This is a genomic window from Paenibacillus sp. 01L418 (assembly GCF_056400045.1).
The window spans coordinates 1-50,608 of the sequence record NZ_JBFTSN010000013.1 but is presented as its reverse complement, the minus strand read 5'-3'; the positions used below and the strand labels follow the sequence as shown (position 1 = coordinate 50,608).

Genomic DNA, 50,608 nt, shown 5'->3' with positions numbered 1-50,608 from the left:
ATTTGAGCTGTATTCACCATAATAGCGGAACCTATGTCCGTTAGAGCTGAGCGCGTAAGCTTAACCTGCCAAACTTTGTCTAATCTCGTCAACCTAACGACCCCAACGACCCCAACGACCCCAACGACCCCAACGACCCCAACGACCCCATCAACCCTAAGACCCCCCCAGAACCCCCACCTAAAACTAATATTGATTTCGAGCTGGAAACGCTCCTATTAACCTTTATTGCGAAAGCGTTCCTCATAGAGGAATTGACGGACATCAGATCCGTTATTTGCTTGRAATCCCCTATTTTTAAGGAKCTAACGGACATACAGTCTCTTATTTGGYYTYAAAAGCCRTGWTTAYGCTTCMATYKMCATAAATAACGTATCTGATGTCCGTTAGAATTSWATTTGAGCTGTATTCACCATAATAGCGGAACCTATGTCCGTTAGTGCTGCGAGAGGGCTTAACCAGTCTAACCCCAAGCCCCCAAGCCCTCAAGCCCTCAAGCCCTCAAGCCCTCAAGCCCTCAAGCCCCCAAGCCCCCCCCACCTACAAAATGTCGATGCTGAGCTCGATACGCTCTAGTCACTCATCATTCGATGAGTTAGGTGGCATATTACTGAAAAAACTCCCGTCAATTCGAGTACATCCTCTCCTTAGAGTAGATGTTGTCGAAAAAGCGGGAGTTTTTTTAAATTAACCGATATGAAGTCTGTCACAAATGAGATAAGTAGAAGCTATTCTTGTTAGTTTTTCTATGAGGTGGCTGCTTACTTTTAGTGCTTCATTGTGTGTAAATGCTCTCACATCTGAATGGGACTTCTTCCGTAAAAGTAACTCAAATGCTAAGTAGAAGTGCTAATGTTGACTATGAGTACGTTAGTTGCCGCCTGGTATGAACTTTTTCAACCAAGTTCCAAAGCTGGATGGATTGCGAGTTTGAATCAGCACGACACCTTCACCGCGGAAGCGGCATACGAGACCTTCGCCGCTCGTAATGCTGGATAACCAGCCTTTAGACGCTTTTTCTATCGTATAGTTCATATAACCCGGCCAAGCAACTAAATGACCGTTATCGATGATGACTTCTTCGCCATGGCTCAAGTTTAGRGCATGGATCGCGCCATATGAGGAGAGAAACACCGTGCCTCGGCCGCTGATTTCTACAATAAAGAAACCTTCGCCCGATAAGAGCCCCTTGCCTAGGTTTTGCATTTTTGTATTGACCTCTATGCCGCTGGTGCCAGCTAAGAAACCATCCTTTTGCACATAAAGCTTATAGGAGCCGTCGAGTTCAATCGCTTCAATATCACCGAGAGAAGGAGGGGCAAGGTGGACTTCACCTTGACCCCGATTTGCTGTCATCTCTTGGAAAAAGAACGTCTCTCCGCTTAACATTCTTCCGAGTCCGCGCATAAACCCGCCGTCTGTTGTCCCTTTAAGATCGATGGTAGGGGACATGGACACCATTGCACCCATTTCGGCTTTTACGCTCTCACCCGGATTGAGCTTCACCTTCAGCATGGCAAAGGCGCCTTTATAAAAAATATCATAGTTCATGTATTAACCTCCTCAAAGGTTTACCTAAGCAATATCTACTTCGCATCCATCGCATCAAGCTCGCGATGTAAAACTACGCTTCGTCTCCATCGCACTAAGCTCGCAATGTAAAACGAAGCCTCTTAAATTCCATTTAGTCAAGCGGAGGCTGTGTCACACCTTCGCGCTCTGCTTGTCTGCGATGAGCCATCCGACTTGCTGCAGATGCAGCGATAGCCCCAACGATATCGTCCAAAAATGTATGGATTTCTCCATCGGTTTTGTCGTTCAGCTTGACCAAAATGCCTGGCTTCAGCTTATCGACATATCCGAAATTCGTAAACCCGATGCTTCCATACACATTGACAATGGACAATGCCAAAATTTCATCGCATCCATAAAGACTCTCGTCATGCTTGATCATATCCTGCAGCGGAGCCATAAGCTTGCCTTCCTCAGCGAGGATATCAAGCTGGATGCCGGTCAAAACGGCATTTTGCACCTCGCGCTTCGATAGGACGGCATCAATATGGACGATACAATCCTCAGGCGTTAAGCCAGGGAAATAGACTTTTTGCAAAAAATGCACGAGCTCGGCGATAGCCAGCTTTGTTACTCCGCGTTTGAGGAGCCATTCGTCTGTAGCCTCAGCCACTTTGCGGCTGTTGAGGCTATAAGTTTCGGGATTGGACATGTTTTTGTTCCCCCTTAGGATTTTATGGACAAAACTGGTCTAAAAAAGGGAAGGGCTCGTATACATAGTACTACAAATAAGGAGTTGTACAAAGCCGCTAGGCAAAACTTGATTAGGGAGGAAAGGTCAATATGATTCAAAAAAGATGGATTAGGGGTGCTGTACTTTCGGGGGTTCTCGTGCTGCCCATTCTTACTTCGGGTTGTGGTCTGTTTTCCAAGCAGACAAGCCAATCAATCGATCCGCCGCAGATTGAGGTTAAGGAGGGAGTAGAAGGTGCAGAAACTGGACAGGCAATCGGAGTTGGTGAAGAAGCGCAAATGACGGTATACCTTGAAGATCGTAACGGTTATTTGGCTCCAATCTCACTTCAGACCTCACTCGGAGCGAATGAGCAAGCCGCACAAAAAGCGCTGGAAATGATGGTCGAGAATGGGGCGTACGCAAACCAGCTGCCTGAGGATTTCCGCGCAGTTATCCCGCAAGGCACTCAAATTAAATCGTATAAATACGATAAAGAGCAAAAGCTTGCTAAAGTAGAATTTTCTGAGCCGTTCAGTGACTACAATCCACAGGACGAACGTACCATTGTTGAAGCGATCACATGGACTCTGACAGCTATGCCGGGGATTGAAGGAGTAGAAATTTGGTATGAAGGCGCTAAGCTGCCAGAAATGCCACAAGACGGCTTCCCGCTTGACAATACGCTGACACGTTCAGTGGGCATTAATATCGAAGCAGCAGACGGTGTGAACTATGCGCAATCAACGCCTGTAACGCTGTACTTCTCCGCTCAAACGTTAAACGATGAACAATATTATGTGCCAGTTACAAGACTAGTCGCTCGCTCGGAGACTCCGACGAAAGCAGCGCTGGAACAGCTCATTTCGGGTCCGCTTAACAAAAAAGAGTTGACCAGTGTAATCCTTCCGGATGTACAAGTGAAGGATGTTGTACAGGAAGGTGATGTTGTCACTGTAGATTTGCAGGATGAAGCGTATCAGCAAGGTCAGAAGCTTCCGTCCGAAATGCTTCAGGCGCTCGTTCTTTCTATCACTGAAAATACGAAAGCAGCAACGGTTCAAATTAAAGTAAATGGAGAATCTAATTTTACCGACGAAGCGAATAACTCCTATAGCGAGCCTGTAGGCAGACCGCATCACGTCAATGCTATTAAGTCATAAGAGATAACACCGTAATGTACAAAGAGGCCGATCAAAAGTGAACGCTTTTGAAAAGCCTCTTTTGTGCATTTATTAGCATGTATTCGGTCTGAACGGTTTATTTTAAACAGAAGCAAGCATGCAAAAAACTTCCACCAAACAACTAAACTTGTACATTCATGATCGCTTCACTTTTCTTTTTCACGGGCAGCGGATGCAATTCACAGGTTACTTTGTTAAAATAGGAAAGATTGCAGGATGGGATACTTTTGTTTTCTAATCGAAAAACGCTAGCACTCAGGAGGAAATTAGAATGAGAAACGATGGTCGGCAACCGAACCAGCTTCGGCCGGTAACCATAACGACAGGTGTCAATAAATACGCAGAAGGATCGGTTCTCATCGAGGTTGGAGAGACGAAGGTCATTTGTACAGCGAGCGTGGAGGATAGAGTACCTCCATTTATGAAAGGGCAAGGCAAAGGCTGGATTACAGCTGAATATGCAATGCTGCCTCGCGCAACACATACACGCAATATTCGTGAAGCGGCTAAGGGGAAGCTGACAGGTCGGACGATGGAAATTCAGCGCCTCATTGGTCGTGCTTTGCGTTCGGTCATTGATTTACAAGCACTAGGTGAGCGGACTATTACGCTTGATTGCGATGTCATTCAAGCCGATGGCGGTACTCGTACGACATCGATTACGGGTGCGTTTATCGCGCTTTCCATTGCAATTAACAAAATTTCCGAGAAGGTTCAATTTGCAAAATATCCGATTACAGATTTTTTGGCGTCGGTAAGTGTAGGCGTCATCCAAGAGAGAGCGCTGCTTGATCTGAACTACGAGGAAGATTCCAAAGCTAAGGTTGATATGAACGTTGTTATGACGGGCAGCGGCAAGTTTGTTGAGGTGCAAGGAACTGGCGAGGAAGCACCATTTTCGCGCGATGAGCTTAACCAATTGCTGCAACTTGGAGAAGAGGGTATTCACGAGTTGATCAGCAAGCAAAAGGATGTTCTCGGTCCTTTGGCGGCGCGAATCGGAGGTTAACATTCTGATGAAACATTCCATATTAAATCATGCTGTTATTGTTGTAGCTACAAAAAATGCAGGTAAAGTGAAGGAATTTGCGCATGCGCTTCAGAAGCTTGATAAATCGGTAGAAAGCTTGCTGGATTATCCGCAAATTCCAGATATCGTGGAAGATGGCGATACGTTTGCCGCCAATGCTCGCATCAAAGCTAAGACGACGGGAGACATTCTTGGCGTTCCTGTGCTGGCTGATGATTCAGGCTTGCGCGTTGCAGCGCTGAATGGCGATCCAGGTGTCTATTCCGCTCGTTATGCAGGTGAGAATGCGACTGACGGTGAAAACAATGCCAAGCTCATTCAGGAGCTTCATCAACTAGCTGATCATGCAGAACGAGAAGAATTGCAAGACGGGTCCAAAATACTGAGCAAAGCGCAGTTCGTATGCGCGTTAGCGCTGTATGATCCTGCGACCGGTTTGTTTCTGGAATCGGAGGGAACAGTGGATGGCGTCATCACGGATAATCCTCACGGCAATGGAGGCTTCGGTTATGATCCGCTGTTTTGGCTTCCTAGCTTGAATCGCGGGATGGCCGAGTTGTCTAAGGAAGAGAAGCAGCAGATCAGCCATCGCGGTGATGCATTAAGAAAGCTCCTTCCGTTGCTTAAGCAAGCATAATAAGTGAAAAAGCAACCCTATCCAAGAGCAGCTGAATGCAGCGGCTTTTAGCGGATGGGGTTGCTTTTTTTTGTGATGAGAACAAARACATTGTCCTTGTCAGCTTATGATATGACGACTTTATATTCCTTCAGCCATAAATTCACCTGATATAAATAAGCGAATAGCTGCGGACCGGACATCAATTGACCAAACCAAGGGGTATTCGAGCTTGCGGATTCCGACTCGGTTAGCGCTCTAACCTTTTCTACATTAATTAATGGAAGGAGCGGAGAGCTGGAATCGTTCAGTACATCTAATAAAAGTCCTTTGACTGCGGCCAAATAGTTCGGATTATGCGTTTTAGGGTAGGGGCTTTTTTTACGAGTCAATACGTCTTCAGGCAATACACCGCGCAGCGCCTTGCGCAATATTCCTTTTTCGCGATCGCCGGATGTTTTGATCTCCCATGGGATATTCCAAACATATTCAACTAACCGATGATCACAGAAAGGGACACGAACCTCAAGGCCTGCTGCCATGCTCATTCGATCCTTGCGGTCTAGAAGCGTTGGCATGAAGCGGGTAATGTTCAAATACGACATTTGACGCATCTTCCGCAGCTGCTCAGATTCGCCATCTAGATGAGGAACCTCTGCTATCGCTTGGGAATAACGATCCCCAATGTAGTCAAGCGGTTTAATCCAAGCGGCAACGTCAGGTGCGAGCAGATCAGCGCGCATAACTGAAGCAAGCGACCAAGGGAAGGTATTGGCATTTAAAGCCTCTTCGCGATGAAACCAAGGATAGCCGCCAAAAATTTCATCGGCAGCTTCGCCTGATATTGCTACGGTTGCATCTTTTTTTATTTCATGGCAAAAGAGCAGCAACGAAGCATCAACATCGGCCATGCCCGGAAGATCGCGAGCAAAGGTGGCTGCTTTTAATGCGCCAACCAAATCAGGTGTATCAAACTGTATAGGATGATGAATTGTGCCCAGATGCGTCGTCATTCTCTCGATCCATGGCGCATCACTATTAGGCTGGAAGGCATGTGCCTTAAAATGTTTATCGTTGTCCGCATAATCAACAGAATACGTGTGGACATTCCCTTGCCCGTTCTCATTGTAATAATTGACAGCGAGTGTAGTTAGCGCACTGGAATCAAGGCCGCCAGACAGCAGGGTACATACAGGAACGTCCGAAACGAGCTGCCGCTCAACGGTATCTTTTAGCAGCGCTCCTACTTGTTCAGCTGTTTCTTCTATATTTTGCCCATGGGGGCTGCTCTCAAGCTGCCAGTACGTAATCGTCTTCACGCCCGCGTGATTGACGGTCATACACTTGCCAGGTCTAAGCTCATTGATTTGCTTATATACACCATGGCCTGGAGTGCGTGCTGGTCCTAAAATAAAAATCTCAGCAAGCCCTTCCGCTCCAACCTCCGGCTTCACGGCAGGGTGTGCCAATATACATTTTTGTTCGGAGCCAAAAATAAACAAACCGTCCTGTGTGCTATAGAACAGCGGTTTGACGCCAAGCCGATCACGCGCTAGAAATAGTTCTTGCTCTAATACGTTCCATATGGCAAAAGCAAATATTCCATTAAAACGCTCTACGCATGACTTGCCCCATTCCATAAAAGCGACCAGCAGCACTTCTGTATCGCAATTTGTCGTAAAGATTCTGCCCCTGCTTTCAAGCTCCTTGCGAAGTTCTGGTGCATTGTACAATTCCCCGTTATAGACAACGACATATTTGTCGTCGCCGGTATGGCGAATCATTGGCTGTGCCCCGTTCTCCGGATCAATGACGGATAAACGTCGATGGCCTAAAGCGCAATGAGCTGATATCCACGTACCGGAAGCGTCGGGACCGCGCGGTGCAAGGGTGTCTGTCATCTTCTCTAAGCTTTCACTTTGCTTAGTCAGATCACGGTTCCAGTCGATCCAGCCGGTAATTCCACACATTGATCTCATTCCTCTCTTTTGCTGGTCTCAAAGTAGCGATAATATCAGTTATATGCAGAATAAGGGATAAAATGTCTGTCCGACGGGGGATGCTAGAAGTGGCTGTGAAAAGTAATAAACGCAGGAAGGAGTGTGCGATTGATGGCAGAGCAAGAAGCAGGCAGTGAAGAACGCAAGCATTATTTCGTTTCTGTTCAGGCGGGACAAATATTAGAGGATCCACAGGCAGCTGCGTATGAGCTTGAGATTATAATGAACGAAAATGAGCATACGAAGCTTAGAGAGCTGTTTGATGAGCTGTCCAGCATGGATGAAGCGGAGATGTTTCATTTCTCGCACAGTCCGTTTGGCTCAGCAAGCGACGGCGAAATCAATGCTGGCTACGATCAGTTGATTGAGCGTATTTACAGGCAATTGTATGAGTTTGGAACGGACACGACGAAGCAGCATATCGAATCCATGCAGTTTTTTTAATAAGCAGATAAGCAAGCATAAACAGGGTGTTGCAGAAGCTGAATAGCAGCGGCAACATCCTGTTTTTTTATAAAACAATAAATAAATATAAGATGATTGATACTATAAAAATGAATATGAGTGTTTTTTCCAAATTATATCGCTGCTTTTACGTAATCATTTCTATTATATTGCTGCAAAAAATGATATACTTCTACAAAAAATAGTGGAGGGTTTTCGTTTTGCAAAAGTTAGTTTTTTTTGTCGGAGTAGCGGGGACGGGCAAAACAACGGTAGCTAGAAAGTTGTCTGCTCGCATTCCAGCTGCTTTTCTTGACCGGGATACGATAGGCGGTCGTTTTGTTGAGGCTATATTGGAGTTAAACGGCCTGGATAAAAGAGATCGGGATTCTGATTATTACAAAAAGCATTTGCGTGATTTGGAATATGATACGGCGAAGGACGTATGTATCGAAAATTTGGCTGCTGGTCAAAACGTATTTATGATTTCACCTTTTACGGCAGAACTGAAAAACAAACAGTGGATCGAAGAGGTTGTTGAAGCAGCAGGCCTCACGATGAGCGAGGTAGTCGTTAAAGTGGTTGTTGTCACGCTGCTGGATATGGAGCTGCAAAAAAATCGGATCATTGGGCGTCAAACAGAGCGCGATCAGTGGAAACTGGACAACTGGGGCGACTTTGAGAAGCGGATTGAATTTGTTCCGCAAATCAACTGGGATATTCCTAACTCCTCCATCCTCGTGTTTGATAATAGCGGAGAGCTAACGGAAGAGAAGGCCGAGCAATTATTCCAATTTGTTAATGAACAGCAGGCAACATTATCCGTTTAATATAATTAGAAAAGGCGGCTTCATTTAGGAAATTGCCCTATGAAGCCGCCTTTTTATTTGTGATTTTGGGATTAAACGGTTTTCAAAAATGATTTCAATTGCTGGATAAAGGCTTGTGCCGCAGCTTTAGGCTCACGTGCTTTATGTGTAATAATGCCATGCGTCAATAGGAGCTCTTGGTTCAAGGGCAATGACAGCAGCGTACCTGCGGCTACCTCATTAGCTACATTTGATTCTGGTACGAATGAGATACCCATTCCGCAAGCAACCGTCTGCTTAATGAGCTCAACACTGGAGAAAGACAAATGATCGGCAAGCTCAACATCGACTTCTCTCAGCATATCGCGTCCATAAGTGTGGTAGATACACTGATCCCCGAAGCTAATGAAGGCGTTGTCGTGCAACGCTTGCCATCCAAGCTGCGCGAAGCGCTCTTCCAGCGCAGGAGCACAGATCAGCAAGAGCTTCTCTTCTATTAAAGGTGCAAATAGAAGGTCGTCACGTTCCGGAGGCTTGGGGACAATGCCAAGGTCAGCGCGATGATTTAAGACTTGTGCGGTAATATCATGCTGCAGACCAGGCGTTAAATGCAGCTTGATCTTGGTATATTGCTGGAGAAAGCCGGTTAAAAAAAGCGGCAGATGAGAGATGGCAAACGACTCTAGAGCTCCAATTCGAACGATACCAGACGGCATGCCAGACTCCGAGAACGCATCCTGAAGCGAATGTCCAAGCTGGATAAATTGATACGCATAGGGAGCTAGCAGCAAGCCTGCTTCTGTTGGCTCTACACCGCGCGGCAAACGGTGAAATAGCATTTTGCCGCTTGCTGTTTCCAAATGTCGAATATGTGAGGTTACCGTCGATTGAACGTAACCGAGACGATCAGCGGCACCGCTGAAGCTTTTCTCCTCCAGCACAGCAGTAAATGTAACAAAAAAACGTCCTTCCCAAGACTCCAGCATGTTATCTCCCCTTAGGTATCGGAATTTGAAATGGGTTCCATTGTAAATATTCAATTCTCGAATGATTCCTCTTATGATAGCATGATGTCATAATAAGAGAAACGGGGAATGAAAAATGCTGAGAAATAAAAATTGGAAGCCGCTGGCGGCAGCGGTTGTTGGCACCGTTGTTATCGCATTGCTGCTGACCATGGGCGATTTAATGTCGATTACGCTGATGATGGCTCCGTTTGGGGCCAGCTGTGTTATCGTATTTGTTTTGCCAGATAGTCCGCTTGCCAAAGCCAGAAATGTTGTTGGAGGCCATTTGATCAGCACTGGAGCTGGTCTTGTGATGCTGCATCTCTTCGGTGATTCAACATGGATCATTGCACTATCTGTTGGATTGTCCATCCTTCTGATGCAGCTTACAAGAACCGTTCATCCACCCGCAGGTGCTGATCCGCTTGTTGTCATGCTAAGCCATGCCGGGTGGTCCTATCTGTTTACTCCGGTCCTATTCGGAGCGGTGCTGATCGCGCTTGCCGCTTATGGTTATAGGAAATTATTGGCGACCAAGTTAGCAGCTTTGAAGTCATAGAAATAAAAAAAGGGCTGATCCAGTTGGTAAATACCGGAATCAGCCTCTTTTAAATAGATCAATATATAATAAAAAAACCACCTGAGTAGGCGGCGTTAATGGATATTAATATGGCGTCCCGGAAGAGATTCGAACTCCCGACCGACGCCTTAGAAGGGCGTTGCTCTATCCAGCTGAGCTACCGGGACACAAGAAATAATATAGCACACATCATTAAAATATTGCAAGCACTTTTTTGAATTTATATTCTTTTTATTATAAAATAAGATTTATGAGTTGTCGGAATACTACATTTGTTTTTTCTTTTGATTGTACATGGTATAATCGTACGCAAGATTGTCCGAATGAACAAAAGGCACGACCATAAGGCGGTGTTATCATTACAACTCCCAATGACACACAAGGCGACAACAAGGATAACGTTTACTTGTTCCCTAGCATGCTGGACCATTATCAGGTACAGTTAACCCGTATGCTGGAAGCGGAACAATACGGGGAGGCCAAGGAGTTGCTGCGCTTTTTGCTGCAATGCCAGGGCGAGGATGCTCGCCATTATGAAGAGTGGGACAGCTTACTTACGTGGCTTGACATGGCTTTTCCTGGAGAAGGAAATGATGGAGAAGATTCGGGATTCCTATCGGCCAAGCGAGAGAAGGAAGAGGACGAGGCGACTATGCGCGAGCAGCTACTTAATCCTCCTGATCAAGATGAAGCTTATGTGAACCAAGTGCTCTACATCATGCAAAATCATCCGATGATCGATCAGCAAATTCTTGCTCTTGAACGTGCTGCTTATATTCAGACTCCAGAAGTGGATGATTCCATTAAAAATTGGCTGGTAACCCAGCAGGTTCACCCTGTCGTTCAGTTTAAGGCACTGCAATGCTTGCGCAAGCGGGGTGCTGCCGGTTTACTGACACTGGAGAGACTTGGTGAAACCGTAGAGCTTGATTTGGAAGCGACGCCTCTTTCTATGGATGAATTCCCTTCGCCAATTATTAGGATATTGGAGCGGACAGAGCAGGTTGCCGAGGTCGATGATCCCACATTGCCGCATTTTGCTAGAGAGCTTTGGAAGGAAAGTTTACAGTTTTTGTATGGTACGGCTGCTTATCATTGGATGTTGAGAGAAGACGAGGATACAGTCGATTATTTTGCAGCTGCGCTGCATTTGACGCTGCTTCTTACCGTTTACGGCTCGGCAAACGATGACGATATTCGTGATACATACGGCATTACCGAAGGTTTAAGGTTCCGTTATGAGCAAGCATGCAAGGCGCTTAGACAGGTTGCCGTTTTGCAGCAATCGGGAGAAGATGAGCCAGAGTCTTGATAATCTGGGCTAGCTTGTTTATAATAGAATGGTTTATGAAACGTGATAACTACTGATGCATGAGCATTTTCGGAGGGGAAGGCATAAAATGAAAGCAACTTGGGAAAAAATAGACAAGAACATCGTGTCGATCGACGTGGAGGTAGGGGCGGAGAAAGTCACTGTTGCTCTTGATCAAGCATTTAAGAAAGTCGTTCAAAAAGTAAACGTACCTGGATTCCGTAAAGGTAAAGTGCCTCGCGGCATGTTCGAATCCCGTTTCGGTATTGAGAGCCTGTACCAGGATGCAATTGACATTCTGTTGCCAGATGCTTATTCCGATGCGATCAAAGAAACTAATCTTGAGCCGGTTGACCGTCCTGAGATTGAAGTTGAGCAATTCGCAAAAGGCGAAACATTCAAATTCAAAGCAAAAGTTATCGTTAAGCCAGAAGTTACACTTGGCGAATACAAAGGCTTGGAAGTTGAATCCGTTGTTTCTGAAGTTACAGAAGAGGAAATCGCAGCTGAACTTGAGCGTTTGCAACAGCGTCATGCTGAGCTTACTGTTGTTGAAGAAGGCGCAGCGGCTAACGGCGACATCACAGTTATCGATTTCGACGGTTATGTAGACGGCGAAGCGTTTGAAGGCGGAGCAAGCGAGCGTTATTCACTAGAGCTTGGTTCGAATTCCTTTATTCCAGGTTTCGAAGAGCAAGTGGTTGGCATGCAAATCGGAGATTTCAAGGACATTGAAGTTAATTTCCCTGAGAGCTACCATGCAGAGCACCTCGCAGGCAAACCAGCTGTGTTCAAAGTGAAGCTTCACGAAATCAAACGCAAAAGCTTGCCAACGCTAGACGATGAGTTTGCAAAAGACGTAAGCGAGTTCGATACGCTTGAAGAGTACAAGCAGGATCTCGTTAGCAAACTTAAAGAGCGCAAAGATCAAGAAGGCGAACAAGCTCGCGAAACAGCAGTTGTTGACAAAGCTACGGCAGCAGCAGATGTTGAAATTCCAGAGCCAATGATCGTGACTGAAACGGATTACATGATCAAAGATTTCGAAAACCGTCTTAAAATGCAAGGCATGAACATGGACCTATACTTCCAATTCTCCGGTCAAAACGAATCTGTTCTTCGCGATCAAATGCGCGCAGATGCTGAGAAACGCGTTCGCAACAACCTTGTGCTTGATGCAATTGCTAAAGCAGAAAACATCGTTGCAAACGACGAAGATTTGAACGAAGAGCTTGAGAAGCTGTCCAAATCATACAACCGTCCTTCTGCTGAGCTTCGCGACATTTTTGAGAAAAACGGAAATCTTAGCAACTTGCAGGAAGATATTGCACTTCGCAAAACAATTAAGTTCTTGCTTGAAAACAGCAAAGCTGTTTAATAGCCACATACGAATAATTGAATAAATGCTTCACTCAGGATAAGGCACGTCGTTGATACGTGCCTTATTTTGACCCTACATATGGAAATGTGCTTGTTTTGGAGGCTAAACTCCGTACATATCGAACGGCCGGCGTCGTATAATGTATTAGTGGAAAAATGACATGAATACGATGACGTGTTACAATAAGTAAGTAACCAAAGTCATAAACGAAAAGAGGTTGGTCGCATGAATCTAGTACCGATCGTAGTCGAACAAACGAATCGCGGGGAACGTTCTTACGATATTTACTCCCGTTTGCTGAAGGACCGTATCATTTTCCTTGGGAGCGCAATCGATGATGATGTTGCAAACTCCATCATTGCACAGCTGCTGTTTCTGGCGGCCGACGACCCAGAGAAAGACATTCATCTATACATTAACTCTCCCGGCGGCTCCGTGACTGCGGGAATGGGTATTTTTGATACGATGCAATATATTAAGCCTGAGGTGTCCACGATTTGTATGGGCATGGCAGCAAGCATGGGTTCGCTGCTTCTTACAGCGGGAGCGAAGGGCAAGCGTTTTGCGCTTCCTAACGCTGAGGTTATGATCCATCAACCACTTGGCGGCGTACGCGGTCAAGCATCTGATATCAAAATCCATGCTGATTGGATTTTGAAAACGAAACAAAAGCTAAACCAAATTTACGTAGACCGCACCGGACAGCCTTATGAAAAAATCGACCGAGATACCGACCGTGACAACTTCATGAGCGCGGAAGAGGCTCTTGCCTACGGTTTGATTGACAAGGTGATTACTGCACCGGTATCGACGATTTAATCGAAGGGGTGATTACATGTTTAAATTCAACGACGAAAAAGGCCAGTTGAAATGTTCTTTCTGCGGCAAATCGCAGGATCAAGTACGTAAATTGGTTGCCGGTCCTGGCGTCTATATATGCGATGAGTGCATTGAGCTTTGTACCGAAATTGTTGAGGAAGAACTCGGCAATGAGGAAGAGCTTGATCTTAAGGATATTCCGAAACCGAAAGATATCCGGGCTATTCTGGATTCTTATGTCATCGGTCAAGAGTTTGCGAAAAAATCGTTGTCTGTAGCGGTTTATAACCATTACAAACGGATTAATTCCGGAAGCAAAATCGAAGACGTAGAATTGCAAAAGAGTAACATTTTGCTGCTAGGTCCTACGGGCTCAGGTAAAACGCTGCTAGCTCAAACGATGGCTAAAATTTTGAATGTTCCATTTGCAATTGCAGATGCAACTTCGCTAACAGAAGCAGGTTATGTGGGCGAAGACGTTGAGAACATTTTGCTTAAGCTCATTCAAGCTGCAGATTATGATGTGGAAAAAGCGGAACGCGGCATTATTTATATCGATGAGATCGATAAAGTAGCTCGCAAATCGGAAAACCCATCCATTACGCGCGATGTTTCTGGTGAAGGTGTTCAGCAAGCATTGCTCAAAATATTGGAAGGTACAGTTGCATCCGTTCCTCCGCAAGGTGGGCGCAAGCATCCGCATCAAGAATTCATTCAAATCGATACAACGAATATTTTGTTCATTTGCGGCGGCGCATTCGATGGCCTCGAATCATTGATCAAACGTCGTATCGGTAAGAAAGTTATCGGCTTTAGCTCTACAGGCGAATTGCAGAAGGATCTTAAAGCTGGTGAATACCTCACGATGGTATTGCCAGAGGATCTGCTCAAATTCGGTTTGATTCCGGAGTTTGTAGGCCGTCTGCCTATCATTTCAACGCTTGAGCCGCTTGATGAGCCTGCACTCGTTCGGATTTTATCCGAGCCGAAGAACGCGCTTGTGAAGCAATATCAGAAGCTGCTTGAAATGGACAATGTGAAGCTTGATTTCGAACCGGCTGCACTTGATGCTATTGCGAAAGAGGCAATTAAGCGCAACACCGGAGCTCGTGGCTTGCGTGCGATTATTGAAAGCATTATGCTGGAAGTTATGTACGAGGTACCATCACGCGATGATCTAAGTACATGCCTAATCACTGAGCAAACCGTTCAAGAAAAAATCATGCCTGAGCTTACCGCTAAGAAAAGCAAGAAGAAAGAAGAGAGTGCGTAAGCCAGCACTCCAATATAAGAAGCTATAAGTCTAGGCTTATAACTTAACTTATATATGACCGCGAAACGAGCTGTTTCCGCTACATTGTAATGGAATGGGAGCAGCCGTTTACGCTTGACTACCGTCATTGTTTCCACCCAGCCGCGCGGTTTCTAAAACCGCCAGTCAAAGGGTGGACTTTGCCGTTCATGGGAGAGATAAGCTTATGTACTTACGTCAAGATACGGTACCGGTTAAAGTCGGCAATCTAACGATTGGCGGCAGTAACGAAGTGATTATTCAAAGTATGTGTACGACGAAGACTGCTGATGTCGAAGCTACTGTTGCGGAAATACTAGGACTTGAAGAAGCTGGCTGCCAGCTTGTCCGGGTTACTGTCAACAACAAGGAAGCGGCGGAAGCGATTAAGGAAATCAAGAAACGCATTCATATTCCGCTAGTTGCGGATATTCATTTTGATTATCGCTTGGCACTGCTAGCTATCGAGAACGGCATCGACAAAGTGCGGATTAATCCGGGCAACATCGGTCGCCGCGAACGCATCGAAGCGGTTGTTAAGGCTTGTAAGGAAAAAGGCATCCCGATCCGGATTGGCGTCAACGCTGGTTCATTAGAAAACCATTTGCTAGAAAAGTACGGTTACCCGACGCCGGAAGCAATGGTAGAGAGCGCGTTGTTCCATATYGGTATTTTGGAGGAGCTCGATTTCCACGATATTATCGTATCTCTTAAAGCATCGGATGTTCCAATGGCCATTGCTGCTTACTCGATGGCGGCAAAAGTCATTAAGTATCCGCTCCACCTAGGCATTACAGAAGCTGGAACGCTGCACACAGGCACGATTAAGAGCTCCGCTGGTATTGGTGCTTTGCTCGCGCTTGGCATTGGCAACACGCTGCGTATCAGCCTTAGCGCTGACACGGTAGAGGAAGTCAAGGTTGCTCGTGAGCTTCTTAAAACCTTTGGTCTAATTACAAATGCTGCAACACTCGTTTCCTGCCCTACTTGCGGTCGTCTAGATATCGATCTGTTTTCGATTGCAAATGAGGTAGAAGATTATATTTCAAAAATTAAAGTGCCAATCAAGGTTTCTGTGCTTGGTTGTGCGGTCAATGGTCCAGGCGAGGCTCGTGAAGCGGATATCGGTATCGCTGGCGCTAGAGGCGAGGGCATGCTTTTCCGTTATGGGGAGCTCATTCGCAAGGTGCCAGAAGCTGAATTGCTGTCTGAGCTAAAGAAGGAAATTGACGAAATCGTACGCGTTTTTGAAGCGACGGGCGAAATACCTGGCCGCAAGCATCATACACCTGCATAATCATTTATGAAAAGGTTTATTTACGTCATTTGCAGACGTGAGTAAGCCTTTTTTTTGTTGATAAAAAGGAGGGAAGTTTTGTTTAACGCTTCCTATGATGAATGTGATGTTAGGCTTATATTGTACTTTATACTTTTCGTGATAATAGGATATTCCTCTAAGTGACGAGCTTCGCTAAAGTAATTTCCCCTTTCCCAACCCGAGGTTTCGAAATAAAGAGAATTGCTTGTGAAAAATAACAGCATTAACGGTTATTACCACATCGTAGAGGCAATACTATTTTATACGCATGTTTATTAAGGTTAGCTATGTACATTGAAATCAACGAAGCAGGTCTAAGTTCTTCTCTTAAGCCTTCTTGTAGTTGCATGATTAGCTAGAAAGGTATGAAAATGAAGCAAGATAATTAATTATTATTTCCATTTAAGGATTATATTCCTGCGGAAATGATCGTCACTATTCAAATGGCTACAGCCGTTTACGCTTGAAATATTAGAATGAAAATAGCTGATCATTTTCATAAGAATCTTATATTTCTACGCGAAACGAGCCTACACTATTTCATCGGCTACAGCCGTTTACGCTTGAAATATAAGGATGAAAATAGATGATTATTTTCATAAGAATCTTATATTTCTACGTGAAACGAAGTTTACACTATTTCATCGGCTACAGCCGTTTACGCTTGAAATATAAGAATGAAAATAGATGATTATTTTCATAAAAAGCTTATATTTCTACGCGAAACGAGCCTACACTATTTAGACGGTTTCAGCCGTTTACGCTTGAAAGGAGCGGATTACTAATGAGTTTAAGTGTTGTATTAATGTTGATTCAAGTGTTTTTTGCAGTTGTTATCGGCTTGTATTTCTGGAATTTGCTGCGCAATCAGAAGACGAACCGCTCGGCCGTTGATCGTGAGTCTCGCAAGGAGATGGACAAGCTCAGAAAGCTTAGGAGTGTATCGCTTACGAAGCCCTTATCGGAGAAGACAAGGCCGCAAGCGATGCAGGACATTGTTGGCCAACGTGACGGTCTGCGTGCCTTAAAGGCGGCGCTGTGCAGCGCAAACCCTCAGCATGTTATCATTTATGGCCCTCCAGGTGTTGGGAAGACCGCTGCGGCGCGTGTCGTGCTGGAGGAAGCCAAAAAAAATCCATCCTCGCCGTTTTTGCCTGAAGCGAAATTTACAGAGATCGATGCGACAACCGCTAGGTTTGATGAGCGCGGAATAGCTGATCCGCTAATCGGCTCGGTTCATGATCCTATTTATCAAGGTGCAGGTGCGATGGGTGTAGCAGGTATTCCTCAACCTAAGCCAGGCGCTGTGACGAAGGCGCATGGCGGGATCTTGTTTATTGACGAAATAGGTGAATTGCATCCGATTCAAATGAATAAATTGTTAAAGGTACTGGAAGATCGTAAAGTGTTTCTGGAGAGCGCGTATTATAATTCGGAGGATTCGAATATACCAGTGTATATTCATGATATCTTCCAAAACGGCCTGCCTGCTGATTTCCGTCTAGTCGGTGCAACAACACKGTCGCCGCAGGAAATTCCGCCAGCTATCCGTTCGCGCTGCATGGAGGTGTTTTTTCGTCCGCTGCTTGCTGAGGAGATTGGCTTAGTAGCAGAAAACGCAGTGAAAAAAATTGGCTTTGCTCCTTGTCCTGAAGCGATCGATGTCGTCAAGCGATATGCGACGAACGGACGCGAAGCGGTTAACGTCATTCAGCTAGCTGCGGGTGTAGCTCTATCCGAAAAAAGGGACAGCATCGCTGCGGGCGATATTGAATGGGTTGTAAACAGCAGTCAAATTCCACCGCGTCCAGATCGCAAGGTGCCGGATGCACCGCAAATCGGTTTCGTAAATGGCCTTGCTGTATATGGTCCAAATATGGGCACGCTGCTCGAAATCGAAGTAAGCGCAATTCCTGCTGCTTCTGGCAAAGGTCTGTTTACAATAACAGGCGTTGTAGACGAAGAGGAGCTTGGCGGAGGATCGCGGACGCTTAGAAGAAAAAGTATGGCAAAGGGCTCAGTCGAAAACGTAATTACAGTTTTGAGACGTATCGGGCTTAATCCGCAGGATTTTGACTTGCATATCAACTTCCCTGGCGGTACGCCAATTGATGGCCCTTCTGCCGGTATTGCGATGGCAACAGCTATTACATCAGCAATAAAAGGCATTCCAATTGACAATAAAYTGGCCATGACAGGTGAAGTTGGCATACATGGAAACGTAAAACCAGTTGGCGGCGTATTAGCTAAAGTTGAGGCAGCTTTCCAAGCTGGTGCGAAAACAGTCATTATTCCGAGGGAGAACTGGCAAGCGATTTTTGCAGACTTGGAAGGTCTTAAGGTCATTCCTGTCGAAAAGGTGGAAGAAGTGTTCAAGTTTGTGTTTCCAGATACTGAAGTGTCCCCTGTGCGGGTCGAAGCTCCGCTTGGAACCGATCTTTTTATCGCTTCAGCCGTTCCGTATTTGCAGGCTGATTCCGTAGAATGATAAACTAGGGTAGACGTTAACAATTGGAGGTGCTGGTGTGGGACCTAGTAAATCGAAAGGTCGTCGGCTGCCCTTGCTTCCGCTTAGAGGGCTACTCGTTTATCCCAGCATGGTGCTCCACCTTGATGTGGGTAGGGACAAATCGGTTCGAGCGTTAGAACGCTCGATGGTCGAAGATCATATGATATTGCTTTGTTCACAGTCTGAAGTGAACATTGAGGAGCCGACTGAGGAAGATATATATAAAGTTGGCACCATAGCAAAAGTAAGGCAAATGCTGAAGCTGCCTAACGGCACGATCCGTGTGCTGGTGGAAGGCGTATCGCGTGCTGAGATTTTGGACTATTTGCCGAACGACGAGTTTTATGAAGTATCTGTAAAAGAATTGCCGGAGCAGGAGACGGATGATCCTGAAGTCGATGCGCTTATGCGCTCGGTCTTGAACCAATTCGAGCATTATATTTCATTATCGAAGAAGGTTACGCCTGAAACCTATGCGGCGGTTTCCGACATTGATGATCCGGGCCGCCTTGCGGATGTCATTACGAGCCATCTTTCGCTGAAAATCAAGGATAAGCAGGATATTCTTGAAACCGTAGATGTCGGAGCTCGACTAGAGAAGCTGCTCGACATCTTGAACAACGAGCGCGAAGTGCTGGAGCTTGAGCGCAAAATAAACCAACGCGTCAAGAAACAGATGGAAAAGACGCAAAAGGAATATTATTTGCGCGAGCAAATGAAGGCGATCCAGAAGGAGCTCGGAGAGAAGGAAGGCCGTGCTGGCGAGGTCGAGGAGCTGCGTGCGCAGCTGGCCGAGGCAGGCGTGCCTGATCTCGTGAAAGAGAAGATCGAGAAGGAAATTGATCGACTCGAGAAAATGCCGTCCACCTCTGCAGAAGGCGGCGTCATTCGCAATTATATCGATTGGCTGCTTTCTTTGCCTTGGAGCAAGACGACCGAAGATGATTTAAGCTTGAGCAAAGCAGAAGCGATTCTTAATGATGACCATTATGGTCTAGAAAAGCCGAAAGAGCGGGTGCTTGAATATTTGGCGGTTCAGAAGCTAGTCAAGCAGCTAAAGGGTCCAATCCTTTGCTTGGTAGGCCCGCCGGGTGTTGGTAAAACTTCGCTTGCCCGTTCGATTGCCAAATCTCTTGGTCGTAAGTTTGTGCGTATCTCGCTTGGCGGGGTGCGAGACGAAGCAGAGATCCGCGGTCACAGGCGGACTTATGTAGGCGCTATGCCAGGAAGAATTATTCAAGGCATGAAGACGGCAGGTTCTTCAAATCCTGTATTTTTGCTGGATGAGATTGACAAAATGGCGATGGATTTCCGTGGAGATCCAGCTTCAGCGCTTCTAGAAGTGCTCGATCCAGAACAAAACAACACGTTCAGCGATCATTATGTAGAAGTGCCATTTGATCTATCTAATGTGATGTTCGTAACGACCGCGAATGCGATGCACAATATTCCTCGTCCGCTGCTTGATCGGATGGAGGTCTTGTATATTCCAGGATATACGGAGCTTGAGAAGCTGCAAATCGGTAATCGTTATCTATTGCCGAAGCAGAAAAAGGAACATGGCTTGACCGAGGAACAGCTCATTGTCTCGGAAGAGGTATTGCTCCAGCTGATTAGGGAATATACGAGGGAATCCGGCGTTCGAAATTTAGAGCAGCAAATTGCAGCAGTGTGCCGTAAGGCAGCGAAACGATTTGTTGCAAATGAGCAAACGGAATCCTCCGAGCCATTTGAAGTTACGAGTGAGGAGCTCAAGGAATTGCTGGGCCCTTCGAAGTTCCGTTATGGCCTAGCTGAGAGCGAGAATCAGATCGGAGCGGTGACTGGTCTTGCGTGGACTGAGGTAGGTGGAGATACGCTTGTCATTGAAGTCACAGTAATGYCGGGTAGCGGAAAACTAACGTTAACTGGTAAACTAGGTGATGTCATGAAGGAATCTGCTCAAGCGGCATTCAGTTACACTCGCTCGAAAGCGCTTGAGCTGGGCATTGACCCAAGCTTTCATGAGAAAAATGATATTCATATTCATATTCCAGAGGGTGCGATTCCAAAGGATGGTCCATCAGCAGGCATTACGATTGCAACAGCGCTTATCTCCGCGCTTACAAACCGCTATGTGGATAAGGAAGTGGCGATGACGGGCGAAATTACGCTCAGAGGCCGCGTGCTTCCGATTGGCGGTTTGAAGGAAAAATCGCTGGCAGCGCATCGTGCAGGCATTCGCAAAATATTGTTGCCGAAAGAAAATGAACGGGATCTAGGGGATATTCCCGATAGCGTACGACATGATATGCAATTTTTTCCTGTCAGTCATATGGATGAAGTGCTGCAGCATGCGTTGCTTCCGGTTCAAACGGAAGAGAAAGCAGGTACAACGATTTTATGAAAATTACACAAGCAGAATTCATCATCAGCGCAGTAAAACCACATCAATACCCAGAGGACGCCTTGCCAGAGATAGCTCTGGCAGGGCGTTCGAATGTCGGAAAATCTTCATTGATTAATAAACTTATTTTACGCAAAAACTTAGCTAGAACGAGCTCGCAGCCAGGCAAAACGCAGCAGCTTAATTACTACCGCGTGAATGACCTTATTTATTTGGTTGATTTTCCGGGGTATGGCTATGCTAAGGTTTCCAAAACTCAGCGCTTGCAGTTTGGCGAAATGATTGAACGTTATATCCGTGACCGTGAGCCGCTCAAGCTTCAGCTGCTGGTCATCGATATTCGTCATGAACCGTCTCTGCTCGATCAGCAAATGTACAAATGGCTGAAGCATTATGAAATCCCAACATGCGTCGTTGCGACCAAGGCGGATAAAATTCCGAAGTCGAAGTGGGACAAGCATATTAAAATGATCAAAAAAACGCTTGAAGTCGACCCAAGCGATTCCGTCGTATTATTCTCGTCTGAATTAGGGCTTGGACGCGAGCAACTATGGGACATCATAACTGAAGCGATTGCTACATGAGGTAGCAAGACCAGCAAGTTATTCTATAAAGCAGAGGATTTAGTGAAATAGTCGGCATTCCTCGTGAATTCTACCGTTATTTTGTGGAATATGCGAGAATATCGGGGATGAACGACAGGAATAAAATGATAAGATCACGTATAATATACTTAAGCAACAAGACCAAAGTTAAAGACCAAAGCGTGCAAGTTCAAAGAATTGAGGAGATTTTTATGGCTAAGCGGCTAGCCACAGAGTATGTAAATGCCAAACTGCAATTGACGAATGAAGAGATGGCTGAGTTTATCCGTTCATTTGAAGAGCAACAAATACACCTTCAGGTGTTGGTGCTTGACAATGGGAATCAGGAGCTCGTTCTCGAAGATGTAGCAGGGAGGGAAGAAGTCCGACTGACCTTTGAACGTCAACAAGACTATTACGTGTGCGTATTATCTTGCCGTCTTGTGCAACCGAGGCTGACCAATGCTATGCGAAAAGCTCTTTCAGCTTTCCGTGGCAACGCGATCGTCAACCGAATCTACAGTCATTATACGATGATCTATCATTATAAGAATGGTTCCGTTCACCAAATTGTCGAAAGCTCGAGCACAGGGGAGCGCATTGTATTCGAATTCAAGGATACACTTGGCCAACTGGAGCGTGTGTTCCAAAGTCGTTTGATCGAGCGGGAAATCGGATTGTTAAGCAATGCAGTCAATGAATTGCTAGATCTTCGCAACCAAACGAAGGATGCTGAAGAAATTAGCAAAATCGATGAGCGTTTAACCGATCTGACTCGCAAGCTCTTCATCCTTGAAGCTTAAACCATTTAGGAAATCTTGATTAAAGAGGCTGCTTTCGCAGCCTCTTTTTTTTGTTTTCAAAATATTGCATCTATGAATTTTGCAACATTTTGCGTGTTTAAACAGTTAGTATCAGGGTAAGGCGAGTGGATAGCATCTTAGTTTTTTATACAACAAGGAGATGAATAGGAATGAATCAAACCAAACGATTTAAACAATTTGCTATCGGAATATCATTTGCGATCGCATTATCTTTAACAGCGTGCAGCAATAAGGATACAGGAGCAGATCAAGTGCCGCCGCCGGCAACGGAGATGCCGAGCAATCAGCCAGAGACAAGTACACCGGCTTCACCGGACACCAAGCCAAGCGTCCCGCCTTCTGAACAGCCTAATGAGCAACCAGGCGGTAATGGCGCTGAGGAGCCGTCTAGCGGCTCTGAGGCCGGAGAAACGATCAGCTCAGTCTATGCGCTTGCGAAGGAAGGCAAAGTTCCAGGTTCCGATTATGCTGCCCATATCGCATTATTCGATGATATAGAGAAAAAATGGGGCAAGCCTGATACCAACGAATCCGCTGGGAAAGGGATGTACGCTGCCTACAAAGATAAAGGGATTACATTTGGATACAACAAAGGCATGCTTGTTTATGATGTAAGATCTTATTCGAAAAAGCTTCAAGGCATTACATTGAAAGACATAGAGATCGCGCTTGGGTCTGCTGATGAAAAAACGGTTAACGGTACGGATGACATTTATACCTATGAGGTCAATAAACAATATCAGCTTAAATTTATTTTGGCTGAAGCAACTGGCAAGGTGGATCACATCTCTGTATACAGTCCGCAGGACGCAAAAAATAATATGGCGGGATGATCGCACAGCCCATTGCGAGATAAGCTTCAACGTCATACATTGAAAACGGGGCTGGCAATGAAAGGTTATTTCCATCCTTTAGAAAAAAAGTATTGCAATTATCCCGGATAGATGTTATTTTTATTCTCGTTGAAAAGATTGTTGATGTTAATAATAGGAACCAGGATTCACTCAGGACATTGTTATGTTGCGAGAGATTAATCCCTCGAGAAGTGAATGACGTAGGTCCTAGCGGATGAAATTTTTCAAACATTTTATTCCTAGGAAGGGGGAACCGGAAGATGGAATACTCAACTTTCGGAAGACACGTTGCTGTTGATACTTGGGGTGTAGACTTTGATCTACTGAACAGCGCTGAATTTTTGCAATCACACATGGTAGAGGCTGCAGAGGCTTGTGGTGCTACTGTATTGTCGGTTCAAGCCAAACAATTCGATCCTCAAGGCGCAACTGTGCTCGTGCTGCTGTCGGAGAGTCACCTCTCGATTCATACGTATCCTGAGAGAGGTTTTGCTGCGCTTGATTGTTATACTTGCGGCGAAACTGTAGATCCTCAGCTTGCGATCGACTACATGCTCGCTGTACTGAAGCCAAAAGCGACGTATGCGAAGAAGCTTGTACGCGGTATGGGCGAACTGCAAGTAGAAGAGCCAAAAATGAAACAAACTGAGCTCGTTTAAGAGCTTTAAAACTTATTGCTCATAGCGAAATAACCATGGATGGTATCCATGGTTATTTCTTTGTAGTAAAAGGGAATAATGAGTCTGTACTTTTCAAATATTATTCATAAATGAACATTATCTGAATGTTTTACTATGCTATAATTATCGATAACATCAATGCTTGATCGCTTAAAGAGAAGGAGGCAGGTGACCGCGCATGCACATTATCGCAGTAGGACTGAATTACCGAACGGCTCCCGTAGAAGTAAGAGAACAATTTGCGTTCGCAGAACGGGATTTGCCGGAAGCATTAATACAGCTCATTCAGACACAAAGCATAATGGAATGTGTCATAGTAGCGACCTGCAATCGGACGGAGCTTTATGCAGTTGTAGATAGGCACCATCTATGCGGGCATTACATTCGAAGCTTTATGGAGAAGTGGTTTAAGCTGCCTAGGCAGCACTTCACCAACCATTTATATATGTATGAGGACGAGAAGGCGATTGATCATTTATTCCGAGTAACGAGCGGACTTGATTCCATGGTCATCGGCGAGACTCAAATTTTGGGACAAGTAAAAACAGCTTTTCAGCTCGCACAGCAGCAGAAGACGACAGGTACAGTTTTTAATATGCTGTTTAAACAGGCGGTTACGATGGCCAAGCGTGCCCATTCCGAAACGTCAATTGGCGAATCTGCAGTTTCTGTGAGCTACGCTGCCGTTGAGCTTGGGAAACGGATTTTCGGACAATTCAACAAAAAAACGGTTATGGTCATTGGTGCGGGTGAAACGGGCGAACTGACTGCCAAGCATCTGTACACGAATGGCGCAGATCGCGTCGTTGTTGTAAATCGCACCTATGAGCGGGCAACACAGCTGGCAGACAAGTTTAATGGAATCGCATGGTCGATGGAAGAAGCAGTGGATAAGCTTCATGAAGCAGACATTATTATCAGCTCCACTGGCTCGAAAGAATATGTGTTAACGCGCAAACAGGTTGCAGAAGCTATGCAGCGTAGAAAAGCGAAGCCGCTCTTTATGATTGATATTGCGGTCCCGCGTGATTTGGACCCTTCGATTGCTGCCGTTGATAATGTATTCTTGTATGATATTGATGATTTAGAGGGCATCGTGGAAAGCAATCTCGCGCATAGGCGTCAAGAGGCTGCCAAAATTGAAGCGATGATTACCGAAGAAATTGAAGTGTTCGAGCAGTGGTACAAAACGCTTGGCGTTGTTCCCCTTATTCGAACTTTGCAATCCAAAGCAGCAGGCATTCACGAGGAAACGATGAACAGTTTGACGAATAAATTGCCTGATCTCGGCGAGCATGAGCTTAAAGTAATCCGTAAGCTAACAAAAAGCATCGTTAACCAAATGATGCAGGATCCTATTTTACGAATTAAAGAAATGGCTGGCGAGAAGCGGGCAGACGAAGCGATGGATATGTTCGTTAAGCTGTTTGCACTCGAGGAAGATCTTGCTAAAGCGCGTCAAGCGGAGCTTGAAGCGGCAACAGATACTGTCGCTGCTGCAAAAAAGAAAAATGTTCAACCCCATGCAGCTGCGGCGGTATTAGCACCTATTACAAGGTAGAGGGCTGCTAGGTGGAGGAGCTATGGAGACGCAAAACTTTTTATATGATGCGATACTTTATATTTACGCCCTGAGCCTGCTGTTTTATTTCTCCGACTTCATGAATGCAAGTCGGAGAGCGAAACGGATGGGTACAGGGCTGCTTATTTTTGTTTGGGTATTACAGACTGGTTACCTTGTTACTCGCATCGTATCTCATTTGCAAATGACGGAAGTATCAACCTTTGAATACTGGTTAGGCTTTTCTTGGCTTTTAGTTACCATTTCGCTAGTGATCAGTCGATTTATTAAAATTGATTTCATTGTGTTTTTTGTAAATGTTGTTGGTTTTGCGGTGTTGGCGCTTAACCTGTATAGTGACCCTGGAAATGGCGAGTCGCTTAAAGTTTGGGAAACAACAAGAGAGCTATTATACATTCATATCAGTCTCGTTTTGCTTGCGTATGCTGCATTAACCATAGGCGCTTTGTTCGCCGGCATGTATTTGTTTTTGCATAATCAGCTGAAACGAAAGCGCTGGTCAAACTTTGTGCGCAGATTGCCAAGCCTCGATATGATTGAGCGTTATGGAGATCGAGCAGTCATTGTTGGCGTTCCATTGTTTGCAATGTCGCTTGCGATTGCGGTGACGTCTATACTTGTCGAAAGACGGTTTGCGTTGTTGATTGACTGGAAGGTACTGTCTTCCTTTGGAACCTTGGTCATGTACATTATTTATGTGTACCAGAGAGCGATGCTCAAACGTCCCGGATTGCAATTGGCCCGCTTTTATATTATTTCGTTTGGTTTGCTGCTTCTGAATTTGTTTACTAATTATTTCTCCTCCTTTCATTAACGAGAATTGACTGCTGGAGGCAAGGACGGCAATGAATGGTTTATATCCAATTTTCATGCAGCTTAAAGGCAAACGCTGCGTTATAATCGGCGGCGGAAGCGTGGCGCAGCGAAAGCTGCAAGGGCTGCTGGCTGCTGGAGCGGATGAAATATGGGTCATCAGCCCGTCATTAACTCCTCAACTCGTGAGTTTGGCTTCCGACGGGGAAATCAACTGGTTCCAGCGAGAATACAATGATGGCGATCTTGCTGGTGCATCGTTAGTGTTTGCGGCAACAAACGATAAACGTTTAAATGCGGAGATTGCGGCCGCCGCCGATCGGCTTGGCATTTTAGTAAACGCGGTGGATGATGCGGACAAAGGCTCGTTTATTTCACCTTCGATTGTCAGGCGTGGAGATTTGCTGCTGGCGGTTACTGCTTCAGGTGCAAGCCCGGCATTGTCTCAGCAAATAAAGAAAGAGCTTGCAGCGCTTTATGGCCCGGAATACGAAGAAATAACTATAGTAATGCGAYGCTTTCGGGAGAAAGTGTTAAACAGCTTGCTTGATGAACAGGAGAGACAATCCGTGCTGAAGCTTGCGGCCGAAGAGGCAGCGACGCTAAAGCGGATCAATATTGATATGGATGAATGGCTGCAAAGCTTGCTTCATCGGATAGACAGGGGGCTTACATAATGGCAACAACTAACCAAGGACAACGAATTATCGTGGTAGGAACAAGGCAAAGCGCACTTGCGCTTACACAAACGGGACAAGTGATCGATGAACTGACACGCATAAGTGAGAAGCATGGGTTTGATTATAAGTTTGAAGTGAAAAAAATAGTAACAAAAGGTGATCGCATACTTGATGTTACGCTGTCTAAAGTAGGTGGAAAAGGGCTGTTCGTTAAGGAAATCGAACAAGCACTTGCAGACGGTGTAATTGATTTGGCCGTTCACAGCATGAAGGACATGCCTTATGAGCTTCCAGAAGGGTTAATAAATGGAGCGATTCCAAGACGCGTCGATCCTAGAGATTGCCTTATCACTCGTGAAGGCGGCGGATTGTCTGAATTGCCTCTAGGTGCGAGAGTGGGAACGAGCAGCCTGCGCAGATCCTGCCAGCTTAAAAACGCGAGACCTGATCTTCAGCTTGAGTCCATAAGGGGCAATATAGATTCCCGTATTCGCAAATTAGAAACCGAAGGTTTCGATGCGGTTGTGCTTGCTGCAGCTGGTCTGAAACGCATGGGATGGGAAGATCGCATATCTGCGAACATTCCTGTTGATGTATGCTTGCCTGCTGTAGGACAAGGCGCACTTGGCATTGAATGCCGCGAGAATGATGAACAAGTTCGAGAGCTGCTTTCCCTTCTTAACGATGATGAAACCGAGGTTACGGTACGAGCTGAGCGAAGCTTCCTTGGTTCACTGAATGGTGGATGCCAGGTGCCGATAGGCGCATATTGCACATTAGGTGATGAGCTCCCAGGCCAAAGCGGGAAACATGAGCTTATCCTGACGGGCATGGTCGGATCGCCGGACGGAGCAACGCTGCTGAAAGAAGTGATGAAGGGAATTGATCCTGAACAGCTTGGTCGTGATGTTGCAGATGCACTCATTGCACGCGGCGCAGACCGTATTTTAGCTGAAATTGGGGGATGACGGGCTTGGACAAGGGGAAGGTATATTTAGTTGGCGCCGGACCGGGAGATCCGAAGCTGATTACGGTGCGCGGACTGCAATGCTTGGAGGAATGTGAGGTTGTCGTTTACGATCGCTTGGCAAGCCCGAGATTGCTCCGGTACGTGAAGCCGGGAGCGGAGAGAATTTACGTCGGCAAGCTGCCAGACCGTCATACAATGAAGCAGGAGGAAATCAACCAGCTTCTTGTCGATTTGGCGCTGCAAGGCAAGATCGTTACACGTCTGAAAGGCGGAGATCCTACGATTTTTGGACGAGTTGGAGAAGAAGCCGAGCTTCTTTATGATAACGGAATCGAGTTCGAAATCGTGCCAGGCATTACCTCGGCAATCGCAGTTCCCGCTTACGCAGGCATTCCAGTCACACATCGTGATATGGCATCATCCTTGTCCATTATTACGGGTCATGAGAGTCCGGATAAGCTTGACCGCTCCATTCATTGGGATAAAGTAACGAATGCTACTGGAACCCTTATTTTTCTAATGGGTGTTGCCAAAATAGGATATATTTCTGATCAGCTCATGAAGCATGGCAAGCCGCCGAAAACGCCAGTTGCGCTTATTCGCTGGGGAACGAGAGTTGAACAGCGTACCATTGTTGGCACGCTGGAAACCATTGAGGGGATTGTCAAAGCAGCGAATTTCCAGCCGCCTGCTGTCATTGTGGTAGGCGATGTTGTACTGCAGAGAGAGAAGCTGAAATGGTATGAGAACAAGCCGCTATTTGGCTTGCGTATACTCGTTACACGAGCTAGAGCACAGGCAAGCGAGCTAGCTGAACAGATTGAAACGCTTGGCGGGGAGCCTTGCGAGTTTCCAGTCATTGAAACGATTGAACCAACGGACCCCGTTGTTGTAGCTAACTTGAAGGAACAGTTGGAGCAGGCAGAAAAATATGAGTGGCTAATGTTTACGAGTGTAAACGGCGTGGAGTACTTTTTTGGATGGCTGCGTAAATTTAATATCGATATTAGGAGATTTTTTGGTGCGAGAATTGCAGCAGTTGGTCCTAAGACAGCTGAGGCGCTTGCAAAGCGCGGCTTAGTGGTTGATGAGCTGCCTGTAAAGTTCCATGCGGAAGGCTTGCTGGACAAGCTGGCGCCGCAGCTGAAGGCCGGAGAACGAGTGCTGCTGCCTCGAGGAGATCTTGCACGCGAGGTATTGCCCCGTGAGCTGAAGGAAATGGGACTTGTGCCAACGGAAATCGATGTTTATGAAACGGTCATTGTCGATGAGCAGGACGAGCTTGCCCTCGAATGGATTCGCGAGAAAGATATTCACATGATTACATTCACTAGTTCATCGACGGTGACCAATTTGCTTGAGGTATTGAGACGCAAGGGCGTTTCAGATCCAGTACAACTATTAGCGGACATTCCCATTGCGAGTATTGGCCCGCTTACAACAAAGACTGCACTAGAAGCAGGCTTGAAGGTTGCTATTGAGCCAGAAGATTCAACGCTGGATAGTATGCTTAAAGCAATCGTTGATTATCAGCAAAAACAACTTGCTAAGCTAGTCGAGGAGGAATACTAAGTGATGAGTTTCCCAACAGTAAGAAATCGCAGATTACGCAAAACGTCTGCTCTTCGGAGCATGGTAAGAGAAACCGTGCTGAGTGTAAATGATTTTATATATCCGATCTTCGTTACGCATGGTGTAAATATAAAAGAAGAAATTCCATCAATGCCGGGTGTATACCATCTGTCGATGGATCTTTTGGAGCAGGAGATTCGTGAAGTGGTTGCTTGCGGCATTCAATCGGTGCTGCTGTTCGGCCTTCCAGAATATAAAGATGCTTTGGGATCTTCGGCTTATGATGCGAACGGTATCGTTCAACAAGCGATAAAAGCAGTGAAGAAGTGGGCGCCGGAGCTTGTTGTTGTCGCTGACACTTGTTTATGCCAATTTACCGACCACGGTCATTGCGGCATCGTACATTTGCATGAGGAAACAGGCATAGCGGAAGTGGATAATGACTCCTCGCTTGATCTGCTCGTACAAACGGCGGTATCGCAAGCGGAAGCAGGAGCAGACATTATCGCACCTTCCAATATGATGGACGGCTTTGTGCTTGCTATTCGTGAAGGACTAGATGATGCTGGCTTTAGTGATGTTCCGATTATGTCTTACTCTGTTAAATTTTCTTCGGCTTACTACGGCCCTTTCCGTGATGCCGCACATTCGGCTCCACAATTCGGCGACCGCAAAACATACCAGATGGACCCAGCTAACGTACGCGAGGCACTTCGTGAAGCAGAGTCAGATATTGCTGAGGGTGCCGATATGCTAATGGTCAAGCCTGCTTTAGCTTACTTGGATATTTTGAGGCTGCTTAAGGATAAATATAATTTACCGGTTGTCGCTTATAACGTCAGCGCCGAATACTCGATGGTGAAAGCCGCTGCAGCTAATGGCTGGATCGATGAGCAATCGATCGTTCTAGAAACCTTGCTAGGCATGAAGCGTGCTGGTGCTGATCTCATTATTACGTACCATGCAAAGGATGCGGCACGTTGGTTGAAGGGAGAGGGGTAAGCAGATGAGTGAACAGTCGAACCTTAGAAATGATGCGCGCTCAGTAGAAGCTTTCGAAAGAGCGAAAAAAGTAATGCCAGGCGGTGTAAACAGCCCGGTTAGAGCATTCAAATCAGTGGGCTTGAACCCTGTCTATATGGAGCGGGGAGAAGGCAGCCGCATTTATGATATCGATGGCAACAGCTATATCGATTATGTAGCATCATGGGGCCCTCTCATTATGGGTCATGCCCATCCTGAAGTGATCGAAGCGATTAAACGTACGGCAGAGAAGGGGACAAGCTTCGGCGCCCCAACAGAGCTTGAAACATTGATGGCTGAGCTTGTTTGCGAGCGAGTACCTTCAGTTGATATCGTTCGCATGGTTAACTCCGGTACGGAAGCGACGATGAGCGCCATTCGGCTTGCTCGCGGTTATACGAAACGAAGCAGGATTTTGAAGTTCGAAGGCTCATATCATGGTCATGCGGATAGCTTGCTCATTAAAGCAGGCTCAGGCGTTGCGACGCTTGGTTTGCCTGACAGCCCGGGTGTACCGGAGCATGTAGCTTCGCATACGATTACGGTACCATACAACGATATTGAATCGGTAAAGCTTGCTTTCGAAAAATTCGGTGAGGAAATTGCTTGTGTCATCGTTGAACCGGTAGCTGGCAACATGGGCGTTGTTCCGCCATTGCCTGGTTTCTTGCAAGGGTTGCGCGACATTACAACGCAGTACGGTGCGGTTCTTATTTTTGACGAGGTAATGACGGGCTTCCGTGTTGGTTATAACTGCGCGCAAGGACTTTACGGTATTACGCCAGACCTTACTTGCTTTGGCAAAGTTATTGGCGGCGGATTGCCAGTCGGCGCATACGGCGGCAAACGGGAGCTTATGGAGATGATTGCACCGAGCGGACCTATCTATCAAGCGGGAACCTTATCAGGCAATCCGCTTGCGATGGCGGCAGGTTATGCAACATTGAATCTGCTAACCCCTGAAGTGTATGAGCATATGGAGCRTCAAGCAGTTAGGCTGCAGCTTGGTTTTGAAGCGAATGCGCGCAAACATGGCATTGCAAATACGATTAACCGTGTTGGATCGATGGTTTGTCCRTTCTTCACGGATACGTTTGTCATCAATTTCGAAACGGCAAAAACATCCGATCTAGAGCGCTTTAAGGCTTATTTTGCGGCGATGCTTGATTTGGGTGTAAGCATTGCTCCTTCACAATTTGAAGGCATGTTTGTTTCCGGGGTTCATACGAATGAGGATATAGATGCGACAATTGAAGCGCATGATATTGCGTTTAGCCGCTTGTAATATCGCTGTATTTTGAAATGAAGGCAAGAGGCTCGTAAGGAAGCGAAGTTGTTTTTTTACTTCGTTTACGATTGGGAGGAACGTTATATGATTGATGGTCAGATGAAGAGGAATGGACAATGGCTGGAGCTAGACTGGCTTGCTCTTGGCGCTGCGTCCTCTGATACCATTAATCCTGAATCGGAAAAGGATCCGGCAGCAACGCCGGAGCTTGCGCAGCCGCGGGCTGGCAGTCATCCGCACCTTGTGCGTCAGTGGCTGCTGGCCCGTTCCTTTTTTCCGCAGAAGTGGATTAATCGGTTGTTTTCAATTGGAGGCATTCAGTGGAACGGGGAGCAGCTGCAGCTGCTTGCTTTCCCGCCAGTAGATCCGCGCAGTGATGCTTCATATCGTCACCTGCGCAGGGATACTAAACTAAATATGCCAGATGTGTTATATGAAGACGATTTCTGCATCGTATTTGACAAGCCAGCTGGCATGGCAGTGCATGGATCATCTCCCGGTCAAAGCGGAACGCTGGATGAGGCGGCGGCATGGCATCTTTTGAGCCAAGGCGATCCGCTGAATATACGTCATATCCACAGGCTGGATGATGATACGTCTGGTCCCGTTTTATATGCAAAAAATGATTTGGCCCAGTGGAAGCTTGATGAGGCGATGAGAGCGAAAGCGATAGACAGACAATATATGGCTGTCGTTCAAGGCCGAATGTCAAAGCTTTCGGGTACGATCAATATGCCAATAGGGAAGGATCGACATCACCCGGCAAGGCGCAGAGTTTCAGAAAACGGCGATCTAGCAATTAGCCATTACGAGGTTGTGGCAGCAAATTCTCGATCGTCACTAATACGTGTAAAGCTTGAGACGGGACGAACGCATCAAATTCGGGTTCACTTAAGTCATATTGGACATCCGCTGCTTGGAGACGGTCTGTATGGAGGCAGCACAGCACAGTTGAAGCATCAAGCGCTGCATGGGGAAAAGCTTGTTTTTCCTCATCCTCTGACCGACTCGCTAATAGAAGCAGCCTCGCCTTGGCCGCAATGGCTGATGCAGCTTTCAGAAGAGATGGAGTTCCGTTCAAAATGATAGTCATGCTCCTGCCCAACCTACCATATAGATAAGTAGTGAATGTAACGTTAGACCAAGCATTCAGTATGAGAGGGGAGGATTTAGGCGTGTCGGATCAAACGAACGGATTACGTTTTGATGTGTATGAGCGCGTCCACTTGCCCGATGATGTTGCGGCAATTGACGAGTTGGAGGAAATTGAGCTTGTTCCTCGTATTCAAGTTATCGATCAAGGGGACCATGCCGTGCTTAGAGGGCAGCTTCTGCTTAGCGGGGTATATAGGAGTCAAACTGATTCCGAAAACTCCCTGACGCTGGAGCACTGGATACCGGTCGAAATAACGCTGCCAATGAACCGAATATCACGGCTGGATGATATTTCGATTGAAATTGACAATTTTGACGTCGATCTTTTGTCTGCTCGCACATTAAACATTACGGGTGTTCTTTCTTTGCGCGGTATTTCTGCTCAGCCTATTCAGGAGCCGGAGGACATTTGGCGCGAAGAACCTTTTACTGTCATTCATCAACGGGAAGTTTATGATGAACGAGCCGTGGAAGCTTTTAATGGTCAAAATGCCGCTATTGAACAATCGTACATAGCGGAAGAACTTGAGCTTGCTGCGCAAGAGGAGATTTCAAACGAGCAAATAGCCGATGCATCGGATGAGCCTGAGGAAGCAACCGTAACCATCTCTTCCTCATCTTCAGGTGGAGGTTGGTCATCTTCGCAGTTATTCGCCTCTCCTGCTCCGCAGGAAGAGGATGTGGAGAGCCAAGAAGATGAGAGAGAAATTTCACTATCTTCTCAGCAAACAAGCAACGAGGGCTGGTTAGCAACATCCTCGCCGTTTGCAAATGATTCCGCAGTGATTCCACCAGTTGAAGCAGCAAGCGAGCAAGTACTGGCGGAGGAACGTGAAGAGCCGGTACAAATCGATGCTCCAATAGCTCAAATAGCTCCAGTAGCAGAGGCTTTCCCGCAGCAGCAGATTCCTGTTCCAGAGCAGGAAAAGCAGGAGCCGCGTATCGCAATTACAAACAAGCAGCCGCAAGAGGGTTCTGGTTTGGCAGGAGACGTCGGCATTCTCACGCTGCTTCAGACGAGTCGGCGTGAACAAGCAGCACGTCAGGCGGCAGAACAGGTAGTCGCTCAGCAGCGGGCAGATGAGGAAGCTAGAGTACAGGCTTCCGGCGATGAGATTGAGTGGAAAAACTTATTTCTGGGCAAACGCTCGGAAGATAAGGAATTTAAGAAAATTCGGATGTGTATTGTGCAGCGGGACGAGACGCTTGATGTCATCGCTACACGCTATAGCATGAATCCGAGGGAAATTGTAATGTATAACCGATTGGACGACTCAAGTGTGTCGGAAGGACAGCTGTTATACATTCCATAGAGGCTTCTGTAACGAAAATGCCCTTATTGCTCATTAATTTGAGCGATAGGGGCATTTCTTGCTTCTGCCGAGGTTGACTCAGGTCAGCAACAAAGGTATGATAAAAGTATATATGTGTTATAACGACATTGATGGGGAATAGTAGGCAGCAAAGCCTTCAGAGAGTGGAACCGTTACGCTGAGAGGTTCTGCAGGAAGTGACTGCTACGAGTCGCCCCGGAGTTGCCTGAGCCAAGTAGGAGCAACCTGTGCTCTACCGAAGTCAGGCCGGCCGCAGCCGTTATCTGTTTGAGTGCCATGCGGATACATTTCGTGTGGAACAAAGGTGGTACCACGGAAGCTTAACCTTTCGTCCTTTATGATAAGGGCGGCAGGTTTTTTTTGTTTTTGTAGATCGATTTATGGAGGATGGACGAATGTCAGAAAATCAAACGACAACTGCAATGCCGACAACTTATGATCCTAAGGCAGCTGAGCAGAAATGGTACGATTACTGGATGCAGGGAAAATTTTTCGAGGCAGGCAAACGACCGGATGCACAGACGTATACGATTGTTATTCCGCCTCCTAACGTTACCGGAATGCTGCATATCGGGCATGCGTTAGATTTTACCCTACAAGATATTTTAATTAGAACAAAGCGTATGCAAGGTTTCGACACGCTATGGGTGCCAGGAACTGACCATGCGGGCATCGCGACGCAAACAAGAGTTGAGCAGAAGCTGCGTGAGCAAGGAATTTCGCGCTACGACCTAGGTCGTGAAGCATTCCTAGAGAAAGTATGGGAGTGGAAGGATGAGTACGCAAGTACGATTCGCGATCAATGGTCGAAGATGGGACTTTCCCTCGATTATTCGAGAGAGCGGTTCACTTTGGATGAAGGCCTCTCCAAGGCTGTACGCGAGGTTTTTGTTAAGCTGTATGATAAGGGCTTGATCTATCGCGGCAAAAAAATCATTAACTGGGACCCTGCTGCTCGCACAGCTCTTTCAGATATTGAGGTAGAGCACAAGGAAATCAATGGTCATTTGTATCACTTGAAATACCCGCTTAAGGACGGTTCAGGCTTTATAACGGTTGCAACGACACGTCCAGAGACGATGCTCGGCGATACAGCTGTAGCGGTTCATCCAGAGGATGATCGTTACAAGCACTTGATTGGGCAAATGATCGTGCTTCCAGTCGTTGGGCGCGAAATTCCGATTATTGCAGATGAGTACGTCGATAAGGAATTTGGTTCAGGTGCCGTAAAAATTACGCCTGCACATGATCCAAATGACTTTGAAGTTGGCGAGCGCCACAGTCTGCCGCAGATCATTGTGATGGATGAGACAGGTACTATGAACGCTGAAGCTGGTCCTTATCAAGGTCTCGACCGTGCGGATTGCCGCAAGCAGCTCGTTAAGGATTTGCAGGAGCAAGGTGTATGCGTGGAAATCGAAGATCATGTGCATCAAGTTGGTCACAGTGAGCGAAGCGGCGCCGTTGTTGAGCCCTATTTGTCTACACAATGGTTCGTTGCAATGAAACCTCTAGCTGAGGCTGCAATCGCAGCTCAAAAGGCTGGCAAAGGTGTCAACTTCGTACCTGAGAGATTCGAGAAAATATATTTGCACTGGATCGAGAACGTACGCGATTGGTGTATTTCGAGGCAGCTATGGTGGGGTCACCGCATACCGGCTTGGTATGATGAGACGACAGGTGAAACACATGTCTCCCGTGAGAATATGGAGGGCGATCACCTTACCCAAGATAATGACGTGCTTGATACGTGGTTCAGCTCTGCATTATGGCCGTTCTCTACGCTAGGCTGGCCGGATGAAACGAATGACCTGAAACGTTATTACCCAACGGATGTACTCGTAACGGGTTATGACATCATTTATTTCTGGGTATCCCGAATGATCTTCACAGCTCTTGAGTTTACAGAGCAATCTCCGTTCAAGGATGTGCTGATGCACGGACTTGTTCGTGACTCCGAAGGACAAAAGATGTCCAAGTCGAAGGGCAATGGTGTCGATCCGCTTGAGGTTATCGAGAAATATGGTGCAGATGCTATGCGTTATATGATCTCGACAAGCAGCACGCCAGGACAGGATTTGCGTTTCCGCTGGGAGAAGGTTGAGCAATCGCGCAACTTTGCGAACAAGATTTGGAATGCATCACGCTTCGCGCTGATGAATCTTGAAGGGGTTGAAGCAGCTGATATTGATATCACTGTTAACCTCGGTACAGCGGATCGCTGGATTTTGCATCGTCTGAATGAAACGGTTCGTGATGTAACTCGATTAATTGACAGCTATGAGTTCGGTGAAACTGGACGTCTATTGTATAATTTCATTTGGGACGATCTTTGCGACTGGTACATTGAATTCGCTAAGCTTAGCCTTTACAGCACGGATGAAGCAGCTAAAAAAGCTACGCAATCGGTACTTGCTTATGTGCTAGACCGTACGCAGCGCCTTATTCACCCGTTCATGCCATATATCAGCGAAGAGATTTGGCAGCATCTGCCTCATGTTGGCGATACGATCACTTTGGCAGAATGGCCGGTTTATGATACTGCGCTTGAAGCGCCGGACGCTGTGAAAGAGATGGAGCTCCTGATGGAGATGATCCGTTCAGTGCGCAATATCCGAGCAGAAGTAAATGTTCCGATGAGCAAAAAGATTGAAATGCTAATTAAGCCTGCTAGCGAGGCTGAAGCTGCTATTATGTCCCGCAACGAAGAATTTATTAAACGTTTCTGCGGTACGTCAAGTTTGGAGACTGGCCTGCACATTAGTGCGCCGGACAAAGCAATGACTGCGATTTTAACTGGTGCTGAGATTTATTTGCCGCTTGCCGGCTTAATCGATATTGCTCAGGAGATTGCTCGTTTAGAGAAGGAACATCAGCATTTGAATACCGAGGTAGAGCGGATTGAGAAGAAGCTCAGCAATGAAGGCTTTGTGGCAAAAGCGCCAGCTAAGGTTATCGATGAAGAACGCGCCAAAATGAACGATTATGCAGACAAACGCGACAAGGTACTAGCTAGAATTGCGGAATTGCGCGGATAACGCTGCAAAACGGAAGAAGGACGATTAGTATGGCAGAACAACAAATAGAGCAGCGGCCTGCAGGGCCGCTGCAATCCTACCGGGAAGCGGTAGATTGGATTACTGGGCTAATTCCATTCGGTATACGTCCAGGTCTTGATCGGATCGAGGAATTGATGGAACGGCTGGATAATCCGCATCGCAGATTAAAGTTTATCCACATTGCCGGGACAAATGGGAAAGGGTCTACTTGTGCATATTTGACGAGCGTTTTGCTGCGCGGCGGATATGATGTAGGCACATTTACATCGCCATATATAACGAAGTTTACGAATCGTTTTCAATATAACGGCATCRATATCGAAGAAGAGACGCTGCTTAGACTTGCCAACGAGCTAAAACCTCATGTTGATGAGCTTGCTCAGACAGAACTAGGCTCGCCTACGATGTTTGAAGTATCTACAGCGCTGGCTATTCTTTTTTATGCAAAGGTCACTTATCCCGATTATGTCGTGTGGGAGACTGGACTTGGCGGCAGGCTTGATGTGACGAATATCGTTCAACCGGTTGTTTCCGTCATTACGAATATTGGCCATGACCATATGGATAAACTCGGTGATACGATTGCTGCAGTTGCGAGCGAAAAAGCTGGCATTATTAAAGCAGGAATACCGGTTATTAGTGCGGTTACTCAGCCAGAGGCAATTGAGGTTATCAAGCAAGCAGCTGAAGGTAAAAAAAGCACGCTATATTTGTTAGGTGAGCAGTTCCATGAAACGGCAATCTCGGTTCGCGAGAATGAACAAACTTTCCGCTTCGACAATCTATTCCGCAGCATCGAGCCTTTGACAATCACGCTAAATGGCGCCCATCAACGGACGAATGCAGCGGTTGCTGTCATGACGCTTGAGATACTTCGCCAATATAATGCACTGGTCATCGAAGATGATGTTCTGGCGGAAGGGCTTCAAAAGGCTGCGTGGCCGGGACGACTTGAGATGGTTTCTGATCAGCCTCGTATTTTGGTCGATGGCGCACATAATCCAGAAGGTGCAGAGTCACTCGTGGACGCTTTAAAAAATACTTACAAATATGATCGGTTACATCTTATGATGGGTATGCTGGAGAATAAGAATCATCAGGATGTTCTTAAGCATATACTACCAATAGTGGATACGCTTATTGTGACCGAGCCTGACTATCGAATGAAAAAAGATGCCTCTGCTTTGGCTGATTTGGTACGTGAAATGCGTCAGCAACAGCCAGATCAGTACGCTTTCGAGCTTGTAGTGGAATCAAACTGGCAAGCAGCATTACAAAAACTACAACAGTTAACCGGGGAAACAGACCTTGGAGTCGTGACAGGCACGCTATATTTAATTGCTGACGTTCGCTCCCGCATTTTGTATGACTCGGATTCTGAAAAAGGTTGGTGAACCGTCTTTGAATACGGCAGAACACGTTCATTTCATCGGAATCGGCGGTTACGGAATGAGTGCCATTGCCCGCGTTATGCTGGAAATGGGCTATAAGGTGACCGGGTCCGATGTCGCACGTCAAGAATTAACAGAGAAGCTTGCAGCAAATGGTGCCAGCATTTATATCGGTCATCAGCCCGAGCATGTGAATGGAGCGGACTTGGTCGTATACTCTACGGCACTTTCCAAAGATAATGTTGAACGGAAAGCAGCTGAAGAGCTCAATATCCCAGTTTTGCATCGATCGCAAATGCTGGCTAGATTGATGAATGCAGGCAAAGGAATCGCAGTAGCCGGCGCACATGGCAAGACGACGACCTCTTCAATGATCGCGCTTGTTATGGAATCTTGCGGTGCGGATCCAACCTATATTATCGGTGGCGAAATCGTTAATGTAGGTACAAACGCAAAAGCGGGCAAAGGTGAATACGTCGTAGCGGAAGCGGACGAGAGTGATGGTTCATTCCTTCATTATCACCCTACGCTTGCTATCGTGACGAATATTGAGCCGGATCATCTTGAAAATTATGATGGCGATTTCGGCAAGCTGAAGGCTGCTTATGTGCAGTTTTTGCAGCAGGTGAAAGCGGACGGCAAGGCGATTGTATGCGCGGATGACGAGACGGTTAACGAATTGATACCGCAAGTATATCAAGGCAATATGAACTCATCGCAGCTAGTGACTTATGGCATTGACGGCGATGCAGACTATAAAGCTCAAAATGTTGTACTTGGAGACCGGAAGGTAACCTTTACAATGACGCATAAAGGGACATTGCTTGGAGATGTGGAGCTATCTGTTCCAGGTCTTCACAATGTGTACAATGCAATGGCTACTGTTATTACTTGTCTCGAAGCAGGCTTGTCCTTTGACAAAATTGCTGTTGCGATTCAATCATTTAGAGGCGCGAAACGCCGCTTCCAGGTGCTTGGGGAAGTTAATGATATTTTGGTCATTGATGACTATGCGCATCATCCAACGGAGATCAGAGCGACAATCAGCGCTGCAAAAGCAACAGGTAAGCGTATTATTGCCGTGTTTCAACCACAGCGTTATACGCGGACGTTTTTCTTATTCGAGCAATTCAGCCGCGCATTCCCAGAGGCCGATGAGGTAATTATTACCGACATCTACTCGCCGGCAGGCGAACTGCAAATCGAAGGAGTAACATCCCGCAAGCTGGTGGAGCTGATCAAAAGCAACAGCAACGCGAACTCCGAGTATATTCCAACCAAAGAAGAAGTGCTTGCATACTTGACTGAGCGGGTCGCACCAGGCGATCTTGTTATCACCATGGGAGCAGGCGACATTTGGAAGGTAGCGGATTCGTTAGCGAAATCGTTAAAATCAAACCAATAAGCAGCTAATGCCCGGGATTCCATATCGGAATCACCGGGCATTTTGTATAAGCATGGGACTTTTCGTAAAAAAGGCTCTAAATAAGCCCACATAAAATTAGCTTCAAAAATCGATAAAGTTGAATCTCACTAATCCAATTCCCTGTCCCCCAATTCAATTGCTTGTACTCACTACCTAATTCACCTCTCACTCTATACCTCACTCATTCACTCACTCACTCACTCACTCACTCACTCACTCACTCATTCACTCACTCATTCACTCACTCATTCACTCACTCATTCATTCACTGATCTAATCAACCCACTTAAACTAGCACTAGCTCAAAATCCTCATAATTCAACAACCCAATAACCTATGTTTTAAAAAGCCTCCACCGCCTCCCAGCGGGACGGAGTGCACTAAACCTCATAAATCTACAATCAAAATTTACGGACCCTTAATAATCCGTTTACGGGTCTCAGAATACGCATCAAGGTTTTATGAAACGCCGAGCGTGTCAAAGCGGGACAGGCTTTTGTTAGTCCAATTGCGAGTCTCAGAGGATGCAGTAAGGTTTGTAGAAGCTTCCAGCGTGTCTAAGTAGGGACGAAGCTCACTCCAAGCGACATTTGCTTATTAACGCTAGTTGCAGACTTTTAATATTTCAATTGGGAGTCTCAGAGGATGCAGCAAGGTTTGTAGAAGCTTCCAGCGGGTCCCAGAGGGACAAAGCGCTCCAACGCTTCATGAACTGTTGGACGCCGGATGTGGTTGTACGTTAGTTGAGTTGCGGGTGTCCAGAGGGTGCAACCCTTGGGGCCCTCCCTTGGAAGGGAGGGTTTGGGTGGGTTCGAAAATCATTTAATCTTTAATTTTGAAATGGTAATCTCTTTAATTTAAAACCTTTGAAGGTTTGGTAGATAACCCTCTAAGGGCATGGGTCTAAATCTCTCAAATGTCTCATAGATTAATACTAGATGAAAGGGACAAGGAGTGGATGAAATGACTCAGAAAAACCGTATTACTTATCGTTTTGACCGTAATGGCAATGGACAGTCCGTTAACGAAGAAAGCCGCAGCAATGACAATCAACAAGAGGCTCTCGACCATAAAGCAGCATCACCCAACAACTCTAATAACAATGCGAATAAAATGATTTCCAAGAAAGTTGTTCCTCTATACCCATCTACAGAGAAGCATTCCGTCAGCGAAGTGAGTCCATGGAACAGTCCGTTCCAAGAGGATATTGGCGCATTGGAGCAGCTTATTAGAGATGCTGATTCGAAGCCAGTATCCACTCCAAAACAGGCTCAGCCCAATCCTCCAAAAGAGAAGAAAAAAACGATAAAACCAACCTTTATGGATGATCCCTATGAGCAGCCTGAGGATCAACAGACATATACGGAAAGGTATTCAGATAGGGAATATATGCAGGAGCCGATTCAAGCGTATGAAGAAGAGTTCGTAGAAGACGAAATCAGTATAAAAAGAGTGAACAATGCGCGAGCGAAACGTAAGGCGGGAGCGCCATCATGGTTTAATGTATTTTTGTCAGTGACGGCTGCGCTTGCTACTGGAGCGCTGTTTGGTTATTTATTGTTGTCATTGTTTACGGGGGCAAGCATTTGGCCGGGAGGAACTGGTAATAAGCCTGACTCAGTACCCGTGATTGGTGATTCTGTCCAAGAAGGAACAGGCAAAGAACCGGTTGCAGGTGTAGGTGAGGAAAGCAAGGAAGCGGGAGTTGAAAATAAAAATGACCCTGCAGCAAAACCAGATCCGAATACTGCGATGGCTGCACTTAAGGGGCTGGATCGTTCTTATTATTTGCTGCAATTTGGCGTGTTTAGCAATACAGAGGGCAGGGATGCCGCAATGGCGCAATTGGCCGAGAAAGGGCTTGCTGGCGCTGCTATGACAAGTGCTGCTGATTATCGCGTATATGTAGGCATGGGTACAGATCGAAAAGGAGCTCAGGTTATTCGGAATATGATGCCGGAAATCGATCTTTATATCAAAGAAGTAAATATAGTAAATCCAGGAAAAATACCGTTTAAAGGCGATCAAAAAGCAGCACAATCTTTCTTCGATCAAACGGCTGTAGTCGTCCAAATGTTGGATGAATTAACATTAGCCCAGCTGGAACAGCCGACCTTATCGCCGCTTGGCGATGTTGCAGCAAATTCGTGGAAAGCCGAGCATCAAAAATGGACAGAAAACGCGGAAACGCTGCGAATAGGTATAGTAGATGCGGAAGGTAAGGCCTATTTGGATAAAATCAATCAAGCGATGAATGCGGCAGCAAAGACGATGGCAGAGTACGATAAAAAGCCTTCTCAAGCACAATTGTGGAAGACGCAAGCGGAAGTTATGAAAGTGATCATTACGCAAAAAGAATGGTTTGAGAAGATCAGCGCATTGTAAACGAATAGGTTCATGCGTATAATAGTCTTAGGTGTCATTTCATGGCGAGAGGCGTTGAAAGATGAAGAAAAACGGCTGGATTCTTCTCATATTTATCATACTTGGATTGTTGGCTGGCGCTCTAGTAGCGCGATGGCTGACTCCAGTTMCAGGCATCTCTTTTTTAACGAAACCAATCGAAACATCATGGTCACCTGCTGTCGATCTATATGTGCTCAGTTTCAATCTAACGCTTCATCTGCAAATCAGCTTGTTTAGCTTAATTGGAGCCGTAATTGCAATATGGTTATACCGCAAAATGTAGTGCAGCAGACATTGACGCATGAAGGAAAGCATGAAGGAGCGCAGCATTCAATTTATGGAATATAAAAAATTACGCAACGAAGCGATTAGCCAGCTCGTACTGGCCTCTTCGTCACCGCGCCGGAAGGAACTGGTCGCATCGCTGGACCTTTCTTTGCCGGTTTATATTTTGTCTACTGATACGGATGAAACGATTGAAGCGGGCTGGTCGCCATCGGAAGTTGTTGAGCAGCTCAGCCTGCGCAAAGCAAAAGCAGCTATACCTCTACTGCAACAAAAGCAGGAGGTACCAACGTCTTTAATTATTGGTGCGGACACCATTGTCGTGCTTGACGGAGATGTGCTTGGCAAGCCTGTTGACGACGAAGAGGCAAAGTCTATGCTTAGACGCCTTCAAGGCCGCTCCCATGAAGTGTATTCAGGAGTTGCTTGTGTTCTCTCTACTAGCGGGGAAGCATTGGTTGCCCATCGCAAAACGAAGGTAATGATGAAGCCGCTTAGTGAGGATCAGATTGCTAGGTACGTTGCTACCGGCGAGCCGAGGGACAAGGCGGGCTCTTATGGCATACAAGGACTTGGAGCGACGATTGTAGAGCAAATTGACGGCTGTTATTTTAATGTCGTTGGCTTGCCGTTATCGCTTCTCTCAGACATGCTCGCTTCCTATGACATTGCTGTTTTTTAAAAGGTAATTTAATTGATTTCAATCGGATTTTTTTTCATGAATGTGGCAGGATATGAATAATTCATTTTTTCGAAGAGGCGGGATTGGGACATGTTGCCGCAACCTATGATTTTGCGTGAAGTCCCCCATGAAGAACGTCCAAGAGAGCGCATGATGAAATATGGGGCAGAAGCACTTAGCCATACCGAATTGTTAGCCATACTGCTGCGAACAGGTACGAAGCGGCAATCTGCCGTACATTTGGCAGGAGCGGTGCTTAAGCAATGCGGCAGCCTGCGTAATTTAATGGATATGAGCATGGAACAATTAACAGCCATTCGAGGAATTGGTCCGGCAAAGGCGATTCAGCTTCGTGCTGGCATTGAACTGGGGAGAAGAATTTCCCGGAGTCAGCTGGGTGAGACGGTTATTGTGCGCAAGCCGCAGGATGCTGCGGAATATGTGATGGAAGAGCTTCGCTATTTGAAGAAGGAGCACTTCGTATGTTTATTTTTAAACACAAAAAACCATATTATTGCCCGCGAAACCTTATCTGTCGGTACGCTTAATGCATCGCTAGTACATCCTCGAGAAGTATTTCGTGCAGCTATTTCACGTAACAGCGCATCTATCATTTGTGTTCATAATCACCCAAGCGGCGATCCTACGCCAAGCCCGGAAGACATTGCGTTAACGGGACGTCTAGCGGAAGCTGGACAGCTAGTCGGAATTGAAGTTCTTGACCATTTGGTAATCGGTGACGGAAGATTCGTAAGTTTGAAGGAACAAGGTCATATGTAATATAATTAAGTGATGTGGCAATTAGAAGGGAGCAAGAACATGTTTGGTGGTTTTTCGAAAGATTTGGGTATTGATTTAGGAACAGCGAATACGTTGGTATTCGTCAAGGGAAAAGGAATTGTGGTAAGGGAGCCTTCCGTGGTGGCCCTTCGTACAGATACAAAAACAATTGAAGCAGTAGGCGAGCAAGCCAAAAAAATGATCGGTAGAACGCCCGGCAACATTCGTGCTGTTCGTCCGATGAAAGATGGCGTTATCGCTGATTTTGAAACGACCGCTACGATGATTAAATATTTTATTCGCCAAGCCCAAAAACAGCGTTCTTTATTTCCTCGTCATCCAAACGTAATGGTTTGTGTGCCGTCAGGCATAACAGCGGTTGAGAAACGCGCAGTCGAGGATGCGACTAAGCAAGCTGGAGCTCGTGAGGCCTATACGATTGAAGAACCATTCGCAGCAGCGATTGGCGCTGATTTGCCTGTATGGGAGCCGACAGGCAGCATGGTAGTTGATATTGGCGGAGGTACAACAGAGGTTGCTGTTATTTCATTAGGCGGAATCGTTACGGCGAGATCCATTCGTGTAGCTGGTGACGAGATGGATGAAGCGGTTATTCAATATATTAAAAGACAATACAATCTGATGATCGGGGAACGTACATCCGAGCAGCTGAAGATGGAAATTGGTTCAGCACTTCCACTGGATCGTCCGGAAACGATTGAAATTCGTGGACGCGATCTCGTATCGGGATTGCCTAAGACACTAGCGATTACATCCGATGAGATTACAGAAGCATTAGCAGATACCGTTAATGCCATTGTTGACGCGGTGAAAGTAACGCTGGAGAAATGCCCGCCGGAGTTGTCTGCGGACATTATGGATCGCGGTATCGTGCTCACAGGCGGCGGCGCCTTGCTGCGCAATCTGGACAAGCTGCTTCAAAGAGAGACAGGCATGCCTGTTATTGTTGCCGACAATCCGCTTGATTGTGTTGCGATCGGTACTGGCCGCTCGCTCGATAATATTCATTTATTTAAAGCAAGAAGCTCATCTCGTTCGAGACGCTAAGTTAGGTCCGATCGGGAAACGGATATGAAATGGGCAGGTGGTCGAGCTGTTTAAGCTAATGAGAAATAAGCGTATGTTTATGCTTATGATCGGGTTTATTTTATTCATAGCGGTCATCGGCTTCTCGCTAAGCGACCGCAAGGAATTATCGTGGCCGGAGAAATTTTTGAAGGATTCGGCAGCATACGTGCAGCAATGGTTCTACAAGCCCGCTGGTTATATAGCGGGCTTCTTCGAGGATATTAGTAATTTACGTACGATTTATGAAGAAAATGAGCAGCTGCGCCTTACAGCTGCAGCTTATTCTCGTGACAAGATTAATTACAATTTCGTAGAAAAAGAGAATGAACGTTTAAAGGCAGAACTCTCGTTCACACAGCGTCAGAAAGAGATGTACAATTATAATTATTTGATCGCACAGGTTGTATCGATCAGCAACGATGCGAATAACCGCACGATGACGATTAACCTAGGTTCCAGAGATGGCATCAAACCGAATATGGCCGTAACAACCATAGAAGGGTTGATCGGTCTCGTAAGTTCAGTAACCCCCAATTCGGCAGCTGTTACTCCAATTACAGAACTTGACGAAGCATCACCAACGTTCAACTCCATTGCTGTGACGATTATGGGTCGTGAGAATGAATCATTTGGTGTTCTGAGCAGCTACAACAAGGAAACGTCTAGAATCGTTATGACGAAAATCGCCGAAGACGATAAAATGGAATTTCAAGATACAGTTATTACATCTGGCCTAGGCGGAATTTATCCAAGAGGACTCGTTGTCGGAACGGTTGAAAACAAGCAGCTTGGCGACTTCGGCCTTACATATACAGCATCGGTCAAGCTATCAGCAAGTTTTGATCATCTGACTGAGGTATTTGTTGTTCAGGTCCCTGAAATGGAGGAAGCCGAGAAATGAGCTTGAACCGAATCATCCTGCTCATGTTGCTCTTGTTTGTTATCGAGGGAGCAGTGATGCCGTGGATTATTCCAGCCGGCTTCGGTCAACGGATCATTCCTCACTTTGTATTTGTAATGGTCATCTTCTCAGGCCTATATAGCAGAAGGCATCTTGCACTCATGCTTGGCATAAGCTTCGGATTGCTTCAGGATATTGTATACTTTGGTCATCTGCTTGGAATTAATGCGTTTATTATGGGTTTAATGGGTTACTTTACTGGCGTATTGCTGGAGCATCGCCGTTCAACGCTTATGATGGCGATTTCTGTTGTGGGTTTTGCCTGCATTCTATATGACAGCGCCATATATTTCATTTACAAAGCATTTCGAATTACGAATGAAAGTTATGCATGGGCTCTTATCGATCATATCCTTCCTAGTTTATTTTTACAGCTGGCGTTTGCACTCTTGTGTTATGTACCGGCGCGAAAATGGTTTGAAGGGCAGACATTGGTCAAAGCAGAGAAGGATGAGGAATAAAATATTGCTGCAGGCAGGATTTTGCCCAGCTTAGCAAGAATCCATTAGGTTGGGGAGGGACGAACGTGACCGATAAGCAGCATATTATTATTAAGGGTGTAAAAGAAGGTCTCGTGTTCCTTCTCGACGATAAATGTGAATTTGCGACGCTTCTAGATGAATTGCAATACAAGCTGGAGAAGACGCATCAGCAGTTGCTCACAGGTCCCCTTGTTCACGTTCAGGTGAAGCTTGGATCCAGGCAGATTTCTGATGATGATAAAGATCGCATCAAAAACGTGATACGTTCACAAGGAAACCTAATGGTTCAATCTGTTGAGTCTGAAGCGCCTAAGATCGATCCTCAGCTCGGACAGCAACCTAATCTGCAAGTGCTCACGTCTATTATACGCTCAGGCCAAACTTATGAGCATGATGGGGATTTACTTTTAATCGGCGATTTGAATCCAGGCGGTACTTTAATGTGTACAGGTGACATATATGTGCTGGGTGCATTGCGTGGAACCGCGCATGCTGGGATTGGCGGGAGGACGGACGTGATTATAGCGACTTCACTCATGCGGCCAACTCAGCTCCGCATTGCGGATGTAATCAGCAGACCGCCAGAGGAATGGATGACCGGCGATGCCTCTATGGAGTTCGCCTTCTTAAGTGAAGGTAGAATGCAAATTGATAAGCTAGCGCAATTATTCCGCATACGGCATAATCCTATAATGTTTAAAGGAGTGTAGAATATGGGAGAAGCGATTGTTGTAACATCAGGAAAAGGCGGCGTCGGCAAGACGACCACTTCGGCGAACCTGGGTACCGCGCTAGCTTTACTTGGTAAGAAGGTTTGCATGGTTGATACAGATATCGGACTTCRCAATCTGGACGTGGTTATGGGACTTGAGAATCGAATCATTTATGATTTGGTTGATGTTGCCGAGGGCCGCTGCCGCTTGAATCAGGCGCTCGTTAAGGACAAGCGCTTTGAAGAGCTATACATGCTTCCTGCCGCACAGACGAAGGATAAGGATTCTGTTACGCCTGAACAAGTTCGAAATATGATTTTAGAGCTCAAGAAAGAGCATGACTATGTTATTATTGATTGCCCAGCGGGGATTGAGCATGGCTTTCGAAACGCAATTGCAGGTGCAGATCGGGCTATCGTGATCACTACACCTGAGAACGCTGCGGTGCGGGATGCCGATCGTGTAATCGGACTGCTGGAGCAGGAGAAAATACCAAGTAAGCTGATCATTAACCGGATTCGTCAAAATATGATGAAAACGGGTGAAATGTTGGATATCGATGAAATTTGTCAAGTGCTGGCAGTCGATTTGATCGGAATCGTACCTGATGATGAGAAAGTTATTTCTGCTGCAAACAGCGGAGAGCCGACAGTTATGAATCCGGCTTCACGTGCCGCAATCGCCTACCGGAACATCGCACGCCGCATACTTGGCGACATGGTTCCTCTCATGCTGCTTGATGAGAAGGCGGGAGCGTTCAAACGTTTCCGTAAGTTCCTCGGAATAGGATGATTACGACTTGCTTAACAAATTAAAAAAGCTGGATTGGGGAATTTTGATAATCTTAGTTTTCCTTATGATTATCAGTATCGTACTTGTCTATAGTGCAACTGCAAATAATCCAAAGTACGCCGGTCATGAGATCAAACAGCTGAAGTTTTACGGCTTAGGCTTTTTTGTAGCTATCGCAGCCACCTTATTTGATTATCGTATCGTTCTCAAGAGCTGGCATGTCCTTTATGGCATAGGGGTTACATTGTTGATTCTTGTTTATTTCTTTGGAGCGGTTATAAATGGGGCTAGAGGATGGTTTCAGTTTGGAGCCTTATCGTTTCAGCCTGCGGAAATGGTCAAAATTATACTCATTATCGGTATCGCTTATATTATGGGACGACGGCAAGGCGATCGGCTGACGTTCACACAAGATTTGCTTCCGATTGCAGCATTTGCTTTCCTGCCGTTTATGCTCGTAATGATTCAGCCGGATCTCGGCAATGCGATCATATACGTAGTTATCGTGTTAGGGATGTTATGGATTGGGAATGTCAAATATTCTCATGTCATTACAGGGATTACCGTCGTTGTTGTAAGTCTTGTCCTTTTTGTTTCTCTGTTCAATACATTCAATCAAGAAATTTACAATTACTTGAAAGATAATGAAATGGGACATTGGCATAAAAGGATTAATACATTCATTAATCCGGAGACGGCAACTGCAGATGATAAACATCAATCGGAAAATGCACAAATTGCAATCGGTTCAGGCGGTTTAAACGGTGACGGTTATATGCAAGGCGATATGAAAAATGGCGGTTTTGTACCTTATCCGTATTCTGACTCGATTTTTGTTGTTATCGGCGAGGAATTTGGTTTTCAAGGCGCAGCCATCTTATTGCTTCTGTATTTCTTGCTCATATATCGGATGATTATTATTGCTTTTAAGTGTTATGATTTGCGAGCCTCGTACATTATTATTGGCATCGTGTCCATGTATGTGTTCCAGGTGTTCCAAAACATCGGAATGATGATTGGAATTATGCCAATTACGGGAATTACGCTACCGTTTATTAGTTATGGAGGCACATCTCTACTGCTTAATATGTTGTCAATCGGACTTGTATTCAGCATTAAGGCACATCAAGAAAAATATGAGATGGCTGACTAAAGGTTAGCCAAGTTAGAAAGCTGCTTCTGAGACGGATGTTATCCGATCTTGGGGTGGCTTTTTTTATGATCAGCTGCGCTCGCATACTTGTCTCAATCCCCACATATCCATGTATAAAGGAACAAGCTGTCCCAAGGACGATGGAAGCGGGGGAAAAATGAGATGTTAATGAAGGATAATGAGAAGCGGCGCAATCAGCATAAAAATCAAAATACAGGGGATCGGAACTCTGTGCCTTTACAAGAAGAGGACATATATTCAGACCCTCGCATGCCATACAAGCACGGATATTTTGATGAAGACGAGGCGGAGGAGCTTGATCCAGAGGTCGTTTGGAAAACCAATCCTAATCCATGGGCAAATTGGAACGAGGACAAAGGGTATGTTGATAATAGAAGATTTATAAAAGGGCCAGTTCTATCGAATGAGAACGATCCGGGATCAGGCGGCGGGAAAAATAATTATACTTTCGGCAAGGAGCTGAAATGGAAGCTAGCAGTAGCATTGCTGTTATTTGGCGCGGTATGGGCTATGTTTCGATATGATACGGAATACACGCTCAAGGGACAAGCGCTCGTAAAACAAGCGCTTACGGATGAGATTGATTTTGCAGCTGCGGCTGCTTGGTATAAGGAAACGTTTGCTGGGGCTCCCTCCTTTATTCCTATTTTTCAGGACGATCCTGAACCTGCAGTAGGCGCAGATGGAACGGTAAAGCTGCCTATCGTAACCCCATTGGAAGGAGGATCGCTTGTTCGAACGTTTGCGGAGATGCTTAATGGTATAGAGCTTGCTGGAAGCTCTGAAGCAGAGGTTGTTGCAGCAGAGACGGGGCGCGTATTGCTATTATCAGATCAGAGTACGCAAGGTTCGACTATTGTTATCCAGCATGTCAATCAGCGCGTAACCGTATATGGGATGCTTGGGAAAACGAATGTAAAAGTAAACGACTGGGTTGAGGCAGGGGATTCTATCGGCAACCTGCTGAAAGCTGAAGGTACGCAGCCAAGCCTGCTATATTTTGCTGTTAAACAAAATGATTTGTATATCGATCCCGTGGGCGTGATACCGATTGATTAAATGGAAAGGAATCCAATCC

44 protein-coding genes, 1 tRNA gene and 1 other annotated feature are annotated in these 50,608 nt (G+C 46.1%); of the genes, 40 read left to right on the top strand and 5 right to left on the bottom strand.

Annotated elements, in window-relative coordinates; genetic code table 11:
* Positions 1-870: 870 nt before the first annotated feature.
* Positions 871-1,551: a TIGR00266 family protein gene (locus tag AC1DSE_RS03570; protein WP_339207825.1), complete on the bottom strand. Its 681-nt coding sequence runs from the start codon at positions 1,549-1,551 to the stop codon at positions 871-873.
* 133 nt (positions 1,552-1,684) lie between these two features.
* Positions 1,685-2,224 (bottom strand): phosphatidylglycerophosphatase A family protein, encoded by a 540-nt coding sequence (locus AC1DSE_RS03565; protein ID WP_477527408.1) that lies wholly within the window; start codon positions 2,222-2,224, stop codon positions 1,685-1,687.
* 131 nt (positions 2,225-2,355) lie between these two features.
* Between AC1DSE_RS03565 and AC1DSE_RS03560 the strand changes: the two genes are divergently transcribed.
* The 3 genes from AC1DSE_RS03560 to rdgB all read left to right on the top strand — a co-directional run bounded on the left by AC1DSE_RS03560 (position 2,356) and on the right by rdgB (position 5,096).
* Complete coding sequence (locus AC1DSE_RS03560; RefSeq protein ID WP_477511909.1) at positions 2,356-3,408, top strand: GerMN domain-containing protein; 1,053 nt, start codon at positions 2,356-2,358, stop codon at positions 3,406-3,408.
* A 292-nt stretch (positions 3,409-3,700) separates the two neighbouring features.
* A complete protein-coding gene (gene rph / locus AC1DSE_RS03555) occupies positions 3,701-4,438 on the top strand; it encodes a ribonuclease PH (RefSeq protein ID WP_076271641.1) in 738 nt (245 codons plus the stop codon).
* Between the two features lie 7 nt (positions 4,439-4,445).
* Positions 4,446-5,096, top strand: coding sequence for an RdgB/HAM1 family non-canonical purine NTP pyrophosphatase (gene rdgB, locus AC1DSE_RS03550; protein WP_477511910.1), 651 nt, complete (start codon positions 4,446-4,448; stop codon positions 5,094-5,096).
* 104 nt (positions 5,097-5,200) lie between these two features.
* Here rdgB and asnB read toward each other — a convergent pair whose 3' ends face one another.
* On the bottom strand, positions 5,201-7,045 hold the full coding sequence (asnB, locus tag AC1DSE_RS03545) for an asparagine synthase (glutamine-hydrolyzing) (RefSeq protein ID WP_339209540.1): 1,845 nt from the start codon (positions 7,043-7,045) through the stop codon (positions 5,201-5,203).
* 141 nt (positions 7,046-7,186) lie between these two features.
* On the opposite strand from asnB, the gene AC1DSE_RS03540 reads away from it, so the two are divergent.
* Positions 7,187-7,519 (top strand): hypothetical protein, encoded by a 333-nt coding sequence (locus AC1DSE_RS03540; protein ID WP_076271644.1) that lies wholly within the window; start codon positions 7,187-7,189, stop codon positions 7,517-7,519.
* Between the two features lie 221 nt (positions 7,520-7,740).
* Entirely contained in the window at positions 7,741-8,349 is a 609-nt protein-coding gene (locus tag AC1DSE_RS03535; protein ID WP_477511911.1) for a P-loop nucleotide/nucleoside kinase family protein, read from the top strand.
* 71 nt (positions 8,350-8,420) lie between these two features.
* Here the strand turns inward: AC1DSE_RS03535 and AC1DSE_RS03530 are convergent, their stop codons facing one another.
* Positions 8,421-9,314 carry a LysR family transcriptional regulator gene (locus tag AC1DSE_RS03530; protein WP_477527407.1) on the bottom strand — a complete coding sequence of 298 codons (894 nt, stop codon included), beginning with the start codon at positions 9,312-9,314 and terminating at the stop codon, positions 8,421-8,423.
* 115 nt (positions 9,315-9,429) lie between these two features.
* Between AC1DSE_RS03530 and AC1DSE_RS03525 the strand changes: the two genes are divergently transcribed.
* Positions 9,430-9,894, top strand: a complete 465-nt coding sequence (locus AC1DSE_RS03525) for an HPP family protein (protein ID WP_477511913.1) — start codon at positions 9,430-9,432, stop codon at positions 9,892-9,894.
* A gap of 111 nt (positions 9,895-10,005) precedes the next feature.
* Here the strand turns inward: AC1DSE_RS03525 and AC1DSE_RS03520 are convergent.
* Positions 10,006-10,082, bottom strand: a tRNA-Arg gene (locus AC1DSE_RS03520).
* Between the two features lie 239 nt (positions 10,083-10,321).
* On the opposite strand from AC1DSE_RS03520, the gene AC1DSE_RS03515 reads away from it, so the two are divergent.
* From AC1DSE_RS03515 to AC1DSE_RS03350, 34 genes are all read left to right on the top strand, one after another.
* On the top strand, positions 10,322-11,227 hold the full coding sequence (locus AC1DSE_RS03515) for a hypothetical protein (RefSeq protein ID WP_256711093.1): 906 nt from the start codon (positions 10,322-10,324) through the stop codon (positions 11,225-11,227).
* Between the two features lie 88 nt (positions 11,228-11,315).
* A complete protein-coding gene (tig, locus tag AC1DSE_RS03510; protein ID WP_441875719.1) occupies positions 11,316-12,605 on the top strand; it encodes a trigger factor in 1,290 nt (429 codons plus the stop codon).
* Between the two features lie 228 nt (positions 12,606-12,833).
* Positions 12,834-13,427, top strand: a complete 594-nt coding sequence (gene clpP / locus AC1DSE_RS03505; protein ID WP_053374767.1) for an ATP-dependent Clp endopeptidase proteolytic subunit ClpP — start codon at positions 12,834-12,836, stop codon at positions 13,425-13,427.
* Positions 13,428-13,443: 16 nt separating this feature from the next.
* Positions 13,444-14,700 (top strand): ATP-dependent protease ATP-binding subunit ClpX, encoded by a 1,257-nt coding sequence (gene clpX, locus AC1DSE_RS03500; RefSeq protein ID WP_076271649.1) that lies wholly within the window; start codon positions 13,444-13,446, stop codon positions 14,698-14,700.
* Positions 14,701-14,905: 205 nt separating this feature from the next.
* On the top strand, positions 14,906-16,015 hold the full coding sequence (gene ispG, locus AC1DSE_RS03495; RefSeq protein ID WP_054027210.1) for a flavodoxin-dependent (E)-4-hydroxy-3-methylbut-2-enyl-diphosphate synthase: 1,110 nt from the start codon (positions 14,906-14,908) through the stop codon (positions 16,013-16,015).
* Positions 16,016-16,820: 805 nt separating this feature from the next.
* A complete protein-coding gene (lonB, locus tag AC1DSE_RS03490; protein WP_477527406.1) occupies positions 16,821-18,524 on the top strand; it encodes an ATP-dependent protease LonB in 1,704 nt (567 codons plus the stop codon).
* Positions 18,525-18,561: 37 nt separating this feature from the next.
* Positions 18,562-20,931, top strand: coding sequence for an endopeptidase La (gene lon, locus AC1DSE_RS03485; protein ID WP_477527405.1), 2,370 nt, complete (start codon positions 18,562-18,564; stop codon positions 20,929-20,931).
* Complete coding sequence (yihA, locus tag AC1DSE_RS03480) at positions 20,928-21,515, top strand: ribosome biogenesis GTP-binding protein YihA/YsxC (protein WP_076271653.1); 588 nt, start codon at positions 20,928-20,930, stop codon at positions 21,513-21,515. The genes lon and yihA overlap by 4 nt, the downstream gene beginning before the upstream one ends.
* 212 nt (positions 21,516-21,727) lie before the next feature.
* Complete coding sequence (locus AC1DSE_RS03475) at positions 21,728-22,318, top strand: non-ribosomal peptide synthetase module (protein WP_339207840.1); 591 nt, start codon at positions 21,728-21,730, stop codon at positions 22,316-22,318.
* Positions 22,319-22,488: 170 nt separating this feature from the next.
* Complete coding sequence (locus tag AC1DSE_RS03470; protein ID WP_477511915.1) at positions 22,489-23,172, top strand: YjgB family protein; 684 nt, start codon at positions 22,489-22,491, stop codon at positions 23,170-23,172.
* A 281-nt stretch (positions 23,173-23,453) separates the two neighbouring features.
* Positions 23,454-23,852: an adenosylmethionine decarboxylase gene (gene speD / locus AC1DSE_RS03465; RefSeq protein WP_054027216.1), complete on the top strand. Its 399-nt coding sequence runs from the start codon at positions 23,454-23,456 to the stop codon at positions 23,850-23,852.
* 199 nt (positions 23,853-24,051) lie between these two features.
* Positions 24,052-25,434, top strand: a complete 1,383-nt coding sequence (gene hemA, locus AC1DSE_RS03460) for a glutamyl-tRNA reductase (RefSeq protein WP_477527404.1) — start codon at positions 24,052-24,054, stop codon at positions 25,432-25,434.
* A gap of 22 nt (positions 25,435-25,456) precedes the next feature.
* A complete protein-coding gene (locus tag AC1DSE_RS03455; protein WP_076271657.1) occupies positions 25,457-26,269 on the top strand; it encodes a cytochrome C assembly family protein in 813 nt (270 codons plus the stop codon).
* 31 nt (positions 26,270-26,300) lie between these two features.
* Positions 26,301-26,945, top strand: a complete 645-nt coding sequence (locus tag AC1DSE_RS03450; protein ID WP_477527403.1) for a precorrin-2 dehydrogenase/sirohydrochlorin ferrochelatase family protein — start codon at positions 26,301-26,303, stop codon at positions 26,943-26,945.
* Positions 26,945-27,916 (top strand): hydroxymethylbilane synthase, encoded by a 972-nt coding sequence (hemC, locus tag AC1DSE_RS03445; RefSeq protein ID WP_339207845.1) that lies wholly within the window; start codon positions 26,945-26,947, stop codon positions 27,914-27,916. Before AC1DSE_RS03450 ends, hemC begins: the two co-directional genes overlap by 1 nt.
* Positions 27,917-27,921: 5 nt before the next feature.
* On the top strand, positions 27,922-29,490 hold the full coding sequence (gene cobA / locus AC1DSE_RS03440) for a uroporphyrinogen-III C-methyltransferase (RefSeq protein WP_477511918.1): 1,569 nt from the start codon (positions 27,922-27,924) through the stop codon (positions 29,488-29,490).
* A gap of 3 nt (positions 29,491-29,493) precedes the next feature.
* Positions 29,494-30,492 carry a porphobilinogen synthase gene (gene hemB, locus AC1DSE_RS03435; RefSeq protein ID WP_076271668.1) on the top strand — a complete coding sequence of 333 codons (999 nt, stop codon included), beginning with the start codon at positions 29,494-29,496 and terminating at the stop codon, positions 30,490-30,492.
* Positions 30,493-30,496: 4 nt separating this feature from the next.
* On the top strand, positions 30,497-31,798 hold the full coding sequence (gene hemL / locus AC1DSE_RS03430; RefSeq protein WP_477527402.1) for a glutamate-1-semialdehyde 2,1-aminomutase: 1,302 nt from the start codon (positions 30,497-30,499) through the stop codon (positions 31,796-31,798).
* 87 nt (positions 31,799-31,885) lie between these two features.
* Positions 31,886-32,887: an RluA family pseudouridine synthase gene (locus AC1DSE_RS03425; RefSeq protein WP_477511920.1), complete on the top strand. Its 1,002-nt coding sequence runs from the start codon at positions 31,886-31,888 to the stop codon at positions 32,885-32,887.
* 89 nt (positions 32,888-32,976) lie between these two features.
* Complete coding sequence (locus AC1DSE_RS03420) at positions 32,977-34,269, top strand: LysM peptidoglycan-binding domain-containing protein (RefSeq protein ID WP_441875749.1); 1,293 nt, start codon at positions 32,977-32,979, stop codon at positions 34,267-34,269.
* Between the two features lie 119 nt (positions 34,270-34,388).
* Positions 34,389-34,629, top strand: a binding site (T-box leader).
* Between the two features lie 56 nt (positions 34,630-34,685).
* Positions 34,686-37,328 (top strand): valine--tRNA ligase, encoded by a 2,643-nt coding sequence (locus AC1DSE_RS03415; RefSeq protein WP_076271664.1) that lies wholly within the window; start codon positions 34,686-34,688, stop codon positions 37,326-37,328.
* A 29-nt stretch (positions 37,329-37,357) separates the two neighbouring features.
* Entirely contained in the window at positions 37,358-38,743 is a 1,386-nt protein-coding gene (locus AC1DSE_RS03410; protein WP_477527401.1) for a bifunctional folylpolyglutamate synthase/dihydrofolate synthase, read from the top strand.
* 7 nt (positions 38,744-38,750) lie between these two features.
* Positions 38,751-40,145 (top strand): UDP-N-acetylmuramate--L-alanine ligase, encoded by a 1,395-nt coding sequence (murC, locus tag AC1DSE_RS03405; RefSeq protein ID WP_477511921.1) that lies wholly within the window; start codon positions 38,751-38,753, stop codon positions 40,143-40,145.
* 984 nt (positions 40,146-41,129) lie between these two features.
* On the top strand, positions 41,130-42,551 hold the full coding sequence (locus AC1DSE_RS03400; RefSeq protein WP_477511922.1) for an SPOR domain-containing protein: 1,422 nt from the start codon (positions 41,130-41,132) through the stop codon (positions 42,549-42,551).
* Between the two features lie 61 nt (positions 42,552-42,612).
* Positions 42,613-42,855 (top strand): DUF4321 domain-containing protein, encoded by a 243-nt coding sequence (locus AC1DSE_RS03395; protein WP_477527400.1) that lies wholly within the window; start codon positions 42,613-42,615, stop codon positions 42,853-42,855.
* 54 nt (positions 42,856-42,909) lie between these two features.
* Positions 42,910-43,539: a Maf family protein gene (locus AC1DSE_RS03390; RefSeq protein ID WP_477511937.1), complete on the top strand. Its 630-nt coding sequence runs from the start codon at positions 42,910-42,912 to the stop codon at positions 43,537-43,539.
* A gap of 90 nt (positions 43,540-43,629) precedes the next feature.
* Positions 43,630-44,319 carry a RadC family protein gene (gene radC, locus AC1DSE_RS03385; RefSeq protein ID WP_076270860.1) on the top strand — a complete coding sequence of 230 codons (690 nt, stop codon included), beginning with the start codon at positions 43,630-43,632 and terminating at the stop codon, positions 44,317-44,319.
* Positions 44,320-44,358: 39 nt separating this feature from the next.
* The gene (locus AC1DSE_RS03380; protein WP_076270859.1) at positions 44,359-45,387 is read left to right on the top strand and encodes a rod shape-determining protein; all 1,029 of its coding nucleotides are present in this window, start codon (positions 44,359-44,361) and stop codon (positions 45,385-45,387) included.
* Between the two features lie 73 nt (positions 45,388-45,460).
* On the top strand, positions 45,461-46,309 hold the full coding sequence (mreC, locus tag AC1DSE_RS03375; RefSeq protein ID WP_430057735.1) for a rod shape-determining protein MreC: 849 nt from the start codon (positions 45,461-45,463) through the stop codon (positions 46,307-46,309).
* Positions 46,306-46,830, top strand: a complete 525-nt coding sequence (mreD, locus tag AC1DSE_RS03370) for a rod shape-determining protein MreD (RefSeq protein ID WP_076270857.1) — start codon at positions 46,306-46,308, stop codon at positions 46,828-46,830. Before mreC ends, mreD begins: the two co-directional genes overlap by 4 nt.
* 65 nt (positions 46,831-46,895) lie before the next feature.
* Positions 46,896-47,561, top strand: coding sequence for a septum site-determining protein MinC (locus AC1DSE_RS03365; protein ID WP_076270856.1), 666 nt, complete (start codon positions 46,896-46,898; stop codon positions 47,559-47,561).
* Between the two features lie 3 nt (positions 47,562-47,564).
* Positions 47,565-48,356: a septum site-determining protein MinD gene (minD, locus tag AC1DSE_RS03360; RefSeq protein ID WP_477527399.1), complete on the top strand. Its 792-nt coding sequence runs from the start codon at positions 47,565-47,567 to the stop codon at positions 48,354-48,356.
* A gap of 7 nt (positions 48,357-48,363) precedes the next feature.
* Positions 48,364-49,509 carry an FtsW/RodA/SpoVE family cell cycle protein gene (locus AC1DSE_RS03355; RefSeq protein WP_477511924.1) on the top strand — a complete coding sequence of 382 codons (1,146 nt, stop codon included), beginning with the start codon at positions 48,364-48,366 and terminating at the stop codon, positions 49,507-49,509.
* 162 nt (positions 49,510-49,671) lie between these two features.
* Positions 49,672-50,589, top strand: coding sequence for a peptidoglycan DD-metalloendopeptidase family protein (locus tag AC1DSE_RS03350; RefSeq protein WP_477511925.1), 918 nt, complete (start codon positions 49,672-49,674; stop codon positions 50,587-50,589).
* Positions 50,590-50,608: the final 19 nt, after the last annotated feature.

Bases quoted from the DNA above. Each gene is read 5' to 3' on its own strand.
- AC1DSE_RS03565 (WP_477527408.1), bottom strand. From the start codon at position 2,224: ATGTCCAATCCCGAAACTTATAGCCTCAACAGCCGCAAAGTGGCTGAG.
- AC1DSE_RS03560 (WP_477511909.1), top strand. From the start codon at position 2,356: ATGATTCAAAAAAGATGGATTAGGGGTGCTGTACTTTCGGGGGTTCTC.
- rph (WP_076271641.1), top strand. From the start codon at position 3,701: ATGAGAAACGATGGTCGGCAACCGAACCAGCTTCGGCCGGTAACCATA.
- rdgB (WP_477511910.1), top strand. From the start codon at position 4,446: ATGAAACATTCCATATTAAATCATGCTGTTATTGTTGTAGCTACAAAA.
- asnB (WP_339209540.1), bottom strand. From the start codon at position 7,045: ATGTGTGGAATTACCGGCTGGATCGACTGGAACCGTGATCTGACTAAG.
- AC1DSE_RS03540 (WP_076271644.1), top strand. From the start codon at position 7,187: ATGGCAGAGCAAGAAGCAGGCAGTGAAGAACGCAAGCATTATTTCGTT.
- AC1DSE_RS03530 (WP_477527407.1), bottom strand. From the start codon at position 9,314: ATGCTGGAGTCTTGGGAAGGACGTTTTTTTGTTACATTTACTGCTGTG.
- AC1DSE_RS03525 (WP_477511913.1), top strand. From the start codon at position 9,430: ATGCTGAGAAATAAAAATTGGAAGCCGCTGGCGGCAGCGGTTGTTGGC.
- tig (WP_441875719.1), top strand. From the start codon at position 11,316: ATGAAAGCAACTTGGGAAAAAATAGACAAGAACATCGTGTCGATCGAC.
- clpP (WP_053374767.1), top strand. From the start codon at position 12,834: ATGAATCTAGTACCGATCGTAGTCGAACAAACGAATCGCGGGGAACGT.
- clpX (WP_076271649.1), top strand. From the start codon at position 13,444: ATGTTTAAATTCAACGACGAAAAAGGCCAGTTGAAATGTTCTTTCTGC.
- yihA (WP_076271653.1), top strand. From the start codon at position 20,928: ATGAAAATTACACAAGCAGAATTCATCATCAGCGCAGTAAAACCACAT.
- AC1DSE_RS03475 (WP_339207840.1), top strand. From the start codon at position 21,728: ATGGCTAAGCGGCTAGCCACAGAGTATGTAAATGCCAAACTGCAATTG.
- AC1DSE_RS03470 (WP_477511915.1), top strand. From the start codon at position 22,489: ATGAATCAAACCAAACGATTTAAACAATTTGCTATCGGAATATCATTT.
- speD (WP_054027216.1), top strand. From the start codon at position 23,454: ATGGAATACTCAACTTTCGGAAGACACGTTGCTGTTGATACTTGGGGT.
- hemA (WP_477527404.1), top strand. From the start codon at position 24,052: ATGCACATTATCGCAGTAGGACTGAATTACCGAACGGCTCCCGTAGAA.
- AC1DSE_RS03455 (WP_076271657.1), top strand. From the start codon at position 25,457: ATGGAGACGCAAAACTTTTTATATGATGCGATACTTTATATTTACGCC.
- hemC (WP_339207845.1), top strand. From the start codon at position 26,945: ATGGCAACAACTAACCAAGGACAACGAATTATCGTGGTAGGAACAAGG.
- hemB (WP_076271668.1), top strand. From the start codon at position 29,494: ATGAGTTTCCCAACAGTAAGAAATCGCAGATTACGCAAAACGTCTGCT.
- AC1DSE_RS03425 (WP_477511920.1), top strand. From the start codon at position 31,886: ATGATTGATGGTCAGATGAAGAGGAATGGACAATGGCTGGAGCTAGAC.
- AC1DSE_RS03415 (WP_076271664.1), top strand. From the start codon at position 34,686: ATGTCAGAAAATCAAACGACAACTGCAATGCCGACAACTTATGATCCT.
- AC1DSE_RS03400 (WP_477511922.1), top strand. From the start codon at position 41,130: ATGACTCAGAAAAACCGTATTACTTATCGTTTTGACCGTAATGGCAAT.
- AC1DSE_RS03390 (WP_477511937.1), top strand. From the start codon at position 42,910: ATGGAATATAAAAAATTACGCAACGAAGCGATTAGCCAGCTCGTACTG.
- radC (WP_076270860.1), top strand. From the start codon at position 43,630: ATGTTGCCGCAACCTATGATTTTGCGTGAAGTCCCCCATGAAGAACGT.
- AC1DSE_RS03380 (WP_076270859.1), top strand. From the start codon at position 44,359: ATGTTTGGTGGTTTTTCGAAAGATTTGGGTATTGATTTAGGAACAGCG.
- mreC (WP_430057735.1), top strand. From the start codon at position 45,461: ATGTTTATGCTTATGATCGGGTTTATTTTATTCATAGCGGTCATCGGC.
- mreD (WP_076270857.1), top strand. From the start codon at position 46,306: ATGAGCTTGAACCGAATCATCCTGCTCATGTTGCTCTTGTTTGTTATC.
- AC1DSE_RS03350 (WP_477511925.1), top strand. From the start codon at position 49,672: ATGTTAATGAAGGATAATGAGAAGCGGCGCAATCAGCATAAAAATCAA.